This window comes from Sinorhizobium fredii USDA 205 (assembly GCF_001461695.1).
In the GTDB taxonomy this organism is placed as follows: domain Bacteria; phylum Pseudomonadota; class Alphaproteobacteria; order Rhizobiales; family Rhizobiaceae; genus Sinorhizobium; species Sinorhizobium fredii.
This window is the reverse complement of the sequence record NZ_AUTC01000156.1, coordinates 1-46,215: the sequence shown is the minus strand read 5'-3', so window position 1 is coordinate 46,215 and position 46,215 is coordinate 1. Positions and strand designations below refer to the sequence as shown.

Annotated in this window: 38 protein-coding genes, 3 pseudogenes and 1 riboswitch; of the genes and pseudogenes, 14 read left to right on the top strand and 27 right to left on the bottom strand. The window is 63.1% G+C overall.

Annotated elements, in window-relative coordinates:
- Window positions 1-43: 43 nt before the first annotated feature.
- The 11 genes from N181_RS22020 to N181_RS21970 all read right to left on the bottom strand — a co-directional run bounded on the left by N181_RS22020 (window position 44) and on the right by N181_RS21970 (window position 12,685).
- On the bottom strand, window positions 44-478 hold the full coding sequence (locus N181_RS22020; protein ID WP_192936360.1) for a hypothetical protein: 435 nt from the start codon (window positions 476-478) through the stop codon (window positions 44-46).
- 25 nt (window positions 479-503) lie between these two features.
- Entirely contained in the window at window positions 504-2,345 is a 1,842-nt protein-coding gene (iolD, locus tag N181_RS22015; RefSeq protein ID WP_014329377.1) for a 3D-(3,5/4)-trihydroxycyclohexane-1,2-dione acylhydrolase (decyclizing), read from the bottom strand.
- Window positions 2,342-4,255, bottom strand: a complete 1,914-nt coding sequence (locus tag N181_RS22010) for a bifunctional 5-dehydro-2-deoxygluconokinase/5-dehydro-2-deoxyphosphogluconate aldolase (RefSeq protein WP_014329378.1) — start codon at window positions 4,253-4,255, stop codon at window positions 2,342-2,344. Before N181_RS22010 ends, iolD begins: the two co-directional genes overlap by 4 nt.
- 172 nt (window positions 4,256-4,427) lie before the next feature.
- Window positions 4,428-5,369, bottom strand: coding sequence for a sugar phosphate isomerase/epimerase family protein (locus tag N181_RS22005; protein WP_037399741.1), 942 nt, complete (start codon window positions 5,367-5,369; stop codon window positions 4,428-4,430).
- A 79-nt stretch (window positions 5,370-5,448) separates the two neighbouring features.
- Entirely contained in the window at window positions 5,449-6,621 is a 1,173-nt protein-coding gene (locus N181_RS22000; protein WP_037399738.1) for a Gfo/Idh/MocA family protein, read from the bottom strand.
- 59 nt (window positions 6,622-6,680) lie between these two features.
- Window positions 6,681-7,703, bottom strand: a complete 1,023-nt coding sequence (locus tag N181_RS21995) for a Gfo/Idh/MocA family oxidoreductase (protein ID WP_037399736.1) — start codon at window positions 7,701-7,703, stop codon at window positions 6,681-6,683.
- On the bottom strand, window positions 7,700-8,605 hold the full coding sequence (locus N181_RS21990) for a sugar phosphate isomerase/epimerase family protein (protein WP_037399734.1): 906 nt from the start codon (window positions 8,603-8,605) through the stop codon (window positions 7,700-7,702). The genes N181_RS21995 and N181_RS21990 overlap by 4 nt, the downstream gene beginning before the upstream one ends.
- Window positions 8,606-8,710: 105 nt before the next feature.
- Entirely contained in the window at window positions 8,711-9,532 is an 822-nt protein-coding gene (locus N181_RS21985) for an ATP-binding cassette domain-containing protein (protein WP_037399752.1), read from the bottom strand.
- Between the two features lie 9 nt (window positions 9,533-9,541).
- A complete protein-coding gene (locus N181_RS21980) occupies window positions 9,542-10,540 on the bottom strand; it encodes an ABC transporter permease (protein WP_037399732.1) in 999 nt (332 codons plus the stop codon).
- A gap of 10 nt (window positions 10,541-10,550) precedes the next feature.
- A complete protein-coding gene (locus N181_RS21975) occupies window positions 10,551-11,597 on the bottom strand; it encodes an ABC transporter permease (RefSeq protein WP_080577720.1) in 1,047 nt (348 codons plus the stop codon).
- A gap of 107 nt (window positions 11,598-11,704) precedes the next feature.
- The gene (locus tag N181_RS21970; RefSeq protein ID WP_037399730.1) at window positions 11,705-12,685 is read right to left on the bottom strand and encodes a sugar ABC transporter substrate-binding protein; all 981 of its coding nucleotides are present in this window, start codon (window positions 12,683-12,685) and stop codon (window positions 11,705-11,707) included.
- 164 nt (window positions 12,686-12,849) lie between these two features.
- On the opposite strand from N181_RS21970, the pseudogene N181_RS32180 reads away from it, so the two are divergent.
- A pseudogene (locus N181_RS32180) lies at window positions 12,850-13,886 on the top strand (LacI family DNA-binding transcriptional regulator).
- A gap of 64 nt (window positions 13,887-13,950) precedes the next feature.
- On the opposite strand, the gene N181_RS21955 reads toward N181_RS32180, so the two are convergent.
- On the bottom strand, window positions 13,951-16,011 hold the full coding sequence (locus tag N181_RS21955; RefSeq protein ID WP_037399723.1) for a 3-hydroxyacyl-CoA dehydrogenase NAD-binding domain-containing protein: 2,061 nt from the start codon (window positions 16,009-16,011) through the stop codon (window positions 13,951-13,953).
- 241 nt (window positions 16,012-16,252) lie between these two features.
- On the opposite strand from N181_RS21955, the gene paaG reads away from it, so the two are divergent.
- The 4 genes from paaG (at window position 16,253) to N181_RS21935 (ending at window position 19,574) form a co-directional block, all read left to right on the top strand.
- Window positions 16,253-17,044 (top strand): 2-(1,2-epoxy-1,2-dihydrophenyl)acetyl-CoA isomerase PaaG, encoded by a 792-nt coding sequence (paaG, locus tag N181_RS21950; protein WP_014329389.1) that lies wholly within the window; start codon window positions 16,253-16,255, stop codon window positions 17,042-17,044.
- Window positions 17,041-17,511: a hydroxyphenylacetyl-CoA thioesterase PaaI gene (gene paaI / locus N181_RS21945; protein WP_014329390.1), complete on the top strand. Its 471-nt coding sequence runs from the start codon at window positions 17,041-17,043 to the stop codon at window positions 17,509-17,511. Before paaG ends, paaI begins: the two co-directional genes overlap by 4 nt.
- Window positions 17,512-17,570: 59 nt before the next feature.
- Window positions 17,571-18,881 (top strand): phenylacetate--CoA ligase PaaK, encoded by a 1,311-nt coding sequence (gene paaK, locus N181_RS21940; protein WP_014329391.1) that lies wholly within the window; start codon window positions 17,571-17,573, stop codon window positions 18,879-18,881.
- Between the two features lie 96 nt (window positions 18,882-18,977).
- A complete protein-coding gene (locus tag N181_RS21935; protein WP_014329392.1) occupies window positions 18,978-19,574 on the top strand; it encodes a TetR/AcrR family transcriptional regulator in 597 nt (198 codons plus the stop codon).
- 90 nt (window positions 19,575-19,664) lie between these two features.
- On the opposite strand, the gene paaZ is transcribed toward N181_RS21935, so the two are convergent.
- From paaZ to N181_RS35595, 8 genes and pseudogenes are all read right to left on the bottom strand, one after another.
- On the bottom strand, window positions 19,665-21,722 hold the full coding sequence (gene paaZ / locus N181_RS21930) for a phenylacetic acid degradation bifunctional protein PaaZ (RefSeq protein WP_037399720.1): 2,058 nt from the start codon (window positions 21,720-21,722) through the stop codon (window positions 19,665-19,667).
- Between the two features lie 15 nt (window positions 21,723-21,737).
- Window positions 21,738-22,493, bottom strand: a complete 756-nt coding sequence (locus N181_RS21925; RefSeq protein ID WP_037429335.1) for a Phenylacetic acid catabolic protein — start codon at window positions 22,491-22,493, stop codon at window positions 21,738-21,740.
- 48 nt (window positions 22,494-22,541) lie between these two features.
- On the bottom strand, window positions 22,542-23,618 hold the full coding sequence (gene paaE, locus N181_RS21920) for a 1,2-phenylacetyl-CoA epoxidase subunit PaaE (RefSeq protein ID WP_014329395.1): 1,077 nt from the start codon (window positions 23,616-23,618) through the stop codon (window positions 22,542-22,544).
- 27 nt (window positions 23,619-23,645) lie between these two features.
- Window positions 23,646-24,170 (bottom strand): 1,2-phenylacetyl-CoA epoxidase subunit PaaD, encoded by a 525-nt coding sequence (gene paaD / locus N181_RS21915; RefSeq protein ID WP_014329396.1) that lies wholly within the window; start codon window positions 24,168-24,170, stop codon window positions 23,646-23,648.
- Between the two features lie 11 nt (window positions 24,171-24,181).
- Complete coding sequence (paaC, locus tag N181_RS21910) at window positions 24,182-24,967, bottom strand: 1,2-phenylacetyl-CoA epoxidase subunit PaaC (protein ID WP_014329397.1); 786 nt, start codon at window positions 24,965-24,967, stop codon at window positions 24,182-24,184.
- Window positions 24,967-25,251 carry a 1,2-phenylacetyl-CoA epoxidase subunit PaaB gene (gene paaB / locus N181_RS21905; RefSeq protein WP_014329398.1) on the bottom strand — a complete coding sequence of 95 codons (285 nt, stop codon included), beginning with the start codon at window positions 25,249-25,251 and terminating at the stop codon, window positions 24,967-24,969. Before paaB ends, paaC begins: the two co-directional genes overlap by 1 nt.
- A 26-nt stretch (window positions 25,252-25,277) precedes the next feature.
- Window positions 25,278-26,282, bottom strand: coding sequence for a 1,2-phenylacetyl-CoA epoxidase subunit PaaA (paaA, locus tag N181_RS21900; protein WP_014329399.1), 1,005 nt, complete (start codon window positions 26,280-26,282; stop codon window positions 25,278-25,280).
- 15 nt (window positions 26,283-26,297) lie between these two features.
- A pseudogene (locus tag N181_RS35595) lies at window positions 26,298-26,481 on the bottom strand (3-oxoadipyl-CoA thiolase); the annotation flags it as partial.
- A 501-nt stretch (window positions 26,482-26,982) separates the two neighbouring features.
- On the opposite strand from N181_RS35595, the gene N181_RS21890 reads away from it, so the two are divergent.
- From N181_RS21890 to N181_RS21865, 6 genes are all read left to right on the top strand, one after another.
- On the top strand, window positions 26,983-27,624 hold the full coding sequence (locus N181_RS21890) for a response regulator transcription factor (RefSeq protein ID WP_014329401.1): 642 nt from the start codon (window positions 26,983-26,985) through the stop codon (window positions 27,622-27,624).
- Window positions 27,625-27,804: 180 nt separating this feature from the next.
- Window positions 27,805-28,995 (top strand): aminotransferase class V-fold PLP-dependent enzyme, encoded by a 1,191-nt coding sequence (locus N181_RS21885; protein ID WP_014329402.1) that lies wholly within the window; start codon window positions 27,805-27,807, stop codon window positions 28,993-28,995.
- Window positions 28,996-29,016: 21 nt separating this feature from the next.
- Window positions 29,017-29,958, top strand: a complete 942-nt coding sequence (locus N181_RS21880) for an HpcH/HpaI aldolase/citrate lyase family protein (RefSeq protein WP_014329403.1) — start codon at window positions 29,017-29,019, stop codon at window positions 29,956-29,958.
- A 12-nt stretch (window positions 29,959-29,970) separates the two neighbouring features.
- Window positions 29,971-31,155, top strand: a complete 1,185-nt coding sequence (locus N181_RS21875; protein WP_014329404.1) for a malate--CoA ligase subunit beta — start codon at window positions 29,971-29,973, stop codon at window positions 31,153-31,155.
- An 11-nt stretch (window positions 31,156-31,166) separates the two neighbouring features.
- Window positions 31,167-32,066 (top strand): succinate--CoA ligase subunit alpha, encoded by a 900-nt coding sequence (sucD, locus tag N181_RS21870; RefSeq protein ID WP_014329405.1) that lies wholly within the window; start codon window positions 31,167-31,169, stop codon window positions 32,064-32,066.
- A gap of 103 nt (window positions 32,067-32,169) precedes the next feature.
- Window positions 32,170-33,750, top strand: coding sequence for a BCCT family transporter (locus N181_RS21865; RefSeq protein ID WP_037399701.1), 1,581 nt, complete (start codon window positions 32,170-32,172; stop codon window positions 33,748-33,750).
- Between the two features lie 321 nt (window positions 33,751-34,071).
- Here the strand turns inward: N181_RS21865 and N181_RS34945 are convergent, their stop codons facing one another.
- A complete protein-coding gene (locus N181_RS34945; protein WP_234885927.1) occupies window positions 34,072-34,686 on the bottom strand; it encodes a hypothetical protein in 615 nt (204 codons plus the stop codon).
- Between the two features lie 57 nt (window positions 34,687-34,743).
- Between N181_RS34945 and N181_RS21860 the strand changes: the two genes are divergently transcribed.
- Window positions 34,744-37,029, top strand: coding sequence for an NAD(P)-dependent oxidoreductase (locus N181_RS21860; RefSeq protein ID WP_234885928.1), 2,286 nt, complete (start codon window positions 34,744-34,746; stop codon window positions 37,027-37,029).
- A 143-nt stretch (window positions 37,030-37,172) separates the two neighbouring features.
- Here the strand turns inward: N181_RS21860 and N181_RS21855 are convergent, their stop codons facing one another.
- A complete protein-coding gene (locus N181_RS21855) occupies window positions 37,173-38,186 on the bottom strand; it encodes a GlxA family transcriptional regulator (protein WP_037399686.1) in 1,014 nt (337 codons plus the stop codon).
- Between the two features lie 152 nt (window positions 38,187-38,338).
- Between N181_RS21855 and N181_RS21850 the strand changes: the two genes are divergently transcribed.
- Window positions 38,339-39,370, top strand: coding sequence for a GlxA family transcriptional regulator (locus N181_RS21850; RefSeq protein WP_014329409.1), 1,032 nt, complete (start codon window positions 38,339-38,341; stop codon window positions 39,368-39,370).
- 128 nt (window positions 39,371-39,498) lie between these two features.
- On the opposite strand, the pseudogene fdhA reads toward N181_RS21850, so the two are convergent.
- The 4 genes and pseudogenes from fdhA to N181_RS21830 all read right to left on the bottom strand — a co-directional run bounded on the left by fdhA (window position 39,499) and on the right by N181_RS21830 (window position 43,349).
- Window positions 39,499-40,688: pseudogene (fdhA, locus tag N181_RS21845) on the bottom strand (formaldehyde dehydrogenase, glutathione-independent).
- A gap of 54 nt (window positions 40,689-40,742) precedes the next feature.
- Complete coding sequence (locus N181_RS21840) at window positions 40,743-40,976, bottom strand: hypothetical protein (RefSeq protein ID WP_014329411.1); 234 nt, start codon at window positions 40,974-40,976, stop codon at window positions 40,743-40,745.
- Between the two features lies 1 nt (window position 40,977).
- Window positions 40,978-42,084: an FAD-binding oxidoreductase gene (locus tag N181_RS21835; RefSeq protein WP_014329412.1), complete on the bottom strand. Its 1,107-nt coding sequence runs from the start codon at window positions 42,082-42,084 to the stop codon at window positions 40,978-40,980.
- A gap of 17 nt (window positions 42,085-42,101) precedes the next feature.
- Window positions 42,102-43,349 (bottom strand): aromatic ring-hydroxylating oxygenase subunit alpha, encoded by a 1,248-nt coding sequence (locus tag N181_RS21830; protein ID WP_037399682.1) that lies wholly within the window; start codon window positions 43,347-43,349, stop codon window positions 42,102-42,104.
- Between the two features lie 125 nt (window positions 43,350-43,474).
- Window positions 43,475-43,677: riboswitch (cobalamin riboswitch) on the bottom strand.
- A gap of 356 nt (window positions 43,678-44,033) precedes the next feature.
- Between N181_RS21830 and N181_RS21825 the strand changes: the two genes are divergently transcribed.
- Window positions 44,034-44,666 carry a response regulator transcription factor gene (locus N181_RS21825; RefSeq protein WP_014329414.1) on the top strand — a complete coding sequence of 211 codons (633 nt, stop codon included), beginning with the start codon at window positions 44,034-44,036 and terminating at the stop codon, window positions 44,664-44,666.
- 484 nt (window positions 44,667-45,150) lie between these two features.
- Here the strand turns inward: N181_RS21825 and N181_RS21820 are convergent, their stop codons facing one another.
- The gene (locus N181_RS21820) at window positions 45,151-45,546 is read right to left on the bottom strand and encodes a response regulator transcription factor (protein ID WP_014329416.1); all 396 of its coding nucleotides are present in this window, start codon (window positions 45,544-45,546) and stop codon (window positions 45,151-45,153) included.
- Window positions 45,547-46,215 lie beyond the last annotated feature (669 nt).

The following is a 46,215-nucleotide window of genomic DNA, read 5'->3' as shown; positions in this document are numbered from 1 at the left end:
CCTGCAGGGAATCCCATCAGATTCAGTCAAGCAATGAAACGCTCTAGGCGAGAGCCGACCGAGCCTCGATATACTCGAACGAGCGGGCGATATCCTCTGCCAGCGTGGAACTTTCTTGAACGGTCGAAGCGGTGCATTCGAAGGAGAATGCACCTCCGTATCCGGCGTCGAGAAAGGCTTCGATCTGGGTTAACGTGTCGCAGCGATCCCGTTCATCGACGAGAATGCGGTGTGCATCAAGCCGCTCGTCCAGCGGCGGAAGCGGGTCGGAGATTCCCGAGATATGCACGAGCGCCGTGTAGTCGGGGAAGATCGGGCCCCCGCCGGCAATCGCATCCTGGAATGTGTCATGCACCAGCTTGAATTTCGCTGGACCGCCTACCGCTTCGATTGCCTCGACAAGCTCGGCCTTGTCCTTGAGCGACGAAGTTGAAAATCCGATGGGTTCTATGAGGGCCAGGACATTGCCTCCGTGCAACACAGATCGACCATATCGCTCTTCCTCAATCGAACGTCCGCTGCTCGGCAGCATTCTGATTGTAGTGCGCGCGGGCGCGTTCAAGCCGCTCAGGTCCGCCGGCTTGGGGAACGGCGACGTCCCACCAGTGGCCGCCCGCACCGGTGCCCGGTACGGCGTCCGTGTCGATGACGATGACGCTCGGGATTTTCCGCCCACGCGCCACGACGATCCGCGCCTCGAGCTCGGCAATCGAGCCCACCTTCTCGGCATGCGCACCCATTGCCGCAGCATGAGCGACGAAGTCGATCTCCGGCTGCACTTCGACGTTGGAATCCTTGTACATGTTGTTGAACTCGGCCCCGCCGCATTCGATCTGGAGCCGGTTGATGCAACCGTAGCCGCGGTTGTCGGTGAGCACGACGGTGAACGGCACGCGTCGCATCACGGCAGTGGCAAGCTCCGAATTCGCCATCATATAGGAGCCGTCGCCGACAAAGCAGATCACCTCCTTGTCCGGGCGGGCGAGCTTGATGCCCATGGCCCCCGCCACCTCGTAGCCCATGCAGGAATAGCCGTATTCCATGTGGTAGCCACCCGCGGCCGCCTGCCAGAGCACCTGCAGCGCGCCGGGCATCGTGCCGGCCGCGCACATGACCACTGTGTTTTCGGTTGCCACCCGCTGCACCGCGCCGATCACCTGCACGTCCGACGGCAGATTGCCCACTCCGTCTGCCTCCGGCGCCGCCGTCACGCGTGTAACCGCCGCATGCCAATCAAGACGGCTTTGCGCGTCGAAAGCTGGCGCGCGGTGCTCACCGAGCGCCGCGCTCAGCTGCCCGAGCGTGACTTTGGCATCGCCCACACAGGGCAGAGCCCCGTGCTTCGTCGCGTCATAGCCGGCAAGGTTGATCGACACGAGCCGGCGGGCGGCGTTGCGGAAGAGCGCCCAGCTGCCGGTGGTAAAATCCTGGAAGCGGGTTCCCACGCCGATCACCAGGTCGGCGTCGGCGCAGAGCGCATTGGCCGAGGCCGAGCCCGTCACCCCGGGTGAGCCGAAGTTCAGCGGGTGGTCCCAACTATTCGCTCCCTTTCCCGCCTGCGTCTCGACGAACGGAATGTTGTGCGCCTCGGCAAAGGCGACGAGATCCGCCTCGGCCTGAGAATAGATCACCCCGCCACCCGAGATGATCACCGGGCGTTTCGATTCGCGGATCACTTCGGCGAGGTCCGCGACCTCGCGCGGATCGGGCTCGGGGCGGCGGATGCGCCAGACCCTCGGCTCGAAGAATGCCTCCGGATAGTCATAGGCCTCGGCCTGCACGTCCTGGCAGAAGGCGAGCGTGACCGGGCCGCAAATGGCCGGATCGGTCATCGTCGCGAGCGCCCGCGGCAGGCAGGTCAAGAGATGTTCGGGCCGCATGATCCGGTCGAAATAGGCCGAGACCGGGCGGAAGCAGTCGTTCGCGCTGACCGTCGCGTCGCCGAAGTCCTCCACCTGCTGCAGCACCGGATCGGGGCGGCGGTTGGCGAACACGTCCCCCGGAATGAAGAGCACCGGCAGCCGGTTCACATGGGCCAGCGTGCAGGCGGTCACCATGTTCGTGGCGCCGGGGCCGATGGAGGAGGTCACGGCCTGGGCGCGCGTGCGCTTCAATGTCTTCGCATAGGCGATCGCGGCATGGGCCATCGTCTGCTCGTTCTGCCCACGCCAGGTCGGCAGCGCGTCGCCGATGCCGTGCAGCGCTTCGCCGATCCCGGCCACATTGCCATGGCCGAAGATCGCCCAGACGCCGTCGATGAAGCGTTCGCCCTCCTCGGTCATTTGCACCGAGAGCCATTTGACCATGGCTTGCGCAGCCGTCAGCCGGATCGTCTTGATGGTCATGCTGCTTCCTCCTGCGCGGATGTCCGCGCCTCGTCCCAGATCGCGCAAAGACGCGCGTATCTGGCAACCATCTCTTCTACTGCACCCTCGTCGCTCTGCCGTCCCTCGAACCAGTCACGTGCGACCGAGCCGAAAATCGTGCGACCGACTGCGAAGCCCTTGACGAGCGGGAAGCGCGCCGCGACCTCGAAACTCGCCTTGAGCACCGTTTCCGGCGCGTCGAGACCCAGGACGACGATGCCGCGCGTGTAGGGGTCGTGTTCCTCGATGGCGGCGCAGACGCTCGCCCAGGCGCTTGCCTCTTCCATCGGCTCCAGTTTCCACCAGTCGGGATAGATGTCTTCTGCGTAAAAGCGCTGGATCAGCGTGGCGACGGTGTCGGATGCGACAGGCCCCACCTTGGAGGGAATGATTTCCAGCAGGAATTCCAGCTTGTTGCGACGCGCGGCGGTAAAGAGCCGCCTCACCTCCGCCAGCTGCGTCGCCCACAATGCCGCGTCGTCGTCGGGATGGCAGAAACACAGCACCTTGACCACGTTCTCGCGCGCCCATTCGGAGAGCCCGCCGCAATCGGGGCCAAGCGCCGGCTCGAGCGTCAGGGGCCGCGAGCCGGGCCATTCGCAGGGTCGGCCGATCCAGAGGCCTGTGCCGGAGGCGGCATGCAGCGCACGCCGCCCGATCCGGTCGTCGCAGAGGATGCCGTAGCCGGGGCGGCCGTTCTGGACGCGGAGCGCCGCATCGAGGCAGAGCTCCTTGAACGCTCCGCCCTTGGAGGGCGTGTAGCCTGCCAGCGACTCGAGTTGCATCCGGTGGTCGAAGGCGAAGACCCGCATTTCCGGCCAGTCGCCATGCCTGTTGGTTGACCAATGAACCTGTTCCAGTTCAGCGTCGTTCCTGAGATCAGCCCGCACCATGCCGCGCTTCAGGAAGAAGTTCAGTTCTTCAAGCGACGGATAGGCCGGCGTGCAGCCGTGGCGCGACACCGCGAAGGCCCCGCAGGCGTTCGCGTATTTGAGCGCAGTGGACCAGTCCTTACCGTCGAGCCAGCCTTTCAGGAGCCCCGAAAAGAAGCCGTCGCCTGCTCCCAGCACATTGAAAACCTCGACGGGGAAGCCCTCGCCGGAGAGGCCGTCGTCGAGGCTGTCCGGGATCGGCCCCTCGAAGGCGACGGCGCCCTTCGCACCGCGCTTGCAGACGAGTGTGGCCGCCGAGACAGCGCGAACGGCGCGCAATGCGTCGACCGTGTCGGTCGTCCCGCCTGCAATGTGAAACTCTTCCTCTGTTCCGACGATCAGGTCGAAAAAATGCAGCGTGGCCTGCAGCTTCGCCGTCACCGCCTGGCTCTCGACGAACCGGCTCTCGCCGTCATTATGCCCTGCGACGCCCCAGAGGTTCGGGCGGTAGTCGATATCGAGCGCGGTCTTTGCCCCGTGCTTGCGGGCAAGGGTAAGCGCCTTGATGACGGCGGCCTCGGTGCGCGCGTGCGACAAATGGGTGCCGGTCACCAGCACGGAGCGTGCCGACGCAATGAACTCCTCGTCGATGTCCTCTTCTGAGAGCGCCATGTCGGCGCAATTCTCGCGGTAGAAAATGAGCGGAAAGCGCTCCTCGTCGCGGATGCCGAGGACGACGAGTGCTGTCAGCCGCTCGGGATCGGTCGCAACACCGCGCGTCTCGACTCCGTGCCGCTGAAGCTCCTCGCGGATGAACCGCCCCATATGTTCGTCGCCGACCCGGGTGATGAGCGCCGACTTGAGGCCCAGACGCGCCGTCCCGCAGGCGATGTTGGTGGGGCTGCCGCCGATATACTTCTCGAAGGATCCCATATCCTCGAGGCGTCCTCCGACCTGCGCCCCATAGAGGTCAACCCCCGCGCGCCCGATCGTGATAACGTCCAATGATTTGGTCATACCCTGTCCTCAAAATGCGTTTCAAGGAACGCCCAGTCCCGCCCGCGGGCTCGCCGGAGCCCGCTGTTCAGCAATCCCGTTCCGTTCGATAGCGATCTAGCCGCCCTAGCCACGCTCGTTGCGCGGCGCCAGGACGGTGGCACGGGCAGTCGCCTGCCCGTGCCAGAGGCTCTCAGCGGCTGATCGTTGCCTGGAGCGCGTCGATGGAGGACTGGATACCGGCCTCCGTCGACATGGTGAAATCTTCCATCTCGAGGCTGACCCAGCCGTTGTAGCCGCACATGCGGACGACCGAGAAGAACTCCTTCCACCACTGCAGATCACGGCCCGCGCCGACGGCGACATAGTTCCAGCTGCGATTGGCGACGTCGGTGACCTCCTTCAATTCGAGAAGGCCGTTCACATCCGCAAGGCCCCGCTCGATACGGGTGTCCTTGCCGTGGCAATGGTGGATCGCGTTGCCGAGCGCCCGAGCAGACGCGATCGGATCGGCGCCCATCCACATCAGATGCGAGGGATCGAGGTTCATGCCGACCATCGGGCCCACCTCGTTGCGCAGGCGGAAAAGCGTCTCGGGATTCCAGACGAGCATGGCCGAGAAGTTTTCCAGCGCGTATTTTTCGACGCCGGCCTCCTTGGCGAGCTTCACCAGGTCGTGCCACAGCGGAAACGCACGCTCTTCCCATTGGTAACGGTCGCGCTCAGGCATCTCGTCGGGCCAGCTCTTGGTATAGACGAGCCAGTTCGGCACCATGTCGCCGGGTGCTGCTTCCGGCAGGCCGGACATCGTCACGATGGTTTTGATGCCGATTTCGCCAGCGAGGCGGATCGTTTGCTCCATTTCCTTGCGGTGACGCTTGCCCATTGCACCCGGATCCAGTGGGTTGGCCGAGCAATTGAGCGCCGCGATCTTCAGCCCGCGCGCTTCGATTTCCTTGAGCTTGGTCCTTAAGAGCGCCTTGTCGGCCAGCAACTCGTCGGCCCGGAAATGCGGCGCGCGGGACCAGCCGCCACCGGTCATTTCGATGCCTTCGACGCCGAGCTTGACGCATTTGTCGAGCATGTCCGTGAAAGACAGGTCGCCCATCACATCAGTGCAGATAGAAAGTCTCATTGGTTCATCTTTCGTTGAGAAGAGAGTGCGGGGCGCGCCGCGGGAGGAGTCGGGAGGAAGACGGCGCGCCCCTGCCGGGTCACTCGAAGTCGACCCAGGCGGAACCTGCGTCGGCCGAACGGACGCAGTTTTCCAACCAGCGTACGCCTTCAGTGCCGGCCTTTATGCCCGGATAGTGGTGCGTCTTCAGGAAGGCTTCATCGCCGCGGTTCTTCGCGTCGATCGCCTGGGCGATCCACAGGTAGATGTTCGACCAGCTGTCGCCGAGACCTTCGGTATGCAGCGCACCCATGCGGTCGACCGCAAGGCTTTCTTCCTCGAGATAGGGCATGCCGTGATGCAGCGTGCGGTTCGGCTCACCCTGCACTTCGTAGATCAACTGATCGGGATGGCTGTCGGTCCATTCGACGGAGGCCTTCGAACCGACGAAACGGTAGCGCTGGCTTCCCATGTTGCCGGCGTTCACCGAAGAAACCCACAGACGCCCCCGCGCGCCGTTGTCGTAGTGCATGAGCACCGTGGCATGGTCTTCCAGCGGCGCGCGCGTCGGGATGAACGCCTTGCGGTCGCAGAGCAGCTTGTCGATCTTCATATGCGGCAGGACGATCTCGGACAGGTAGTAGAGATGCGTGCCGATATCGCCGAGAACGAAGGTCGGGCCGGCGGTCTTGGGATTGGTGCGCCACTTCACCGCCTCGCCGGCGCCGACATCGTCGCCCGAGTTGAAGCCATGGGTATATTGCATGTCGACGATGCGGATATCGCCGAGCATGCCCTTCTTCACCATGGCCGCCATCTGATGAACCAGCGGATGACCGGTAAAGCCGTAGGTGACGCCGACGATCAGGCCCTTCTCATTGGCGAGCTTTTCGATCTCCTCGCATTCGGCGACGGTGAAGAAGAGCGGCTTTTCGCAGATGACGTGCAGCCCCGCCTCGAGGCAGGCCTTGGTGATCTCGTAATGGGTGAAGTTCGGCGTGGCGATCGAGACGACTTCGACGCCGTCCTCACGCGCCGTTTCCCTGGCGATCAGTTCCTTGTAGTCGGCATAGCAGCGGTCTGCCTCGACGCCGAGTTTCACGCCGAAATCCCGGCCCCGCTCGGCGTCGAGGTCGAAGGCGCCGCACACCAGTCGATAGGTGCCGTCACGCAGCGCCCCGGTGCGGTGCTTGTAGCCCACCTGGCCGGTGCGGCCGCCGCCGACCATGCCCCAGCGCAGCGGGCGTTCGATAAGTCGTTCTCCATTCAGCATTGCTTGAACCTTTCAGGCATGTTGTCTTTTGACTGTCGGGGAGTGACCGGAAACGTGAGCTACCGGGCCGCCTCCAATGTCGTGCCGTAGAGCGAAGGACGCTGGCTCATGCGGACCGGCTCGAGTGCGCCGCTTTCCGCCGCGCGCAGCGCCGCATCCGCGACCAGCGTGGCCGCATAGCCGTCCCAGGTGGAGGGGCCGGTCGCCGTCCCCTGCCCCGCCGCGGCTATCCACTCGCGGAACTCCTGGTCATAGGCCTCGATGAAGCGTTCACGCCAATCCACGGGTACCAGCTGGCGCACCCCATGGATGTCGCGGATGACGGTTGCCGGACGAAGCGGCAGGCTTGCCGTGCCCTCCTCGCAACTCACCTCGCCGCGAATATCGTAGCCGTACGCGATGTTTACCGAGATCTCGACATCGACCAGCGCCCCGGAGCCCATATGCAGAAGCACCACCACCGGATCGCGCAGGTCGCTGCCGCGACGCGAGCGCCGAGGCACGCGGACCTCGACCCCGGTTACCTCGTCGTTCAGAAGCCAGCGCGAAATGTCGGCGTCATGGACGAGCGTGTCGTTGAGCGGCATATCCGAGGTGTAGAGTCCCTCGGGAACGGATGCATTGCGGTGGGTCGAGTGGAACATCAGCGGCGCACCGAGCATGCCGGTGCCCAGCGTCGCCTTGAGGCGGCGATAGTCGACGTCGAAGCGGCGCATGAAGCCCACCTGGACCAGGCGTCGGCCGAACGCCACCTCGGCCTCCATCACCCTGAGCGCTGCGGCCGCGGTGGTGACCAGCGGCTTTTCGCAGAAGACCGGCTTGCCGGCGGCGATGCAGTCGAGAAGCTGCTCCTCATGGGCGGGACCCCAGGAGCAGATCACCACCGCCTCGACCGTCTCCGACCGGATCAGATCGCCCGCCGTAGCGAAGACCGTGGCTCCTTCAGGCGCAACCGCGGCAGCGCGAGCCCCGTCGATATCGCTCACCGCGACGACTTCGACGGCCGAGAGCACCTGGGTCAGGCGGCGGATGTGGTCCTGACCGATCATGCCCGTGCCGATGACACCGACTCTAAGGGTCATTTCGCCCCCCAGTACTTGTCGATGTAGCGCTGCATCTCGGTACGCATGAAGGTGCCGGAATGATCCGCCTTGTCTTCCCAGGCGAAGACGCAGGCGGTCATGATGCCGTCGAAGCCCACTTCGGCCAGCGTGGCGAAGAAGTCATCCCAGGGAACTTCCCCCTGCCCGATATTCAGATGCTGATGCACGCGCGCCTGCGTACCCGGGGGGTTGAGAATATAGCGCAGGCCTGAAGAGGCTTTGTGGTTGAAGGTGTCGCCTACGTGAACGTGGGCGAGCACATCGGCGGCCTCGCGCAGCATCGCCTTGGTGTCGTCACCGAAGTAGAAGGTATGCGGCGCGCAGTAGAGGAACTTGACGTTCTTCGAATTCACGGTGCGGATGATGTCGAGGGCCGGCTGCAGCGTCTCGCACCAATCTTCAGGATGGGGCTCGACATGCAGGTTGATGCCTTCCTTCTCGAAGACCGGCACCAGTTCCTCCATCGAGCGCCACCAGGCGTCTTCGCAGGCCTCGATCATCGAGCCGGTGTGGCAGCAGTAGCATGAGCCCTTGTCGGGGTGCGGACCGCGACCGAACTCCGAGTTCATCGTGTCGACGCCCAGTTCGACGGCGATCTCGATGGCCCGTTTCCAGTGTTTCACCGCCGCCTGCCGCTCGGCCTCGTCATTTGAGGCCCAGCGATACATGGGGAGCAGCGAGGCGATGCCGACATTGGCGTCGGAAAGCGCCTTCTTGAACGACTTCACCCGATTGGGGAAAACGCGCGGCGCCTTGAACCATTCGAGGAAATCGCCGCGAGGCGAAAGCTCGATCCAATCGTAGCCGAGTTCCTTGACCTTGCTGGGCAACTTCTCAAGCGAGAGATGCCGATGCATGAACGGGTCGAGTGCAATCTTCATTTTGACCTCCAGATTCCGGACGCAATTCTCCCTCCTCCGACGGCGGCCCTTTCAGGTGCTGTCGAAGCCGGCGTTGCGCGACTTCGTTTGTGGTGCCGTCAGCGATTACTGGGCTGGCGGCGGCTGCCCCTCGTGGCTTGCCATGTAGGTTTCGATTTGAGCCTCGAGGCCCGCCATGGTTTCCCCGCCCGCCATCAGGTCGGTAATCTCCTCACGGGTCTTTTCGCCCCTGCGGAAATCAGCGGCGATCGCCCCGCGGATGAGCACGGCGAAGTGATCACCCACCGCCATCGCGTGCATGACCTGATGGGTGATGAAGATCACCGCCAGACCGCGCCGCTTCGCCTCGTTGACGATCCTGAGCACATGCGCCGCCTGCTTCACGCCGAGTGCAGCGGTCGGCTCGTCAAGGATCAGCACACGGGCGCCAAAGTGCACGGCTCGGGCAATCGCAAGCGACTGGCGTTCGCCGCCGGAGAGCCCTCCGACAAGACGATCACCGTCGTCGATGCGGGTGATGCCGAAGTTCTGCACGGCCCTGACGGCAATCTCGTTGGCCGTCTTGCGGTCATAGACCTTGAACGGTCCCCAGCCCTTGGTCGGTTCGACGCCGACGAAGAAGGAGCGGCCGATCGACATCAGCGGAAAGGTGCCGCCGAATTGATGCACCGTCGAGATGCCCTTTTCCTGCGCCTCGCGCGGCCCGCTGAATTCGACGGGCTGGCCGTCCATCAGAATGGTGCCGCGCGTCGGCTTGTGTACCCCGGCAAGCGTCTTGATGAGCGTCGACTTGCCGGCGCCGTTGTCGCCGAGCAGGCAGAGCACCTCGCCGGCACGGACCTTCAGCGAGATGCCATGCAGCACATCGATCGGACCGAAGCTCTTGTCGACGTTTTGCAGTTCAAGGATCGGAGTATTGTCAGACATGGTGAACACTCACTTCTTTCTCTTCGGCACGAAGCTCAGCGCCATCTGCCGGAAGGTATTGTTCATCAGGACGGCGGCCATGAGCATCACGCCGATAATGAGGTTGGACCAGTTGCGGTCGATGTCGGTGAAATAGATGCCCTGGCTGACGACAGCGAAGGTCAGCGCGCCGAGGAATATCCCGGCAACCGAACCGAAGCCGCCGGTGAGCAGCACCCCGCCCACGACAATCGAGACGATCGTGTTGAAGATGTAGTTCATGCCGCCCGAGACCTGCGCCGAGTTGAACAGGATCGCCCCGCACATTCCGACGAAGGAAGCGGCCGTGCTCGACAGAACAAAGAGGCCGATCTTGAGCCGCTTGGTCGGGATCCCCGCATTGCGGGCGCTGACCTCGTCTCCTCCCATCGCGAAGATCCAGTTGCCGTAGCGCGTCGCGTGGAGAACGAAACCGAAGACCACCGTCAGCGCGAACCACCACAGGATGATCACCTGGAATTTGCCGTTGATGAGTTGGCCAAAGATCACTTTGGCCCAGGCCGGCGCGTCGAGCGGAACCGAGGCGCCCCCGGTGAGAAGGACGGATCCCGCCAGGACGAGACCCTGCACCGCAACCAAGGTGCCCAGCGTGATGATCAGCGAGGGCACGCTCGTGCGCACCGCCAGGAAACCGTTCATCAACCCCACCAGAACGCCGAAGGTGAGCGCCCCGAGCATGCCGATCACGATCGGCAAGTCGTAATAGCCCGACAGGATGGCGATCGACATCGAGCCCGCCGGGATCATCGCGCCGATCGAGATGTCAAGTTCGCCAGCGATCATCAGCAGGCCGACGGGCAAGGCGACGATACCGAGATTGGCCGCGAAATTGACCCAGCTTGCAGCGCCGAAGAGCGAGCCCAGGCTCACGCCACCGAAGACTACATAGAAGGCGATTACCGCGACGAAGCTCAACACGGCCCCGAATTCCGGGCGGCGTACAAATTGTCCAATGGAAAAACTATTCATTTCTCCGCCCTCACTTCTTCTTCGCTGCGTAGGACATCGCCATCAGCCGGAACTTGTCGTTCATCATCACGGCGAGCAGCAGGAGCGCACCGATAATGATGCTGCCAAGGTTCGGGTCGATGCCGGTGAAATAGATGCCCTGGTTGACGATCGCGAAGGTGAGCGTACCGAGGACAATGCCCACCACCGACCCGGCGCCGCCGGTCAGAAGCACACCGCCAATGACCACGCACATGATCGAATTGAAGATGAACGATTGCCCCGCGAGCACCTGCGCACTTTGGTAGACGAGCACCTGGCTGACGCCGACGAAGGCAGCAGAGAAGCCCGACAGCATGTAGAGCGCGACGGTCAATTTGGCCGTCGGAATACCGGCGTTGCGGGCCGAGACCTTGTCGCCGCCGAGGGCGAAGATCCAGTTGCCCACGGGCAAAACGTGCAGCAGGTAGAAGAACGCGGCCACGAACAGGAGCCACCAGAAGATCGTCACTTGAAACATGCCGCCGACAAAATCGCCGAGGATCGCCTTGACGGTAGGGCTCGGCACGAGCGACACGCCGGTGCTGCCGGCGATGAGCACGGTGAAGCCCAGCGTCAGGCCCATGACGGCGAACATCGAGCCGATGGTGACGATCAAGGAGGGCACCCCGGTCCGATTGACCATGTAGCCATTAAGAAATCCGACGAAAAGCCCGACGCCCAGACCGGCGGAAATCCCGACGATCTCGGGAAGGCCGTAGTGGCCGGAGATGATGGCGACCGTCAGGGATGACGCCGGAATCACCGCGCCGATCGACAGGTCCATTTCTCCCGCGATCATCAAGAGCCCAATTGGAAGTGCGACGATGCCGATCTCGGCGGCGACGTTGAGCCAGCTCGCATAACCGGCGGAAGAGAGGAAGGCCTGGCCGCCCACCAGGGCGAAGAAGACGAACACCGCGATCAAGCCGAGGAGCGACCCGGCTTCGGGCCGACGGGAAAGCTGACCGATGGTCGCTTTAATATTCTGGCCACCCGAAGGAACCGACGAGGCATGGACACTGTTTGTCGTGTTCATTTGAATACCACCAATGAAGCCGAAGGACCGGTGACGGCCGACGCTATTGGAAGACTGGAAGCTGCCTGCCTGGACGACAGGCAGCTTCCGCGAGGTTCAGCCGAGGCTTAGCGGGCGCCTGCCTTCACGCCCTCCAGGGTGGCATCGACGTTCGATTTGTCGATCACGCCGGGACCGGTCAGGATTTCCCGGGTTGGTACCGTAAGGCCGTAGTTGACTTTGCCGTTCAGGATCGAGACCGCCAGATAGCCCTGCAGGTAACCCTGCTGGTCGATCGCGCAGAGCTGGGTGCCGCTCTTGATGTTGTTCAGGATCGTTTCGTCCATGTTCATGCCGCAAACATGGACCTGGCCCTGCTTGCCGGCCTGCGTCACACCGTTGACCGCCGAGTTTGTGTCGACGTTGCCAATGGCGAAGACGGCCTTGATGTCCGGGTTCTGCAGCAGGTGCGCTTTCAGGGCCTGCGCCACGGCCGTCGCCGAGCCGAAGGAGGTTGCCGGCAGCGGCAGAGCCGAGGCGACGCCGCCACCTTCGGTGACCCCGTCGATCATGCCTTTGCAGAAGGCTTCGATGTTCGCCGCGCCGGGTAGCGTGTTGAGGCAGACGGCGTTTTTCAGGTCCTTCTTGGCGAAGTAGGTGCCCGCTGCCTTGCCGGACAGGTAGTCGTTGGACCCGACATAGTTCATCGCGCCCAGGCGGTCGGCAGCTTCAATGCCGCCGGCGTTGTAGATGACCAGCGGAATACCGGCATCGACGACCTGCTTGAATGCCGGATCCATGGCCTCCGGCACCCAGTCCGGGCCAACAATCGCGTCGGCGCCCTGGTCGATGGCCTGACGGATCAGTTCAGCCGCATCGACCCCGAGGTTGTCGTAGTTCTGCGGCCCGAGCCAGGTTACCGATCCGCCCTGCGCCTCCACGACCTTGCCGGCATCCTCGGCACCGCGCTTCACGATCGACCAGAATGGATCGTCCGGCTTGCCGCCTACAACGAAGATGTTAGCTCCGTCAGCCATGGCCGAAGACACGCCCATGACCAGAGCAACGCCCGTCAAGAGCCCGCACAGAGCACGTTTCGTAAAACTCATCTGTATTCCTCCCTAGAGTTGCGGTCGAGATAACATCTCCTCAAGAAGGCACTCGGCCCGCTGGAATGTTTGTATCAAACGGCTCACCTGGTTGGAATACTTGTTGCACTATTTGGAAATTTTTGTATCATTTAATTTCATTCGATTTTGGTGTGAAAAGTATCATGAAGAAACGACCGACCATTGCCGATCTCGCCGAGGCGTCCGGCGTCAGCATCTCGACGGTCAACCGGATCCTCGGCGGTTCGGGCTCGGTCCGCGCCGACACAATCGAGAGAGTGCAGAATGCGGCGGAAGAGATCGGATTTTACGGGCTCGGCGTCATCGAGGACCGAAAGAGGCGCGCGCTGCCGAGCTACCGCTTCGGCTTTCTCCTTCAACAGTCGACACGCGAACTGTACCGGCTGTTCGGCGCCAAGATCATCGAGGCGGCCGCCAGAAGGCAGCATGAGAAGATCGAGCCCTTGGTGGATTTCGTCGATCTTCTCGAGCCCCAGAATATCGCCGATCGCCTGGAGGTGCTCGGCAGGCGGTGCGACGCGGTTGCCATCATCGCCGGCGACCACCCGCTGATAAGCCAGACGATCCATTCCCTCAGAGTCCGGGGCAAGCCCGTCGTTGCTTACGTCACGGATCAATCCGCGCCGGACAGGGCGGGTTATGTCGGCACAGACAACTGGAAGCTCGGCCGGACCGCAGCATGGTTTCTCGCGCAGACGACCTGTACCCCCGGTCGTGTGGCGGTCTTCATCGGAAATCACCGCTATCAGTTCAGGACATTTCAGACGCAAGCTTCCGGTCCTACATACGAGAGCACGCGCCGCATCTGAAGATGGACGACAGCCGTCCGACGCACGAGGAGCCGCAAGAAGCCTACCGGATCGTGACCGAGTTGCTCTCGGGGCTGGATGATCTCAGAGGTATCTATATTGCGGGGGGCGGCATCTCGGGCGTTTTGCGCGCCCTGCGCGAAGCTCCGGAGGAAAAGCGAAAAAAGGTAAGGATCGTCTGTCGCGACATTGGCCCGGAAACCCGCAAGGGATTGACTGAAGGGCTGATCACGGCGGCTCTCTGCCATCCCCTTGACCAAACTTCGGACGAATTGATCGCGACGATGGTCGCCTCGTTGGAACACCGCAACAGCACCACGATCCTGCAACGCGTCGTTCCCTTCGAGATCATCACTCCCGAGAGCGTGTAGCCGAAACTCCCGCTTCCGGGTCATGCCGGCCTTTCTCCCGGACCACCCGCACGGTCTTGGCGCCTCAGAGCGAGGCGTCGGCGAAGCCGCCGTGCCGCGCGGCCTCGAGCAGCAGGTCGCAAGGCGGATCGGCCAGCCCCTCGTTCGCAAGCGCGCCCAGCGCGTCGACGACCTTATCGAGGCCATGGGCCTGCGCATAGTGCATCGGCCCGCCGCGCCAGCGCGGAAAACCGTAGCCGTGGATTTTCACGAGGTCGATATCGGACGCCCGGAGCGCCGTGCCGTCCGCAAGGATTCTTGCCCCCTCGTTGACCATCGGCCAAAGGATGCAGTCGGCGATGGCGTCCTCATGCCACTCCAGCCGAGGCCAGTCCTTCGCCTCTTCGGCGATGATCGCCGCGACAAAATCCGAAGGCCGCGGCGTCCGGTCGCCGGGCTCGTAATCATACCAGCCACCGCCGCTCTTCTGCCCGAAGCGCTCGGCCGCTGAGAGGCGATCGGCGATCGGCGCGAAGGACGTCTCGCCGCGCGCGCGAGCCGCCTTGCGCTGGAACGCCGCGATGTCGAGCCCGCCGAGGTCCTGCGCCTCGAACGGTCCCATCGGCAGACCGAAAGCGCGCATGGCGGAATCGACGGCCGCAGGCGTGGCGCCCGAGAGCAACAGCCGCTCGGCCTGAGCCCGGGTCACCTTGAGGATGCGGTTGCCGATGAAGCCGTCGCAAATGCCGGCGCGCACCGGAATCTTGTTGAGCGTCCGCGCGAGCCCGAAGCCGGCCGCGACCACCTCCGGCGCGGTCGCCTTCGTCGGTACGATTTCCAACAGCTTCATCACCTGTGCCGGGCTGAAGAAATGCAAGCCCAGGAAGCGGTCCGGCCGGCTGATGCCCTCCGCGATCCGCTCCGGGTCGAGATACGAGGTGTTCGTTGCCAGCACGGTATCGGCACGGCAGACCGTGGCGAGCCGTCGAAAGACGTCCCGCTTCACGTCCAGATCCTCGAAGACGGCTTCGACGACCAGATCGACGTCGGCGAGTGCCGCGTAATCCGTCGTGCCGATGACGCCCGCCATCCGCTCGGCAGCCACCTCAATGGAAATGCGGCCGCGCTTTGCCGCACCGTCGAAGATGGCGCGCAGATTGGCAAGGCCGCGTTCGACCGCGCCATCATCGCGCTCGACCAGAACGACCGGCAGACCGGCATCGCTGAGCGCCGCGGCAATGCCGGCGCCCATCGTGCCGCCGCCGATCACCGCCGCCGAACGGATCGTGCGTGGCGTTATCCCGGCAAGCTCCGGCGGACGCGTCGCCGCCCGCTCGGCGAAGAACACATGGCGAAGGGCGGCGGCCTGCGCTGAGCCGCGCAGCGCCAGGAAGGTTTCGCGCTCGAAGGCGATCGCCGTTTCGAAGTCCGTCTCGGCCGCGCGACGCACGCAGGCAAGCGCCCTAAGCGGCGCCTCCTCCCGTTTTGCACGGGCAGCGGTCGTCTTTGCCGCCGCCTCCCAGAAGCCCGCGGGCGGTGCCGCGACGGGGCGATCGCGAAGCGCGTCCGGCAGGGGCCGATCGCGAACAGTGCGTGCGAAGGCCACGGCGCCGGCGACGAGATCGTCCTCGATCACTGCGTCGACCAGTCCAGCCTCACAGGCCGTGCGCGCGCCGATCGGCGCTCCCGTGGTGACCATGTCGACCGCCGTCTCGACTCCGGCGAGCCGCGGCAGGCGGACCGTTCCGCCGGCGCCCGGCACGAGGCCGAGGCGGACCTCCGGCAGTCCGACGCTTGCCGAGGCAACCGCGACGCGAAAGCGGCAGCCGAGCGCCACTTCGAAACCGCCGCCGAGCGCGCTGCCATGGATCGCCGCCACCCAGGGCTTTCTCGCCCGCTCGATCCGCGCGACGAGATCGGGCAGATGCGGCGGCATCGGCGGCTTGCCGAATTCGCCGACATCGGCCCCGGCGATGAAGGTGCGCCCGGCGCACGTCAGCACCACCGCCTTCACCGACGCCTCGGCGTCGAGTGCCTCGACCGCGTCGAGAAGACCCTGGCGCACGGCCTGCGACAGCGCATTGACGGGCGGATTGTCGATGGTGACGACGGCAACCTCGCCACGCTGTTCGATGCTGACGGTCATGTTCGGATTCCCCGATCGACTACTCGGATCATATCAGCATCCCTCCCAAGATGGCCCGCCCGGCCAAGTCTTTACCCTCTCGGACAGGCAAATCCGGTAGCCGGGAGGCTACCGAGCGCTGCCGATCTTATCGCTCGCTCATGCCAGCCCTCCCCCGCAGTCGCATTTATCATTGACTGACCGGTCGGTTTATGCAAGGGTTTTTTGCGGCCGCGGCTCGATCTGGCGGCAGGGAGGGAACATGTCCGAATCCGACACCGTCCTGTCGGCGCTTGCAGACGGCGTGCTGCGCCTGACGCTCAACCGTCCCGACAAGCTGAACGCCTTCAACGAGGAAATGCATCGCGCGCTGCGCGCCGGCCTCGAACGCGCCCATGCGGACGAAAACGTCCGCGCCGTTTTGTTGACGGGCGCCGGGCGCGGTTTCTGCGCCGGCCAGGACCTCGGCGATCGCGACCCCCGCAATGGTGGCACGCCCGACCTCGGCCATACGATCGAGACTTTCTACAATCCGCTGCTGCGGCTGATCCGCAGCCTGGAGAAACCGGTCGTCTGCGCCGTCAACGGCGTTGCCGCGGGCGCCGGCGCCAACATCGCCTTCGCCTGCGACATCACGCTTGCGGCCCGCTCGGCCCGTTTCATCCAGGCCTTCGCGAAGATCGGCCTGGTGCCCGATTCCGGCGGAACATGGAGCCTGTCGCGGCTCATCGGCGAAGCCCGCGCCAAGGCATTGGCGCTGACCGCGGAACCGCTCGACGCGGAGACGGCGGCAAGCTGGGGCTTGATCTGGCGCACCGTCGACGATGCGGCGCTGATGGACGAGGCGACCGCTCTTGCGGCACGGCTCGCTGCCGGGCCGACCAAAGGGCTCGGGCTGACGAAGCGGGCGATCCACGCGGCCGCCACCAATTCCCTCGACGAACAACTCGACCTCGAACGCGACCTGCAGCGCGAAGCCGGCTGCAGTGCCGACTATGCCGAGGGCGTGGCGGCTTTCCTGGAGAAGCGCAAACCGGAGTTCAAGGGCCGATGATGGACTCCGCAAGGTTGACCGCCGATGAACTGGCCGATGCCTGTGCCCGTGTCATGTGGGACGACGACCAAGCGTCCCAGCGGCTTGGCATGGCGCTTGATCGGATCGCACCGGGCGAGGCGACCCTGTCGATGACGATCGCGCCAGAGATGACCAATGGCCATGGCACTTGCCATGGCGGCTACATCTTTACCCTCGCCGATTCCGCCTTTGCCTTCGCCTGCAACAGCTACAACCAACGCGCCGTCGCCCAGCACTGCTCGATCACCTACATCGCCCCCGCCTTCGAGGGCGACCGGCTGACGGCCAACGCCCGCGAGATCTCGCGGCGCGGCCGCGGCGGCATCTACGATATCCGCGTCACCAACCAGCGCGGCGAACCTATCGCCGAGTTCCGCGGCCATTCGCGGACGGTCAAGGGCAACCACGTGCCGCTGGAGGAGATCCCTCAGTCAGACATCGAATGATCGAAAACCCCCTCTGGCCTGCCAGAGGGGGCAGTGCCCAAAACCGGAGGAGATATTTGATGGAAGACCTCTCGCCCCGTCGCGGCGATCTCGAGCCGATCGAAACCGCATCGCGCGACGAGATCGCCTCGCTCCAGCTGCAGCGCATGAAGTGGTCGCTCAACCATGCCTATGAGAACTCGCCCTTCTACCGCGCCCGCTTCGATGACGCCGGCGTGCATCCGTCCGACCTGAAGACGCTCGCCGATCTTTCGAAATTTCCGTTCACCACCAAGCAGGATCTGCGCGACACCTATCCCTTCGGCATGTTCGCCGTTCCGCGCGAGAAGATCTGCCGCATTCATGCCTCGTCGGGGACCACCGGCAAGCCGACCGTCGTCGGCTATACGCTGAACGATGTCGATACCTGGGCGACGGTCGTTGCCCGCTCCATCCGCGCCTCCGGCGGCAGGCCGGGCGACATCGTCCACGTGTCCTATGGCTATGGCCTCTTCACCGGCGGGCTCGGAGCGCATTATGGCGCCGAAAGGCTCGGCTGCACCGTCGTGCCGATCTCCGGCGGCATGACCGAACGGCAGGTGACGCTGATCGCCGACTTCAAGCCGCGCATCATCATGGTCACCCCGTCCTACATGCTCTCCATCCTCGACGAATTCCGTCGCCAGGGAAAGGACCCGCGCCACAGCTCGCTGGCCGTCGGCATCTTCGGCGCCGAACCCTGGACCAACGCCATGCGCGAGGAGATCGAGCAGGCCTTCGACATGCATGCGGTCGATATCTACGGACTTTCGGAGGTGATCGGGCCGGGCGTCGCCAATGAATGCGTCGAAACGAAAGATGGGCTGCATGTCTGGGAGGACCACTTCTACCCGGAAATCATCGATCCGGAGACCGGCGAAGTCCTGCCCGACGGCGAGATGGGCGAACTGGTCTTCACGACCCTCACCAAGGAAGGTCTGCCGATGATCCGCTACCGCACCCGCGACCTGACGAGGCTTCTCCCCGGCACGGCGCGCTCGATGCGTCGCCTCGAGAAGATTACCGGCCGCTCGGACGACATGATGATCCTGCGCGGCGTCAACGTCTTCCCGACCCAGATCGAGGAGCAGATCCTCAAATGCAGCGGCCTGGCGCCGCATTTCCAGATCGAGCTGACCCGCTCCGGGCGCATGGACGACATGACGGTCCATGTCGAATGCACATTGGAAGCAGCCGATGAAGCGGCCCGAGCGGGGTCGGCAAAGGAACTCGCCCACCATATCAAGAGCGTCGTCGGCGTCAGCACGACGATCACGATACATGATCCGGGCGGCGTTGCCCGCTCGGAGGGAAAGGCGAAACGGGTGGTCGACAACCGGCCGAAGGAATGAGCGCCGGACGGACGGTCTTGGACGTTCTTTGCGGGAGGACTTTACGGTCCTCCCTTATTCGTGGAATTGAACAGGTACAGAGTTAGCAGGATCAACATGGCACGAACGCGCGCAATCGATTTTGAGGAAAAACAGCGTGGCATTCTGGCGAGCGCCGCCGCGGTCTTCGCCGAGATGGGCATGGAAAAGGCCTCGATGGCGCAGATCGCCGCGCACAGCAACGTCTCCAAGGCCCTGCTCTATCATTACTATCCGAGCAAGGATGCGCTGATTTTCGACATCGTCCGCACCCATCTGGCCGAGCTCGACGCGGCAATTGAAGCTGCCGACCGACCCGAGCTGGCTCCCGGGGAGCGGTTGCGCCTGCTGGTGCGCCAGGTCCTCGAAAACTACCGCGATGCCGACGACCAGCACAAGGTTCAATTGAACGGTACGAGCGCGCTTTCGCCGGAGCAGATGGCGGAGGTCCATGCCATCGAGCGGCGCATCGTCAAGCGATTCTCAAGCGTTCTCAACGACATCAATCCGGACCTCAACAAGGATCGGCCGCTCTTGATGCCGGTCACCATGTCGCTCTTCGGCATGATGAACTGGGTCTATATGTGGTTCCGGCCAGACGGCCCGATCAGCCGCGACGAATATGCCGACGTCGCCACGACACTGATTCTTGAAGGTATCAAGGCGGTACGCTGATCTTGGACTTAACCGGTGCGAGGGACGCCCCGTCTGCCTGCCGGGCAGAGGGGGTATCAGCATCCGCGTTGCCGGGTTCCGCCAACCTCTTCAGCCTCTTGTCTTCGCGACCATCGTCAGCACGTCGTACTCGGCAACGGTGGCGCCGGTCTGGTTGGTGACGCGGCAGTCCCAGCGCACCTCGCCATGTTCGGCATTGATCCGCGGATTGATCTCCTTGCAGGTGAGCCGGACCTGCAGCGTGTCGCCGGGATAGACCGGCGTCAGGAAGCGCAGGTTGTCGACGCCATAGTTGGCCAGCACCGGCCCCGGTGCGGGATCGACGAACAGGCCGGCCGCGAAGGAGACGATCAGATAGCCATGCGCGACACGTCCGTCGAAGAACGGATTGGCGCGTGCGGCTTCCTCGTCCATATGGGCGTAGAAGGTATCGCCGGTGAAGTTGGCAAAATGCTCGATATCTGCGAGCGTCACCGTGCGGGTCGCCGTCACCAGCTGGTCGCCGATCCGGAGCTCGGCAAGCGACTTGCGGAACGGATGTTCTCCGTCGGTCCGCGCCCCGGCGCCCTCGACCCAGCGGCCGGTGACTGCCGAAAGCAGCGCCGGCGCGCCCTGGACGGCCGTGCGCTGCATGTAATGCTTGACGCCGCGCATGCCCCCAAGTTCTTCGCCGCCGCCGGCCCGGCCCGGCCCGCCATGGACGAGACCGGGCAGCGGCGAACCATGCCCGGTCGAAGACTTCGCGCTCAGGCGATTGCCGATCATTACGCGGCCGTGGAACGGTGCGACGCCGAGCACCAGTTCCTCGGCAATGCGAGAGTCGTTGGTGAAGACGGAGGTGACGAGGCTGCCCTTGCCGCGCTTCACGAGCTCGACCGCCTCGTCCGCGGTGTCGTAAGGCATGACGGTGCTGACCGGACCGAAAGCCTCGACATCGTGAACCGCCCGGGCTGCCCCCGGTCTGTCACAATAGAGAAGAACCGGATTGAGGAAGGCGCCCGCTTCCGGGTCACCCGACACAACCAGTGGCCTTGAGGGATCGCCGACGACGAGTTCCGCATCGGCGGCGAGATCACGGATGCGGGCCCGCACCTCCTCGCGCTGCCCGAGGCTTGCAAGCGGCCCCATCTTGACGCGCTCATCGCCCGGGTTGCCGAGCGCGACCTTGCCGAGCCGCTCGCCGAGGGCGGCGATGAGCGCATCGCAATGGGCACGCGGGGCGATGACGCGGCGGATGGCGGTGCATTTCTGCCCGGCCTTCGCCGTCATCTCGCGGGCAACCTCCTTGACGAAGAGTTCGAACTCCTCCGTTCCGGGACCCGCGTCGAGACCGAGAACGGCCGCATTGAGGCTGTCGGCCTCCATGGTGAAGCGGACGGAATTCTCGACGATCGCGGGATGCGTCTTCAGCTTGCGCCCGGTCACGGCCGAGCCGGTGAACGTGACGACGTCCTGGCCGTCGACATGATCGAGGAGATCGCCGGTGGAGCCGCAGACGAGTTGTACGGCTCCTTCCGGCAAAAAACCCGTCTCCACCATCCGCCGCACCATCAGCTCCGTGAGGTAGGCGGTCTGGCTCGCCGGTTTCACGATCGCCGGCATGCCGGCCAGCAGCGTCGGCGCGAGCTTCTCGAGCATGCCCCAGCAGGGGAAGTTGAAGGCGTTGATGTGGACCGCCACGCCTTCGAGCGGCGTCAAGATGTGCCGGGCCGAAAACGTACCGTCGCGCGACAGGGCCTCGACCTCGCCGTCGACGAGCACGCGGCTATTCGGCAGCTCGCGCCTGCCCTTCGAGGCATAGGAGAACAGCGTGCCGATGCCGCCTTCGATGTCGATCCAGCTATCCGTGCGGGTGGCGCCGGTGGCGGTCGAAAGCGCATAGAACTCGTCCTTGCGTTCCATCAGCGCCTGGGCAAGCGCCTTCAGCATCGCCGCTCGCTGATGGAACGACATGCGACGGAGCGCCGGGCCGGACTTTTCGCGGCCATAGGCGAGTGCGGCGGCAAAGTCGATGCCGGTGGAATCGATCAGCGCCACCGGGGCGCCGGTCGCGGCATCGAGCAGGACCACGCCGTCCTTCGCACCCCTCGTCCAGACGCCGCCGACATAGCTTTCGAGTCGGCGCGGGCGGTCTGCCATTGCGTTCATCGCGTCTTCCTTCCGTCAGTTCAATTTCAGTGCGGCAAGCTGAGCGTCGATCACGCCCTGCCATTCGGCGAGCAAAGTCTCATTGGGCGTATGGCGGAGACCGAGGCGGGCGAGCATCTCGTAGCGCGCCGAGCCGGCGAGACCGAAACTCGCCGCCACCCGCGGCCGCCAATAGGAAACCGCTTGCCGCGCCGCGCGCTGCCCCTCCTCCGACGCGGCGATGCGCAGCAGCCCCTCGACCCCGAGCTCGGCGTGGCGTGTCTCGCGCGGCAGGATCGCCCGGAATACTTCGGCAAGCGGCTGGTAGGAGACGCGCACCAGTTCGCCAAGCTGGATGACGACCGCCTTTCCCATCAGCACGTTCATGACGACCGCGTCGACCCAACCTTGGAGCGGGTAGTGCAGCACCGAAAGCCGCATATCGCCGCCCCGGCGCTCTGCGCCGATATCGGCATCGCGGGGAAGCCTGGCGGCCCAGGGATGGTGGACCGCATAGCGGGCCGTATCGGCCCCGAAGCTGCCCATGATCTCGAGCACCCTGCCGGCGTGATCGGCTTTCTCCAACACGATCAGCGCCGCCGCGATGCGCTCCTTGATCCCCGGAGCATCGTTGATGACATCGGCGAAGCCGGCCGAACCGGCGAGTTCGCTGTCGACGAAGCTCGCCATCAGCCGCATAAGCTCGCCGCGATAGCGCGGCGGCACATTGTCCGGCGAGGTGAGCACGCCGCCCTGGGCGAGATAGTCCTCGATCGGCATCGTGTCGAACATCGAATCGGACTTTGAACCGGACATGGCTTCCTCCCGGCGGTCGGCCGCTCACTGGTCGTAGCTGACGACGATCCGGTCGCTCAGCGGATAGCACTGGCAGGTCAGCACATAACCCTGCTCAACCTCGTAATCCTCCAGCGCATGGTTGGTCTCCATCTCCACCTCGCCCTCGATCACCTTGGCGCGGCAGGTGGAACAGACGCCCGCCTTGCAGGCGTAGGGGGCATCCATCCTGTTTTCGATCGCGGCTTCGAGGAGGCTCTGCCCCTCTTTCGGAAAGCTGAACATGCGCGTCGTGCCATCGAGGGTGACGGTCGCCTCGCATGTTGCGCGCCTGTCGGCACCGTCGGCGCTTGCCACCTTGCGACGCGCACGGCCGGGCTGAGAGGAGGCGAACAGCTCGAACTTAATCTGCTCGTCGCGAAGGCCATGCGCGCGAAGCGCCGCGGCGATCGCCAGCATCATCGGCTCCGGGCCGCAGATGAAGACGGTGTCGACCGACTTCAGGTCGATCCAACTGCGGAACAGCGCTTCGCATTTCTGCGTGTCGATCCGTCCGGTGAAGAGGTCTATATCCTGGGCTTCGCTCTCGAGGACATGCAGTGCCGCAAATCGCCCAAGATAGATGTTCTTGAGGTCTTCGAGCTCCTCGCGGAACATGATCGAGCTGACGTGGCGGTTGGCATAGACCAGCGTGAACTGCGCCCGCGGCTCGCGCGCAAGCGTCGTCTTGATGATCGACAGGATCGGCGTGATGCCGCTGCCGCCGGCAAAGCCGAGATAGTGTTTTGCCACCTCCGGCTCGATCGGCGTGAAGAAGGCCCCCGTCGGCGGCATCGCCTCCAGCGTCTCGCCGGGCTTGAGCTCCTCGTTGACCCAGGTGGAGAAGCAGCCGCCGTCGACCCGCTTGATGCCGACCTTCAGCACGCCTTCGTCCTTTCCGGTGCAGATCGAATAGGAGCGGCGCAGTTCCTCACCGTCGAACAGGCGGCGGAAGGTCAGATATTGCCCCTGCGTGAAATCGAAGGCGGCCCGGTCCTCCTCGCGCGGCTGAAGCGTGACGACCACGGCATCGCGGGTTTCGCGCCGGACCTCGGTGACTTGAAGCGGATGGAATCGTGCCATTTAAGCGGCCTCACTCCTGGCATTGCGTCAGATGCACTTGAAATAGTCGAAGGGTTCGAGACAGTCGCGGCAGCGATAATTCGCCTTGCAGGGGGTCGAGCCGAACTGGCTGATCTTCTCGGTCCGGGTGGAGCCGCAGCGGGGACAGGCAATCGTCAAGTCCGAGCCGCCGGAGAGGCGCTCGATCCGCTTGAGCAGCCGGCCATCGGCAGCGGTGCCGTCGATCGGCGGCGCAATGCCATAATCATTGAGCTTCCGGCGCGCCTCGGTGCTGATCCAATCCGTGGTCCAGGCCGGCGAGAGCCGACGTTCGAGCCGAACGCTTTCTATCCCCTTGTCGCTGAGCGCCTGTTCGATATCGATGTTGATGACCGTCGTGGCGGGACAGCCCGAATAGGTCGGCGTCACCGTCACGACCAGCGTGTCGCCATCCCACGCGACATCCCGGACGATGCCGAGATCGGTGACCGAGACAACAGGGATCTCCGGGTCCGGCACCTCGGCGAGCCAGTGCCAGATTTCCTTGACCGAGGGCCGTGTCGCAGTCACCACCGTCATCTCCCCTACCAGGTGGCGCCCGGATAGGCGCGCTGCAGGAACTGCAATTCGGCGAGGATATAGCCGAGATGCTCCGTATGGATGCCGCGCTTGCCACCCTTGTGCATATGGCCATCGGCCGGCTTTTTCAGCGTCGCCTCCGAAAGCGCTTCGGCGACCAGCGCATCCCACTCGGCCTTCAGGCTTTGCGGCTCCGGTGCCATACCGGCCGCGCCAAGCGGCTCGTCGGAGGTTTCGCTGACGAACATTTCGCCGGTGTAGGGCCACAGGTCGTCGAGCGCCTCCTGCATGCGGGCCTGGCTTTCCGCCGTTCCATCGCCGAGGCGGATCACCAGATCGCGGCTGCGTTCGAGGTGGTAGGACACTTCCTTCGACGCCTTCTCGGCGATCTCGGCGATACGCGCGTCTGACGAAGCGCGCAGCGCCTTCAGGACGACATAGTGCCACGCGTCGAACAGGAACTGGCGCATCATCGTCTTGCCGTAATCACCGTTCGGCCGTTCGGTAAGCAGGAGATTACGGAATTCGCGTGCGTCGCGGAGATAGGCAAGATCGTCCGCGCTGCGGCCACGGCCCTCGACCTCGCCAGCAAGTCCGAGCCAGAGCTGCGTCTGGCCGATGAGGTCGAGCGCCGTGTTGGCAAGGGCAATGTCCTCTTCGAGAGCGGGTGCATGGCCGCACCATTCCGAGAGGCGATGGCCGAGGATCAGCGCATTGTCGCCCATCCTCAGCAGGAATTCGAACAGCGCCGCACGGTCGACGGCCGCTTCCACTATGATCGCAGTCGCCATCACATGTGCCCCACTTCGTCGGGAATGTCGAAGAAAGTCGGGTGGCGGTAGACCTTCGAATTGGACGGCTCGAAGAGCGGCCCCTTGTCGGAGGGTGAACTCGCGGTGATGTCGCTCGAACGCACGACCCAGATGCTGACGCCCTCGTTGCGACGGGTGTAGACGTCACGCGCGTTGTTGATCGCCATCTCTGCGTCCGGCGCATGCAGGCTGCCGACGTGGCGATGATTGAGGCCATGCTGGCCGCGGATGAAGACCTCCCAGAGGGGCCATTCGCTGGACATCGTTTCTCGCTCCCAAATTCCTGCGCCTATTCCGCAGCGGCCGTTTTTGCGGCGCGGCGGGCCGAGGCCTTCTCGGCGTGCACCGTCAGTCCGTCGCGGAACCATGCTCCGTCGTCCCAGGCCTTCCGGCGTGCGCCGAGGCGTTCGGCATTGCAGAGGCCGTTGCCGGCGATCACCTCGAAGAACTCCTTCCAGTCCGGCTCGCCGAAATCGTAGCCGCCCTTCTTCTCGTTCCATTTGAGGTCCGGGTCGGGGACCGTCAGGCCGAGATATTCCGCCTGCGGCACGGTCTGGTCGACGAACTTCTGGCGGAGTTCGTCATTCGAGTTCTGCTTGATCTTCCAGACCATAGACTGGGCCGAATGGATGGAAGCGTCGTCCGAGGGGCCGAACATCATCAGCGACGGCCACCACCAGCGGTCAAGTGCATCCTGCACCATCGCCCTCTGGGCCGGCGTGCCCTTCACCATCTTCGCGAGGATGTCGAAGCCCTGGCGCTGATGGAAGCTCTCCTCCTTGCAGATGCGGACCATGGCGCGCGCATAGGGCCCGTAGGAGCAGCGCTGCAGCGGCACCTGGTTCATGATCGCAGCGCCGTCGACCAGCCAGCCGATGGCGCCGATGTCGGCCCAGGAGAGTGTCGGATAATTGAAAATCGACGAATATTTCGCCTTGCCGCTGTGCAGCTGCTCGTACATCTCGTCGCGGCTGATCCCGAGCGTCTCGGCAGCGCAATAGAGGTAGAGTCCGTGGCCGGCCTCGTCCTGGACCTTGGCGAGCAGGATCGCCTTGCGTTCCAGTGTCGGCGCGCGGGTGATCCAGTTGCCTTCCGGGAGCTGGCCGACAATTTCCGAATGGGCATGCTGGCTGATCTGCCGCACCAATGTCTTGCGGTAGCCCTCCGGCATCCACTCCTTGGGCTCGATCTTCTGCCCGGCATCGATGCGCTCCTGGAAGGCGCGCTCCTCGGGCGCCATGTCGTCGAGCGACTTGACGCGGGCCGCGTCGGTTTTCACCATTTGCGCATACATGGTCCTACTCCTCCGTCAGACGCGCTCGAGAATGATGGCGATGCCCTGGCCGACGCCGATGCACGTCATGCACAGCGCATAACGGCCACCCCTGGCGATGCAGCTGATAGGCGGCCGTCGTCACCAGCCGCACGCCGTACATGCCGAGCGGGTGACCGATCGCGATGGCGCCGCCGTTCGGATTCACATGGGGCGCCTCATCGGCCAGGACCGGAACAAGGTCGTCGGCGAAGACGCCGGCATCCTGGTCGGCGCGACTGACGCCGAAATCCTCCGCAACATTGTCCGCCGTCTCCGACATGGAATCAACACCGTAGGCCGCCGTGAGCCTTGGGCTGACGAAGGGCGCGCGGCCATATCGGCCAACCCGGATCGGTACCGCGTCGCAGCCGAAAGCTTCGGACATGCATTTCCTCCCGACTGGGCCGGCTACTTTCATTAACCGACCGATCGGTCAGATATATAGAGCAAATTATGTCACAATTCAACAGCGATTACGAATATTTCTGTGACATATCAACGGAGGGGCTGAAACCTACCTGCCTGCCTACAACCAGCGCCGGGACAGAGCTTGAGCAACCAGCGCCGCAGACCCGCCAGAGCGGGCTATTTGAATATGTTCCGTCGCTCCGCAGTGACCAGAGCGCGACCTCAAATGTTAGTTTCCTCTAAGAGGTTTGTCGTCAATGGGAGAGAACGCATGGTTTCATCCGTGCCGCCGGAGGCGGTAGGGCGTGTTCTGATCGCGGAACGCAATCCGCTCGTCATATCTGCCCTGCGTGGATTGTTTTCCGAAAATGCCCGCTTTTTCATCGTCGATACTGCGCGTACATCGGCCGAACTTTGCGAGAAACTTGCCTTGGTCGAAGCCGATTGCGTGCTGCTCTCCTGGCAGCTCGAAGATGCCGATGCTCCGGACGTGCTGGCGGATATCGGCCGTCTCGGCTTCGATCCGAAGATCGTGCTCTTTGCCGATACCAACAATCCCGCCGTCGTCAACGAGACGATCCGGCTCGGGGTAAACGGCCTTTGCTATCATTTCGAGGATCCGGAAATTCTCTTCGCGACGCTGACCGCCGTGATCAAGGGCCGGATCTGCATTCCCTATACGGCGCTCTCGAAGATCTCCAACACGCCGTTTCAGCAACTCACCGCGCGCGAGACCGAACTGCTCGGCATGCTCGCCAATGGCTGGTCGAACACGCAGATCGCCAGCCGCACCGGCATTTCCGAGAATACGGTGAAATACCACCTCAAAAACCTCTACGATAAGCTCGAAGTGCGCAATCGCGCCATGGCCGTGGCCATTTACGCCAAGGAACGCCGGCGCAACCCGGCTTGAGACTACCTGCGGGTAGGTCCTCCCCTACCCATCCCTTCCCGGCAACCACCCATCGGGGCCGCCCCAGGGCTGCCCATCCGGCATTCTTTTCTGCCTGAGGGAGTGTTGTGCGGCGATGGCCCGAAAGGCAGCTTTGGCGCCGAGGAAACGCCGTCCGCGGACGCAGCCATTGGAGGAACGATGTCAGGCTACAACCATCTCTTCATTCCAGGCCCCACCAACATTCCCGAGCAGGTTCGCCAGGCGATGAACCTGCCGATGGAAGACATGCGCTCCCCTCGCTTTCCGGAGCTGACCTTGCCGCTTTTCGCCGACGTCAAGAAGGTCTTCAAGAACCGGAACGGCCGCGTCTTCATCTATCCCTCGTCCGGCACCGGCGCCTGGGAAGCGGCGATGACCAATGTGCTCTCCCCCGGCGACAAGGTGCTGATGAGCCGCTTCGGCCAATTCTCGCATCTCTGGGTCGACATGGCCGAGCGCCTCGGCTTCGAGGTCGATTGCCTCGACCGGGAATGGGGCACCGGCGTGCCGGTCGAGCTCTACGCCGAGCGGCTCGCCGCCGACAAGGCGCACAAGATCAAGGCCGTCTTCGTGACGCATAATGAAACCGCGACCGGCGTGACGTCGGATGTCGCCGCGGTGCGCGCCGCGCTCGACGCCTGCGGTCACCCGGCACTCCTCTTCGTCGATGGCGTCTCCTCGATCGGTTCGATCGACTTCCGCCAGGATGAATGGGGCGTCGATTGCGCCGTGTCCGGCTCGCAGAAGGGCTTCATGCTGCCCGCCGGCCTCGGCTTCCTCTCGGTCAGCCAGAAGGCGCTCGACGCCGCGAAAACCGCGCGCCACATGCGCTGCTACTTCTCCTTCGAGGACATGATCAAGACCAACGACACCGGCTATTTCCCCTATACGCCGCCGACACAGCTCCTGCGCGGTCTGCGTGCCGCGCTCGACCTGATCTTCGAGGAAGGCCTCGAGAATATCTTCGCCCGCCACCATCACCTTGCCGACGGCGTGCGTGCGGCGGTCTCCGCCTGGGGCCTGAAGCTCTGCGCGACCGAGCCGAAGTGGCATTCCGACACCGTTTCGGCGATCCGTCTGCCGGAAGGCGTCGATGGCGTGGAGGTCATCCGCCACGCCTACAGAACCTACAACACCTCGCTCGGCAGCGGGCTCAGCAAGGTGGCGGGCAAGGTCTTCCGCATCGGCCATCTCGGTTCGCTGAACGAAGTCATGGTGCTCGGCGCCCTTTCGGCCGCCGAACTGACGCTGCTCGACTGCGGCGTGAAGATCGAGCCGGGCGTGGGTGTCGGAGCTGCGATCCGCCAGTTCCGCTCAGCCGCCGCGACGGCGACGGCCGAGGCAGCCTGAGCTCAGCAAGGGGAGGAATTCATGAGCCATACGATCAACCATCTCCGCCGGCTTCGTCTGCAGCGCAGCGAACTCGCCGTACCGGGCTCGAACCCCGATATGATCGAGAAGGCCGCCAATTCGGACGCCGACTACATCTTCCTCGACATCGAGGATGCGGTGGCACCGCCGGACAAGGAGCGCGCCCGCGCCAATATCGTCGCAGCGCTGAACCAGATCGACTGGCGCGCCCGCGGCAAGACGATCTCGGTCCGCATCAATGGCCTGGACACCCATTACATGTATCGCGACGTCGTCGACCTCATGGAGCAGGCCGGCGACCGGATCGACACGCTGTTGGTGCCGAAGGTCGGCGTGCCCGCCGACCTCTACATGGTCGAGGCGATGGTCAACCAGATCGAAATCGCCAAGGGCCACAAGACCCGCGTCGGCCTGGAGGCGCTGATCGAGACCGCCCTCGGCATGGCCAGTGTCGAAGCGATCGCCGCCTATGGCGGACGCCTCGAAGCGCTGCATTTCGGCGTCGCCGACTATGCCGCGAGCCTGAAGGCGCGCACCGTCAATATCGGCGGTCTCAACCCTGATTACCCGGGCGACCAGTGGCATTTCGGCCTGTCGCGCATGACGGTCGCCTGCCGCGCCTATGGCCTGCGTGCCATTGACGGTCCCTTCGGTGATTTCTCCGATCCGGATGGCTACAAGGCGGCCGCACGCCGCGCCGCCGCCCTCGGCATCGAGGGGAAATGGGCGATCCATCCAAGCCAGATCGCGCTCGCCAATGAAATCTTCTCGCCGCCGGAAAAGGAGGTCGATCGCGCCCGCCGCATCATCGAGGCACTGAAGGTGGCCGAGAGCCAGGGCAAGGGCGCCGCCTCGCTCGACGGCAAGATGATCGACGCCGCATCCGAGCGCATGGCGCGCAACGTGCTCGCCACCCATGACGCCATCACCGCCGGCCGCTGAGAGGGTAAAGACATGGACATTCACGAATACCAGGCCAAGGAACTTCTCTCCCGCTACCAGATCCACATCCCGCGGGGCGGTCTCGCCTATAGCCCCGAACAGGCGGCCTATCGTGCCAGAGAGATCGGCGGCGACCGCTGGGTGGTCAAGGCGCAGATCCATTCCGGCGCGCGCGGCAAGGCGGGCGGCATCAAGCTCTGCTCGACCGATCACGAGATCGTCGACGCCGCCGACTCCATGCTCGGCCGGACGATCGTGACGCACCAGACCGGACCGCAGGGCAAGCTCGTCAGCCGTCTCTATGTCGAGGAGGCGATGGATATCGCGCGCGAGATCTATATCGGTTTCGTGCTCGACCGAAAATCCGAGCGGATCATGATCGTCGCCTCGTCCTCGGGCGGCATGGAGATCGAGGAGATTGCCGAGGCCGAGCCGGACTCGATCATCCGCGCCACCGTCGATCCGGGCGTCGGCATGCAGGACTTCCAGGCCCGCGAGATCGCCTTCGGGCTGGGCATCGACAATGCCCTGATCGGCCGCGCCACCCAGACGCTCATCGGCTGCTACCGCGCCTTCGTCGACTATGACGCCTCGATGCTGGAGATCAATCCGCTGGTCGTCACACGCCGCGGCGATCTCGTTGCGCTCGACGCCAAGATGAGCTTCGACGAGAACGCGCTCTTCCGCCGGCCGCATATTGCCGAGATGCGCGACAAGAGCCAGGAGGACTCGCGCGAGACCTATGCGTCCGACCGCGGCCTCTCCTATGTCGGGCTCGATGGCAATATCGGCTGCATCATCAACGGTGCGGGCCTGGCCATGGCGACCATGGACATGATCAAGATCGCCGGCGGCGAGCCCGCGAACTTCCTCGACATCGGCGGCGGCGCCTCGCCCGACCGGGTGGCAAAATCCTTCCGCGTCGTGCTGCGCGACAGACAAGTCGAGACGATCCTCGTCAACATCTTCGCCGGCATCAACCGCTGCGACTGGGTGGCCGAGGGCGTGATCAAGGCACTGAGGGAAGTCGGCGTTCCCGTGCCGCTCGTGGTGCGCCTCTCCGGCACCAACATGGAGGAGGGCCGGCGCATCCTCGCCGAGTCGGGCGAAAACATCATCATCGCGGAAACGCTTGCCGAAGCCGCCGACAAGGCGGTCGGCGCATGGCGTTCCTACACCGCCAACAAGGCTGCTTGAGGGAGGTTTACATGTCCATTCTGCTCGACAGGAACACCCGCGTCATCGTCCAGGGCTTCACCGGCAAAATCGGCAGCTTCCATGCCGAGGACATGAAGCGCTACGGCACCAACGTTGTCGGCGGCGTCACCCCCGGCAAGGGCGGCCAGGCCCATCTCGGCATGCCGGTCTTCAACACGGTGAAGGGTGCCGTGCAGGAAACCGGCGCCGATGCCTCGATCATTTTCGTGCCGCCGCCCTTTGCCGCCGACTCGATCATGGAAGCAGCGGATGCCGGCATCCGGCTCTGCGTCTGCATCACCGACGGCATTCCCTCCCAGGACATGATCAGGGTCAAGCGATACATGAGGCGTTACCGCTTCGAGGATCGCATGACCCTGATCGGGCCGAACTGCGCCGGCATGATCACGCCCGGAGAGGCGATGATGGGCATCATGCCGGGCTCGATCTACCTGCCTGGCCGCATCGGCATCGTCGGCCGTTCGGGAACGCTCGGCTATGAGGCCGCAAGCCAGATGAAGGCGCTCGGCATCGGCGTGTCGACCTCGATCGGCATCGGCGGCGATCCGGTCAACGGTTCGTCCTTCAAGGACATGCTGGAACTCTTCGAGAAGGATCCGGGCACGGATGCGGTGCTGATGATCGGCGAGATCGGCGGCCCGCAGGAGGCGGAAGCAGCCCTTTGGGCGCGCGACAATATGAAGAAGCCGCTGATTGCCTACATCGCCGGGCTCTCGGCTCCGAAGGGCCGCCGCATGGGGCATGCCGGCGCGATCATCTCCGCCTTCGGAGAATCGGCCCAGGAAAAGGTCGAAATCCTGAAGAGCGCCGGGGTCACCATCGTGCCGACGCCGTCTTCCTTTGGCGAGACCGTGGCCGACGTGCTGTCGGCCATGAGCAAGGCAGCCTGAGTGGCAAAGCTGCGCGCGTTTTTGCAGCCGGCTCTGGCCGGAGATGGAGCGCGCTTGATCGCATAAGCAAGCAAGTCTGGAAATCAACTGGGAGGACCAACAAATGGAGCAATCACGACCTGGTGGGATCGACCCGGCCGTCTTCTGGCCGGCGATGTTCATCATCCTGGGATTTGTCGGTTGGGGGACGATATTCCCCGACAACCTGTCCTCGATCTCGAAGGTGGTTCTCGACACGATCATCGACGATTTCGGCTGGGGCTTCGTGGTCTCGTCGGCCGGCTTCCTGATTTTCGCACTCTTCCTGGCCGTGAGCCGCCTCGGCAAGATCCGGCTTGGACAGGACGACGAGCGGCCGGAATTCCGCACCGCATCCTGGATCTGCATGATGTTCAGCGTCGGCATGGGCATCGGGCTGATGTTCTGGGGCGTCGCCGAACCGATCTTTCATTTCGCAAGCCCGCCGCACGGACAGGCAGCGCCGAAGAGCCTGGAAGCGGCTCTCGTCGCAATGAAATATTCGTATTTCCACTGGGCCCTACACCCCTGGGCCATCTATGCGGTCGTCGGCCTAGCGATCGCCTATTTCACGTTCCGGAAGGGCAAGCCGAACCTGATCTCCGCCGCCTTCACGCCGATCCTGGGAGAGGCGGCGAGCGGCCCGATCGGCAAGGCGATCGACGTGCTTGCCTTGATCGCGACGCTGTTCGGAACCGCCACATCGCTCGGTCTCGGGGCCCAGCAGATCAACAGCGGCATGAATTTCCTCTGGGGCACGGGCGTTTCGAATGGTATCGCGCTCACCATCATCGGCGTCATGACCGTGCTGTTCATCCTCTCGGCCGTCTCGGGCGTGGGCAAGGGAATTCAGTTCCTCTCCAACATGAACATGATCGTCGCCGTTCTGCTGCTGGCCTTCCTGCTCTTTATCGGTCCGACGATCTTCATCTTCAATACCTTCACGGAATCGCTTGGGTTCTATCTCAGCGACATCGTGAACATGTCGTTCCGTACCGCGGCGTTCAGCGACGGCAAATGGCTCGGCAGTTGGACGATCTTCTACTGGGCCTGGTGGGTTTCCTGGGCGCCGTTCGTCGGCGTGTTCATCGCCCGCATCTCGCGCGGCCGCACGATCCGCGAATTCGTCATCGGCGTTCTGTTGATCCCGAGTGGCGTCACCTTCATCTGGTTCACGATCATGGGCGGCACTGCGCTTCATTCCGAACTCTTCGGCGCCGGCGGTATCGTCGATGCGGTCAACAACCAGGGCGCGGCCGTTTCGCTCTTTGCTCTGCTCGCGCAATATCCGTTCGCCTGGCTGACGTCGCTGATCGCCATTTTCCTCGTCGCGATCTTCTTCATCTCGGGCGCGGATGCAGGCTCGGTGGTGATGGGAATGCTGTCCTCGCGCGGCACTCTCGAGCCGAAACCCGGCGTCGTCGTGCTCTGGGGCGTGCTGGCCGGCGCTTCCGCCTCGGTGCTGCTCGTCATGGGCGGGCTTCAGGGCCTGCAGACCGCCTCGATCATAGCCGCGGCCCCATTCCTGCTGGTCATGGTCGGACTCTGCGTCTCGCTGTGGCACGCGCTTCTCGACGAACTCGAGGAGGGACGGGCGCCGCGAAGGACGCCGACTTCCGCTACCGCGACCAATGCCGCCGGACTTGCGCCGGAAGCAGCGAAATAGTCCCGCCCGATACCAATCAGCGGCCAATCTCGGGATTGGCCGCTCCTCTTTTAAGAGCCGCGGTGCAGGTCAACCCGCGCTTCACCTGTAGGGTCATGGCCTGGAAGCGTGCATGAAAATGCGTGCCTCCGGGCGACTCGAGCATCTCATGTCGCAATTTGCACCACCTGGGACGTCGAATTGTCCAACATTGTCGGCGGAGCAACTGCCCGATCCGGGATCGAGATTGGACATTCGGCCGCAACGAATGTCCGTTTCGACGATCACGAACGACGGGAGCAGTACCCTACCCCAACACAGAGGTTAGAGATGATTTCCGATTCAGACCTTTTCGCTCATCGGCTCGAAGCAATGAAACGCACCGAAGGCGGCGCCCCTTCGCTGCCGACAAATCCGTTTTTCGGAGTCGGCCCGATCACCGATGCAACGACGGACGAGGCCGACAGCAGGCTGCGGCGGTATGAATTCGACAAATGGATAGAGAGCACGTACCGGAAATACGATGACACCGGCAAGGATATCGGCGCCTTCACGACCGCTGAGCTTTCGCGCAGCATGCATCGCGGTTACCCGGCGGATAAGATCCTGCTCGATATGATGCGGGCCATCCATCGGTATTTCGCGTTCCCCAAGTCGAACAGGATAGCAGTGGGCCTGGGCGGCGGACACAGCGGCTATACCGTATGCGTGCAGCACCTCCTCAATGCAAATGACGCGAGCCAGCGGGTCTACGTGGACACGCCGCGCCCCGAAAGTGATGGCGCCGGCGGTTCCGGTTTCTTCAGGCAATCCTGGGCGACCCAGCTCATCGAGATGCATCGCTTCGCGGAGAAGGGCGACGAGAGCAGGATCCACTTTGCCAAACGCGAGGGAGCAATCCCTTCGGCAAAGGCGCTCGCCGAACTCGGCGTCTCGATCTTCATTGGCGTAGGTCACGAAACAACCGGTGCGAATTCATACACCAAGGAGGAGATTGCGGAACTTCTGGCATGGTTGGACGCCGATCCGGAAAACCGTCATGCCGTGTTCGACGCGACGTCCATGCTGGGGGCGATGCCTTGGGAACCCGATGTCGTCCGGGCGGTGATGGCCAAGTGCTGCTTGTTCATGCCGTTCCAGAAAGCGATTGGCGGTATATCCGGTTACTTCGTCGCATCCTTCACGCCGGCGGCTCTGGCATTGATCGAGCGCAACCAGAGCAATCCGTCGTGGGCAATTCCAAGGCAGCTGAAGATTGCGCCGCCAATCAATCCCCGGCAGCCGTTCAGCAGCAAGCGGTCCGTCGATGCCGGCCCCTTCTATGACGCTGAGGAAGACAAGATGCTCGGCGGTGTCATCAACACCTATAGCGCCCTGGCGTTTGCCGAGACGACCTTTGGACTCCTGCAGACCGAACGGCGGGTTGGCTCGGTCGACGAACTGAACAAGCGCTCGGCAGCGAACCGCAGGCTGGTAAACGAATGGGTGGACCGCAACCGGCTGTTTGGCCTGGTTGTGGAAGACGAGGAGCGGCGCGGCGCGGCGGTAACGCTGTTGAAGGTCAATGACGGCGGCATCTCGTCGTCCGATCTACATGCGCGCATCATTGCAAGATCGAAGCAGATCCTGGGCTATGAAGGAATTACCCATCCGAACGGTATCCATGAAAAAGGTCTGGATGCCGCGCGTTACGTGAACGCCTTCCCCGGCACTCCCGGTGATTATCGCGCCTGGATCGGCGGCATTCGGGACCCTGAGGATGTCATCGCACTGCTCGAGAACCTCAAATATGCGTATCTCAGGGCCAAGATCGTGGTCATCGAGGAAGAACTCGAGAGCAGAGGAAGCCGCGTCGAATACAATGAATCGGCGGGCGGTGGTGCTGCATCCGTCCGCGAAGGCACTTTCAAGGTGTTGATCGCCGATGCAATTGGCCTGCGCTTCAACGCGGCAGGCGGCCTCGATCACAGTGAATTGGCCGCATACATTCACGAAAAAGGCGGCGTGTTCCACGAAAACTCCGCGAACGACGTGAGCTTGGCCGATGACGGCAAGATTCATTTCTTCTACCGGCCCCAGCTTAGCACCGCCGACGACATATTGGCTGAGGCGGGCGACGGCCAGTACGACGCGGTCATCGCCGCCGCCACATTCATTCCTCAGGGCGCGAAGTTCCGTCTCGGCGGTGTCCGCATCGGCACGGGTACCGGGAACATGGGATCCGCCTCCTGGGGCGGGCCGAATGGCGAGGGAGGCGAGGCCCCGCTGATGAACACGCCGGGCATCAACAGCCGGGCGACCGCGCAGATGGCCGTGAAGGCGCTTCTCAAGGTCCTGCCCGATCTGCCGGTGGAGGAGTTGCATGCCCGGGTGATCGGCGGTGACTTCGATACAGGCAAGAACCTCGCCGAATATCCGACCGAAAAGCTTGAAGGAAAAAGGATCGCGATCCTCGGCTATGGCAACATAGGCCGGGAACTCGCACGCCTGGCGAAGGCGTTCCACATGGATGTTGTCGTCTATGCCCGACCGGCGCATCGCGACAACATCATCGCGGAAGGTTACGAGTACGCCGCTAGTCCGGCGGAGGCCGCGCGTGGTTCGGACGTATTGTCGGTTCATCTCGGCCTCGGAAAACTGGATCCGGCCACAGGGACGTTCTCCAATACCGGAGTCGTCGATGCCGAGGTCCTGGCCGATTTGAAAGACAAGGCAGTCCTGATCAACTATGACCGGGGCGAGCTCTTGAACGTGGTCGACCTGGACGCGGCTTTGACATCCGGCAAGGTAAGGCACGCGGCAATCGACGCCGACATCTTCAAGACTTCAGACGGACCGAGCGGGCCGATGAAACCGTATCTCTCGCTTCTGCCGAAGCATGCTGAGAAGCTCGAGCTCCTTCCGCACGCGGCCGCCGATACCGATCATCCGACCCGTGTCGCCGGCGCGAAGCAGGCTGTCGATCAGATCGTTGACGCGATCCGCCTGTTCTCGGTCACGAACCTCAAGGGTGATCTGCCCGACGGCTATGCATCGCAAGGCGCAAGAACTCCGTCGGGAATTGGACCTGTCACGCGATCCGTCCTCAACCGTGTCGCAAATGACAAGGATCTTCTCGTCCAACTGCGGGATGTGAGCGAAAAGATAGCCGCGATCCTCGGAGCGCTCGACGCGGTCTCTGAAGATGCTCACAAGGCCCGGATCGTTGACCGCTATCGCTCACTGCTTGCAGAAAACGCGATGCGGCAAGGTCAGCTTCTGAAGTCCGCGGGTCTGGTGGCGCCTGCTGCCAAAGACTAGGACTGATGGTTCAAGGCCCCTGAGCCAGCCGGGAGCCGCCGTTTGCGGCTTCCGGCCTCCAGCCAAGGACCCGGTTTCCACCCGCCGCGGCTGACGCGTCTTTGCGCATCGCTGGTCGGCGCAAACCAGCTCGTTCCTGCATTTCAGCTGGTCGCTCTCAACGATGTGCGGAATTGCTGGGGCGTGTCGGCGAATCTGCGGCGGAACAATCGGCTGAGATGCGATGCATCGCAGAAGCCGCTTTCGGCGGCAATCAAAGCGATTGATTTGTCGGTGTTTGCGAGCAGGTGGCGGGCCAGCAAGAGTCGCATATCTATAAAGGCCGCCAGTGGCGAACTTCCGAGTTCCTCCCGGAAATGCCTTTCAAGCCGACGCTTTCCGACGTTGAGATGTCTTGCGATTTCCGCAGCGGGGAGCGGGGTGTCGAGGTTCTGCTGCATCAGCAGAAGCGCTTTCCTGACAAGCGGGTCCTTCGTCTTGAAATCGAGCGTAAGCCCCGGCTGCGGCGCGCCTCCTTCCTCCGCCCCACTGATCATCATAATGTTCAGGCTCTTCGTTGCCTGTGCCTTGCCGATATGCCTGTCGACCAGGAATGCGGCGAGGTGAGCGGTGCTGGCGCCGCCCGAGCACGTCAGACGGTCGCGATCGACAACGAAGATTTGGTCGGACACCGGCTTCAGACCATCGAATTGCGACAGAAAATCCTGGTGATGAAACCAGCTCACGCAGCCGCGATACCCGTCCATCAGCCCGGCGCGATGCAGAGTGAATGTGCCGGTGCACAGGCCAACGAGCGGAACTCCGGACGCGGCCGCCCTCTGCAAGAATTCGTCTATCTGCTCATCGCTGCGAACGACTTCGTCGAGAAGACCGCCGACCACGACGATGTAGTCAAATCGCCTGGGATTGCCAAACGGTTCCTGGGGCTGAATTGAAACGCCGCAACTGGCGCTGACGGGCCTCATGTCGGCGGCAATGACGCTCCACCGGCACTGAATGGGGCGGCTGCGATCTCCCTCGTCCGCAGCAAGGCGCAAGACGTCCACGAAGTTGGCGAAGGCGCAGAGCGTAAAGCGCCGCAACAGCACAAATCCCACCGTGAGGCGAACGTCTTGATCGCGCCGCGGGCCGCCGAGGGAGGGGTTGCCTGAAGTCATCGGCCAATGTCTCGTTTCTACCGGCAATATGACGCATTCATTCTTTTCAGAATTTCCGCATAGGTCAATACTCCCTGCGCGTTGGAGGAGCGAACAGCCGCGCTGGCCCGGATGGTGCGGCGGCTGTTTCGGCATGGATCGGAGGTATTTGCATGAGAACGCTGAGCGCTGAACCGCGTCTGTTTGTTTTCTACCTGGTCCCGGACTTCACGATGATGGCGTTCTCCTCCGCGGTCGAGGCGCTCAGGATGGCCAACGCCGTCCTCGGCCACGACGCCTATGCGTGGCGGGTGGCCACTGTCGATGGCGGGAAGGTCCGTGCAAGCTGCGGCCTCACCTTGGAAGCAGACAGCTCCGTCGCGGTCGAACGCCAGCATCTCGCCACTCTGCAGCGACCGTCCATGGCTCTCGTTTGCGGGGGCAAGCATATCCATAGACATGTCGACCGGGCAGCCGAGGCATGGTTACGCGAATGTCGGCATCGCGGCGTCGCGGTCGGAAGCCTGTGCACTGGCACGCATATCCTCGCAAGAGCGGGGCTGCTGAATGAGAAAAAATGCGCGATCCACTGGGAAAACATTCCCGGTTTTGTCGAGCAGTTTGGCGGAGCAAGCGTCAACACCGGTATCTACGAAGTTGACGGCAACATTTTCACATGCGCCGGCGGCGCCACGTCTTTCGACATGATTCTCCACATCATTCAGCATGATGTGGGCGAGGACATAGTCAGCAGCATCTGTGAACTCGCGCTCGTCGATCGTGTGCGCGGCCCGGGTGAACGGCAGCGCCTTCCCTTCGCGCAGCGCGTCGGTGTCCAGGACCAAACAGTGCTGATGCTGGTCGAGAAGATGGAGCGGAGTCTGACCGAGCCGATGCAGATCGACGAACTCACCGCATCCGTGGGGCTCTCACGCCGGCAGATCGAACGCATCTTTCGCACCGAACTGCGCTGTTCTCCGGCACGCTACTATCTGAAGCTTCGCCTCGAACGCGCCCAGCATCTACTGGTTCAAACCTCGATACCGGTCGTGGAGGTCGCCATCGCCTGCGGCTTCGTGTCGGCTTCGCACTTCTCGAAATGCTACCGCGAGACGTATGGTTGCTCCCCCCAGGAAACCAGAAACCGCAGCACGCTCAACGCGAGAATGCGAGCACCTCTGCCGGAATGCGCCTCGGCCGCATAGAAGGTGATGCAGGGTCCTCGGCGGGCCCCGACGCGAAGAGGTCTGGTCGCGTCTCGCAGCAGTGGCGCATCTGGTCTACCCTTCGAGGTGGCGAACCCTAATCCGCCACCTCGGATGACGAATGCTATTTATGCGGCCTTCAGCAACTCACCATGCGGATCCAGCACGAACTTCTGGGCGACGCCCTGGTCGAAGCTCTCGTAGCCTTGCACCGCATCCTCGAGCGAAATGACCTTCGCATTGACGATATCAGCGATCGGCAGACGATCGTGCAGGATGGCCTGCATCAGCTGTCTGTTGTAGCGGAGCACGGGCGTCTGGCCCGTGTGGAAGGACTGCGCCTTGGCCCAGCCCAGACCGAGGCGAAGCGAGAGACTGCCATGCTTGGCAGCGTTGTCGACCGCGCCGGGATCTTCCGTCACATAGAGGCCCGGAATTCCGATGGAGCCCGCCGCACGGGTGATTTCCATCATCTGGTTCAGCACGATCGCCGGCTGTTCGCCGCCGCTATGGCCGCGCGCTTCGAAGCCGACCGCATCGATGGCGCTATCGACCTCGTTGCTGCCCGTCACCTGGGCAATCATTTCGCCCAGATTGTCGCCGGCATTGAGGTCGATCGGCTCGAAGCCGACCTTGGCGGCATGGGCGAGGCGATCCTTGTTGAAATCGCCGACCATGACGACAGCCGCGCCGAGGATGCGGGCCGAAGCCGCGGCGGCCAGGCCGACAGGACCGGCGCCGGCGACATAGACGATCGAGCCACCCCGACCTTCGCGTTGATCGCGCCGTGGAAGCCCGTCGGCAGGATGTCCGAAAGCATGGTCAGGTCACGGATTTTCTCCATCGCGCGATCCCGATCGGGGAACTTCAGGAGGTTGAAATCGGCATAGGGCACCGTCACGTAGCGCGCCTGTCCGCCAATCCAGCCACCCATGTCGACATAGCCATAGGCGCCACCCGCGCGTGACGGATTGACCGTGAGGCAGACGCCGGTGTCCTGTGACTTGCAGCAGCGGCACCGGCCGCAGGCGACGTTGAAGGGAACGGAGACGATGTCGCCGATGTCGAGCATCTCGACATCGACGCCCTTCTCGATTACCTGTCCGGTGATCTCATGGCCGAGCACGAGCCCGGGCATGGCCGTCGTTCGGCCGCGCACCATATGCTGGTCCGAGCCGCAGATATTGGTGGAGATCACCTTCAGGATCACGCCATGTTCGATGCGGCGGCCGTCCGGCGCCTCGAGCTTCGGATCGTCGATATCTCGCACTTCGACCTTGCCGGGCCGCATGTAGACGACACCTCTGTTCTTGCTCATGCACTTCTCCTCCTGTGGGTGAACTTTTCGGCCGGCCCCTCAAAACTGAAAGGCTCAATGCCGCTGCCGCCGGCGTCGCCGCGGTTGCTGGAGTATGTTGAGCGTGGCCTGGTGCAGCAGGCTCCTCAGCGACAGGAGCTGAACGCTGGGCGCCGCGATGCCGTCGATCCGGGCAATCTCGCTCAGCGCCGCATGGCCCACATCGGCGCCGTCGGGCAGGCCGAAGAACCAGGCGAGGAACATGTCTTCCGGCGTTCCGAGGTTTTGCAGGCTGGCTTTCCGTTCCATGTCACGCCTCGATCTCGACTGGGGTCGTTGGTCGCGAGCAGCAGGCCAGCACGTAGCCGGCGTTGATTTCCTGATCGCTGATGCCGCCATTGTGGTGCATCTCGACCTCCCCCGATCGCTTCAGCACCTTGCAGGTGCCACAGATGCCGGATTCGCAGGCGGCGGGAATGCGCACGCCCGCACGACGCGCGGTCTCGAGAATGGTCTTGCCGGGTTCGCAGACCTGCTCCTCGTTCGAGCCGAGGAAGCTGACCGCCACGCCGGTCGGCTTTCCCTCCAGGACGATCTCCTGGGCCTGCTTGTGGACGCTCTTGGCAATCGACGTCGCGCCGAAACTCTCCTGGTGGTAGTGGCCCATGTCAAAGCCTTCGGCGCGAACGATCGCGCTCACCGCCCTCATGAAGGGATCGGGGCCGCAGCAGAAGATCTCCCGCCCCATGAAGTCGGGCGTCAGCATGGAGAGCTTGTGACGATCGATACGTCCCATGAGCCCGCTCCATGGCGAGGCAACGGAACGTGCCTCGGGAAGGAAGCCGAGCGACAGGTTCGGCATGCGCTTGGCGAGAAGCTCGAGCTCCTCGCGGAAGATGATCTCTTCCGGCCGCCGCGCCGAGTTGATGAACACGACGTCGGTATCCGGCGCACAATCGGACAGCCAGCGCAGCATCGACATCATCGGCGTGATGCCCGAGCCGGCCGAGATGAACAGGTATTTCTTGCCCGGATTGCGAGAGAGCGTGAAGTGACCGCTCGGTCCATAGGCGCGGACGCGGCTGCCAGGCCGGACGTTCTCGAACATCCAGCGCGTGCCGATGCTCGTCGGCTGCGCCTTGATGGTAATGGCAATGGCATAGGGCCGCGAGGGTGAGGAAGAAACCGTATAGGTGCGATGCAGGTCGCCGCCCTTTGCCCGGAGCTCCACGGTGATGAACTGCCCCGGCATGTAGTTGAACCAGCCGCCGCCCTCGACCGCGAAGGTGAAGGTCTTCACGTCGGGTGCCTCGTCCGTGACACTCGTGCAGACCAGCATCTGCCGGGCCGAGTTCCACGGCTTCATCTGGTCCAGTGGAAGCGGAGTGGGCGTCGTGCCCGTCAGCATCATGGTCATCGTCGTCGCTCTCCGGCTCAGGCAACGGATCGCAGGGAAGGCTGGCCAGCACCGTCGAGCCGCTCTTCCATGGCGTTCGAATACCATTCGACGAACTGGGAAACGCCGCCCTCATGCAGCTCCGAATAGGGCCCGGGCTCATAGGCGGGCGAGTGAATGCCGCGGGCATTTTCCTCGACGATCTGGCGATCCTGGTCGTTGGTCTCGGTCCAGACATGAATGAGTTCGTCAAGCCGGTAGTCGATGCCCTCGACCGCATCCTTGTGGACCAGCCACTTCGTGGTGACGGCAGTCTCGGTGGCGCTGATCGGCAGCACGCGGAAGGTGATGGCGTGGTCGCTCAGCACATGATTCCAGGTGGTGGGATAGTGATAGAGCAGCAGCGAGCCGACCCGATCCATGTTGATCTGGTCGGAGAGACGCATCTGCACGGCCTTGCGACCCGAGATCGTGTAGCTGATCGCGTCGCGCAAAAGCGGAACGCGTGTTGTGCGGTACTGGCCGCGATCATCCATCACGAAGGCGCTCGGAAGACCGGCGGCCTCGCATTTGGCCCAATGCTCGGCAATTTCCGGGTCGTCGGCGGCGCCATTGACACCGGTCACCGTCGGCGCTTCCGGATAGGTCTTGCAGAGCTCCGGATGGTTGCCGGCGCAATGGTAGCATTCGCGGTTGTTTTCCCAGACGAGCTTCCAGTTGCCCTTCTCGATGATCGTGCTCTCGTAGGCGATCTTCGCGTCGCGCAGCCGGTGCGGCAGGAAATAGGGCTCCATCATCGCGCGGAACGGCGCGAAATCCGTCGGCTCCTTGGCGAGATAGACGAAGATGTAGCCGCCGGCGGATTCGCAGGCCACCGGCTTGAGACGGAAATTGGACGTATCGAAATTGTCGCCCATCTGGCGCGCATAGAGCAGCTTGCCGTCGAGCTCGTAGGTCCACTGATGGTAGGGGCAAACGAGCTTTGCGGCGGTGCCCCGGTGCTCCTGGCAGACGCGCGAGCCGCGGTGACGGCAGGAATTGTGGAGCGCGTTGATCTTGCCGTCGTGACCGCGGACGATGACCACGGAATAGGCCCCGACCTGAACGGTCAGGTAGTTGCCCGGATTGGGAATTTCGCAATCATGGCCGATGAACAGCCAATCCCTGTACCAGATGTGCTCGAGATCGAGCTGATAGAATGCCGGGTCGATGTAGAAAGGCTGGTCCAGGCTGAAGCCGGGTGTGCGGCTCCTGAGCCGCGTGAGCATGTCGGAACGGATATCCATGGTCGGTCCTCGGTTCAAGGACTGGGCATGGTGGACATGAAGGGAAACGTCCGCCCGCGCACTCTTCGGATTGGGAGCTCCGACGGCCACGGTCATCCGCCTCTTGACCGCCCACCGCGATCAGTCGAGTTCAAAACGTCGAGGCTGGTTTCCGGGCTCCAGAACCGTCCTTTCGGACTGTGCGACTCCTTCCCAGGCATCTTGCCCAGTGGATTTCCGTCGCATTTGAGTTCTGCTACCGTTGCGGGGGCAGCGCCGGCATCAAACCGGCTTCCCAATTCTCCGACCGGTCCGAAAACCGGTCAGCACCTCAAGCGTCTTCATATGAGCATAGCCATCGAGACATCGCCGCACCGTTTGCGACATCCGCATGGCGTCGTCACAACATTCTTGCGCCGATTTGCGCGACGCCCCCAAGGGCGATCCCTTACCTCTTCGATGATTTTGCCCCTGAGCCGGGGTACATTTCACTGCATCATGACCGGCCACGGTGGTAATCTACGAGCCTCTGACACGGCATTGCGGGTGTTGCCCGCCTACAAGGGCGCCGACTGGTGGGCCGTCGGCTGGCGCGGCCTATACCGCGACTAAGCTAAACCATTGTATACCTGCGAAACAGAGAGCCTCCTGAGACAATTCGAGGCGAAGCACAGCTATCGTTCAAGAGCTTGAGGAGACCGCACGATGTCCAATGCACTTGAAAACGAAGACATACCCTCAGACGAACAGATGGTGGTTGTGATTGACGACGATGCCGACATGCGTGTGTCGATGACTGATCTCTTTGACTCGGCGGGCGTTAAATCCTCGTCGTTCCGCAATGCGCTGGATTTTATTGAGAACGGCTGCCTGAGTACGTCAGGTTGCATGGTTCTGGATGTGCGCATGCCGGGAATGAGCGGCATCGAGTTTCAATCGCGGCTGGACGATCTGGGGTGCCAGATTCCAATTGTCTTCATTACAGGTCACGGCGATGTGCCGACGAGCGTAACGGCAATGAAGGCGGGCGCAGTAGATTTTCTGTTAAAGCCCTTCACCAACGAAGAACTGCTCGACGCAATCGGCCGCGCCTTCGAAACCGATAGGCGCAGACGACAGGATGCCGTCGTCAGGAACGCGATCAAGCAGAATGCGTCGACGCTCACGCCTCGGGAAAAGCAGGTAATGCAACACGTCACCGACGGGCTTATGAACAAGCAGATAGCCTATGAGCTCGGGATCAGTGAGATCATGGTGAAGATTCATCGAGCCAGCGTGATGCGAAAGATGGAAGCCCGCTCGCTTGCCGATCTCGTGAAGAAATCCGAGCTCATCTAATCGCCGTGGACGAATCGTGGAACCGTTGGCCATCGCACCTACGTGCTCGATCCCGTGACTGACACCGCCCGAGCCACTCAAGCGACGCACGCAAATTAGTGCTTCGACAGGAGCGAGACCCCAAACCAACGTTTAGTTACGCAGGCATCCCCTTCTGCGTATCCTGAAGAAGTGGCGCGCACCTGTTGACCATTAGGATGGTTTCCCCTCCCCTCCTAGGCGGCAGTTTCCTCCCTCCCCCCCGCCACGGTGCAGCCAACTGGGCCGCCCCTCGCCTCGAGAGGGGCGGCCTTTTTGCGCAAGAGCGAGTGGAGGCATCGGTCCCGCGTGACCCAAGGAGCAAAGCATGCAGCGTATCCAAGTGCTACAGCGACCTCTGCGCGTCTGATAAGACGCGCGCCGCTGTAGTGGCTGATGTTGCTGAAGGTGAGATCTATTGCGCGTGGTTTACCTAGTTTATCGGCACGCCCGTCAGGGCGAGCGGCTAGTCCGCATCCTCGCTGCCGTTTCGGTCGCCGCCGACCGCGGCTTCAACCATCGCAACCAGCTGACCTGAGTCGACAGGCTTCGAAAGAACGCCAAGCGCGCCACCCTGCCCCGCCTCCGCTCTCAGCTGCTGATCACCAAAGGCGGTCATAAATATGAATGGCGTTCGCACGCCTTTGCCATTCAATATTCTCAACAACTGCAACCCGTCGATACCGGGCATTTTGACGTCGGAGATAATGCAGTGAATTGGAGATTGACCGTGGAACGCGAGGAATTCCGCCGCCGACGCAAATGCGATGGCTTCGTAGCCCAACGATTCCAAAATGTCCTTCATGGCCTCGCGAGGGGCGTCGTCGTCGTCGATAACCGCAATGGTGCATGGTTGACGCAAGAGCCTGACTCTCGTTCTAGTTGCTTAGTGTCGAAGCCAATACTACGAACCCTGCCGAGTCGCACCAGACAGACCTTTTCGACCAGAAATTGCAAACATGATTGAACATATGATGCTACCACATCTCCATGCCCGGCATACCCATACCAATGGATACGACGAAAGACACTTGCATTTCACACGCGCCCGAATGCTGAGCTCCCAGCTTGTGGCAACAGCATCGGTTGCCTGCCACTTCTCAAGACATGGTTCTTCCAGGCTGCGATCTCCATGGCCGGCTACAGCGCCGCGCGCCTTATCAGGCGCGCGGCGCTGTAGCACTTTGAATTGCTGCATGTCTTTGTCCTTAAATCGAGGTCCATTTAAGGAGACATGCAGTAGGTATTTTTCAAACATCTTCATGGGAATACAAATTCATTACCGAGGATATCCAATCCTTTGTATAGTCGACTGCAGTCACGCTGGCGCCTAGCATGAACCGTCATTGCTGCCGAACTCACAGTTGAACTTGCGCTCGACCCATCAGAACGTTCGATGATCGCGTCGATGCTTGTCGCCGCGTAGTTTGGCAACCCCCATTACCGTAAGTGTCGATGGTAACGCGCATCAACGGAGGTCGTCATGGCTGGACCCAACACGAAGAAGATGGTCGGCCTTGTGCTGTGCCTC

Coding starts and splice junctions, on each gene's coding strand:
- N181_RS21885 (WP_014329402.1), top strand. CDS start 27,805: ATGTCAGGCTACAACCATCTCTTCATTCCAGGCCCCACCAACATTCCC.
- N181_RS21830 (WP_037399682.1), bottom strand. CDS start 43,349: ATGGATATCCGTTCCGACATGCTCACGCGGCTCAGGAGCCGCACACCC.
- N181_RS21970 (WP_037399730.1), bottom strand. CDS start 12,685: ATGAGTTTTACGAAACGTGCTCTGTGCGGGCTCTTGACGGGCGTTGCT.
- N181_RS21850 (WP_014329409.1), top strand. CDS start 38,339: ATGAGAACGCTGAGCGCTGAACCGCGTCTGTTTGTTTTCTACCTGGTC.
- N181_RS21875 (WP_014329404.1), top strand. CDS start 29,971: ATGGACATTCACGAATACCAGGCCAAGGAACTTCTCTCCCGCTACCAG.
- paaK (WP_014329391.1), top strand. CDS start 17,571: ATGGAAGACCTCTCGCCCCGTCGCGGCGATCTCGAGCCGATCGAAACC.
- N181_RS21990 (WP_037399734.1), bottom strand. CDS start 8,605: ATGAAGATTGCACTCGACCCGTTCATGCATCGGCATCTCTCGCTTGAG.
- paaE (WP_014329395.1), bottom strand. CDS start 23,618: ATGGCACGATTCCATCCGCTTCAAGTCACCGAGGTCCGGCGCGAAACC.
- N181_RS21925 (WP_037429335.1), bottom strand. CDS start 22,493: ATGTTCGACACGATGCCGATCGAGGACTATCTCGCCCAGGGCGGCGTG.
- paaB (WP_014329398.1), bottom strand. CDS start 25,251: ATGTCCAGCGAATGGCCCCTCTGGGAGGTCTTCATCCGCGGCCAGCAT.
- N181_RS21835 (WP_014329412.1), bottom strand. CDS start 42,084: ATGACCATGATGCTGACGGGCACGACGCCCACTCCGCTTCCACTGGAC.
- paaG (WP_014329389.1), top strand. CDS start 16,253: ATGTCCGAATCCGACACCGTCCTGTCGGCGCTTGCAGACGGCGTGCTG.
- iolD (WP_014329377.1), bottom strand. CDS start 2,345: ATGACCATCAAGACGATCCGGCTGACGGCTGCGCAAGCCATGGTCAAA.
- N181_RS22005 (WP_037399741.1), bottom strand. CDS start 5,369: ATGAGACTTTCTATCTGCACTGATGTGATGGGCGACCTGTCTTTCACG.
- N181_RS21955 (WP_037399723.1), bottom strand. CDS start 16,011: ATGACCGTCAGCATCGAACAGCGTGGCGAGGTTGCCGTCGTCACCATC.
- paaI (WP_014329390.1), top strand. CDS start 17,041: ATGATGGACTCCGCAAGGTTGACCGCCGATGAACTGGCCGATGCCTGT.
- paaA (WP_014329399.1), bottom strand. CDS start 26,282: ATGTATGCGCAAATGGTGAAAACCGACGCGGCCCGCGTCAAGTCGCTC.
- sucD (WP_014329405.1), top strand. CDS start 31,167: ATGTCCATTCTGCTCGACAGGAACACCCGCGTCATCGTCCAGGGCTTC.
- N181_RS21975 (WP_080577720.1), bottom strand. CDS start 11,597: ATGAACACGACAAACAGTGTCCATGCCTCGTCGGTTCCTTCGGGTGGC.
- N181_RS21855 (WP_037399686.1), bottom strand. CDS start 38,186: ATGACTTCAGGCAACCCCTCCCTCGGCGGCCCGCGGCGCGATCAAGAC.
- paaC (WP_014329397.1), bottom strand. CDS start 24,967: ATGGCGACTGCGATCATAGTGGAAGCGGCCGTCGACCGTGCGGCGCTG.
- N181_RS21985 (WP_037399752.1), bottom strand. CDS start 9,532: ATGTCTGACAATACTCCGATCCTTGAACTGCAAAACGTCGACAAGAGC.
- N181_RS21825 (WP_014329414.1), top strand. CDS start 44,034: ATGTCCAATGCACTTGAAAACGAAGACATACCCTCAGACGAACAGATG.
- paaZ (WP_037399720.1), bottom strand. CDS start 21,722: ATGAACGCAATGGCAGACCGCCCGCGCCGACTCGAAAGCTATGTCGGC.
- N181_RS21880 (WP_014329403.1), top strand. CDS start 29,017: ATGAGCCATACGATCAACCATCTCCGCCGGCTTCGTCTGCAGCGCAGC.
- N181_RS22010 (WP_014329378.1), bottom strand. CDS start 4,255: ATGACCAAATCATTGGACGTTATCACGATCGGGCGCGCGGGGGTTGAC.
- N181_RS21935 (WP_014329392.1), top strand. CDS start 18,978: ATGGCACGAACGCGCGCAATCGATTTTGAGGAAAAACAGCGTGGCATT.
- N181_RS21840 (WP_014329411.1), bottom strand. CDS start 40,976: ATGGAACGGAAAGCCAGCCTGCAAAACCTCGGAACGCCGGAAGACATG.
- N181_RS22000 (WP_037399738.1), bottom strand. CDS start 6,621: ATGCTGAATGGAGAACGACTTATCGAACGCCCGCTGCGCTGGGGCATG.
- N181_RS21995 (WP_037399736.1), bottom strand. CDS start 7,703: ATGACCCTTAGAGTCGGTGTCATCGGCACGGGCATGATCGGTCAGGAC.
- N181_RS21865 (WP_037399701.1), top strand. CDS start 32,170: ATGGAGCAATCACGACCTGGTGGGATCGACCCGGCCGTCTTCTGGCCG.
- N181_RS21980 (WP_037399732.1), bottom strand. CDS start 10,540: ATGAATAGTTTTTCCATTGGACAATTTGTACGCCGCCCGGAATTCGGG.
- N181_RS21890 (WP_014329401.1), top strand. CDS start 26,983: ATGGTTTCATCCGTGCCGCCGGAGGCGGTAGGGCGTGTTCTGATCGCG.